The sequence below is a fragment of the Phocicoccus pinnipedialis genome (assembly GCF_903994035.1).
Lineage (GTDB): Bacteria > Bacillota > Bacilli > Staphylococcales > Salinicoccaceae > Phocicoccus > Phocicoccus pinnipedialis.
The window spans coordinates 57,672-115,342 of sequence record NZ_CAJEWB010000010.1; the positions used below are offsets into that span (position 1 = coordinate 57,672).

Annotated in this window: 56 protein-coding genes and 1 other annotated feature (2 of these 57 cut by a window edge); of the genes, 45 read left to right on the forward strand and 11 right to left on the reverse strand. The window is 36.5% G+C overall.

Annotated features, from left to right (window positions below; translation table 11 throughout):
* Positions 1-1,223: the 3' portion of a tyrosine--tRNA ligase gene (gene tyrS, locus H9D55_RS04555; protein WP_186077274.1), read on the forward strand. The gene continues 43 nt to the left of window position 1, outside the view; only the last 1,223 of its 1,266 coding nucleotides appear in the window; its start codon lies off the left edge, out of view; its stop codon occupies positions 1,221-1,223.
* A gap of 54 nt (positions 1,224-1,277) precedes the next feature.
* Here tyrS and H9D55_RS04560 read toward each other — a convergent pair whose 3' ends face one another.
* Positions 1,278-2,783, reverse strand: coding sequence for an amidase family protein (locus H9D55_RS04560; protein ID WP_186077276.1), 1,506 nt, complete (start codon positions 2,781-2,783; stop codon positions 1,278-1,280).
* Positions 2,784-2,880: 97 nt separating this feature from the next.
* Entirely contained in the window at positions 2,881-4,239 is a 1,359-nt protein-coding gene (locus H9D55_RS04565) for a YjiH family protein (RefSeq protein ID WP_186077278.1), read from the reverse strand.
* 45 nt (positions 4,240-4,284) lie between these two features.
* Here H9D55_RS04565 and H9D55_RS04570 point away from each other — a divergent pair, with 45 nt between their 5' ends.
* From H9D55_RS04570 to H9D55_RS04585, 4 genes are read left to right on the forward strand one after another with little or no spacing between them, the layout of a single operon-like run.
* Positions 4,285-4,605 (forward strand): membrane dipeptidase, encoded by a 321-nt coding sequence (locus tag H9D55_RS04570; protein WP_186077279.1) that lies wholly within the window; start codon positions 4,285-4,287, stop codon positions 4,603-4,605.
* A 32-nt stretch (positions 4,606-4,637) separates the two neighbouring features.
* Positions 4,638-5,783, forward strand: a complete 1,146-nt coding sequence (locus H9D55_RS04575) for an MFS transporter (RefSeq protein WP_186077280.1) — start codon at positions 4,638-4,640, stop codon at positions 5,781-5,783.
* Positions 5,776-6,042, forward strand: coding sequence for a hypothetical protein (locus tag H9D55_RS04580; RefSeq protein WP_186077281.1), 267 nt, complete (start codon positions 5,776-5,778; stop codon positions 6,040-6,042). Before H9D55_RS04575 ends, H9D55_RS04580 begins: the two co-directional genes overlap by 8 nt.
* Positions 6,043-6,054: 12 nt before the next feature.
* A complete protein-coding gene (locus tag H9D55_RS04585) occupies positions 6,055-7,251 on the forward strand; it encodes a DUF418 domain-containing protein (RefSeq protein WP_186077282.1) in 1,197 nt (398 codons plus the stop codon).
* On the opposite strand, the gene H9D55_RS04590 is transcribed toward H9D55_RS04585, so the two are convergent.
* The gene (locus H9D55_RS04590; RefSeq protein ID WP_186077283.1) at positions 7,248-8,282 is read right to left on the reverse strand and encodes a C45 family autoproteolytic acyltransferase/hydolase; all 1,035 of its coding nucleotides are present in this window, start codon (positions 8,280-8,282) and stop codon (positions 7,248-7,250) included. The genes H9D55_RS04585 and H9D55_RS04590 overlap by 4 nt on opposite strands.
* 84 nt (positions 8,283-8,366) lie before the next feature.
* Between H9D55_RS04590 and H9D55_RS04595 the strand changes: the two genes are divergently transcribed.
* Positions 8,367-9,272, forward strand: a complete 906-nt coding sequence (locus tag H9D55_RS04595) for an alpha/beta hydrolase (protein ID WP_186077284.1) — start codon at positions 8,367-8,369, stop codon at positions 9,270-9,272.
* Between the two features lie 10 nt (positions 9,273-9,282).
* On the opposite strand, the gene H9D55_RS04600 is transcribed toward H9D55_RS04595, so the two are convergent.
* Positions 9,283-9,483: a hypothetical protein gene (locus H9D55_RS04600; protein ID WP_186077285.1), complete on the reverse strand. Its 201-nt coding sequence runs from the start codon at positions 9,481-9,483 to the stop codon at positions 9,283-9,285.
* Between the two features lie 66 nt (positions 9,484-9,549).
* On the opposite strand from H9D55_RS04600, the gene H9D55_RS04605 reads away from it, so the two are divergent.
* Together H9D55_RS04605 and H9D55_RS04610 are read left to right on the forward strand one after the other, a co-directional pair.
* Positions 9,550-10,176, forward strand: a complete 627-nt coding sequence (locus H9D55_RS04605; RefSeq protein ID WP_186077286.1) for an N-acetyltransferase — start codon at positions 9,550-9,552, stop codon at positions 10,174-10,176.
* A gap of 6 nt (positions 10,177-10,182) precedes the next feature.
* Positions 10,183-11,460, forward strand: coding sequence for an amidohydrolase (locus H9D55_RS04610; RefSeq protein WP_186077287.1), 1,278 nt, complete (start codon positions 10,183-10,185; stop codon positions 11,458-11,460).
* Here H9D55_RS04610 and H9D55_RS04615 read toward each other — a convergent pair.
* The 4 genes from H9D55_RS04615 to H9D55_RS04630 form a co-directional block, all read right to left on the reverse strand.
* A complete protein-coding gene (locus H9D55_RS04615) occupies positions 11,457-11,864 on the reverse strand; it encodes a hypothetical protein (protein ID WP_208454732.1) in 408 nt (135 codons plus the stop codon). The genes H9D55_RS04610 and H9D55_RS04615 overlap by 4 nt on opposite strands.
* Positions 11,865-12,164: 300 nt before the next feature.
* Positions 12,165-13,169 carry a thermonuclease family protein gene (locus tag H9D55_RS08175; RefSeq protein ID WP_235963110.1) on the reverse strand — a complete coding sequence of 335 codons (1,005 nt, stop codon included), beginning with the start codon at positions 13,167-13,169 and terminating at the stop codon, positions 12,165-12,167.
* A gap of 125 nt (positions 13,170-13,294) precedes the next feature.
* Positions 13,295-13,897 (reverse strand): 30S ribosomal protein S4, encoded by a 603-nt coding sequence (gene rpsD, locus H9D55_RS04625; RefSeq protein WP_186077297.1) that lies wholly within the window; start codon positions 13,895-13,897, stop codon positions 13,295-13,297.
* A 234-nt stretch (positions 13,898-14,131) separates the two neighbouring features.
* Complete coding sequence (locus H9D55_RS04630; RefSeq protein WP_186077299.1) at positions 14,132-14,602, reverse strand: GAF domain-containing protein; 471 nt, start codon at positions 14,600-14,602, stop codon at positions 14,132-14,134.
* 104 nt (positions 14,603-14,706) lie between these two features.
* Here H9D55_RS04630 and H9D55_RS04635 point away from each other — a divergent pair, with 104 nt between their 5' ends.
* From H9D55_RS04635 to H9D55_RS04670, 8 genes are all read left to right on the forward strand, one after another.
* Positions 14,707-16,404: a septation ring formation regulator EzrA gene (locus H9D55_RS04635; RefSeq protein WP_186077301.1), complete on the forward strand. Its 1,698-nt coding sequence runs from the start codon at positions 14,707-14,709 to the stop codon at positions 16,402-16,404.
* Between the two features lie 48 nt (positions 16,405-16,452).
* Positions 16,453-17,583 (forward strand): cysteine desulfurase family protein, encoded by a 1,131-nt coding sequence (locus H9D55_RS04640; RefSeq protein ID WP_186077303.1) that lies wholly within the window; start codon positions 16,453-16,455, stop codon positions 17,581-17,583.
* Positions 17,573-18,769, forward strand: a complete 1,197-nt coding sequence (gene thiI, locus H9D55_RS04645; protein WP_186077305.1) for a tRNA uracil 4-sulfurtransferase ThiI — start codon at positions 17,573-17,575, stop codon at positions 18,767-18,769. Before H9D55_RS04640 ends, thiI begins: the two co-directional genes overlap by 11 nt.
* Before the next feature lie 54 nt (positions 18,770-18,823).
* The gene (sppA, locus tag H9D55_RS04650) at positions 18,824-19,828 is read left to right on the forward strand and encodes a signal peptide peptidase SppA (RefSeq protein WP_186077306.1); all 1,005 of its coding nucleotides are present in this window, start codon (positions 18,824-18,826) and stop codon (positions 19,826-19,828) included.
* An 11-nt stretch (positions 19,829-19,839) separates the two neighbouring features.
* On the forward strand, positions 19,840-20,382 hold the full coding sequence (locus H9D55_RS04655) for an RDD family protein (protein ID WP_208454733.1): 543 nt from the start codon (positions 19,840-19,842) through the stop codon (positions 20,380-20,382).
* On the forward strand, positions 20,363-20,860 hold the full coding sequence (tpx, locus tag H9D55_RS04660) for a thiol peroxidase (RefSeq protein WP_186077310.1): 498 nt from the start codon (positions 20,363-20,365) through the stop codon (positions 20,858-20,860). The genes H9D55_RS04655 and tpx overlap by 20 nt, the downstream gene beginning before the upstream one ends.
* 51 nt (positions 20,861-20,911) lie before the next feature.
* Positions 20,912-21,796, forward strand: coding sequence for a class I SAM-dependent methyltransferase (locus H9D55_RS04665; protein WP_186077312.1), 885 nt, complete (start codon positions 20,912-20,914; stop codon positions 21,794-21,796).
* 62 nt (positions 21,797-21,858) lie between these two features.
* Positions 21,859-23,271 carry an aldehyde dehydrogenase family protein gene (locus tag H9D55_RS04670; RefSeq protein ID WP_186077314.1) on the forward strand — a complete coding sequence of 471 codons (1,413 nt, stop codon included), beginning with the start codon at positions 21,859-21,861 and terminating at the stop codon, positions 23,269-23,271.
* 150 nt (positions 23,272-23,421) lie between these two features.
* Here H9D55_RS04670 and H9D55_RS04675 read toward each other — a convergent pair whose 3' ends face one another.
* Complete coding sequence (locus H9D55_RS04675; RefSeq protein ID WP_186077316.1) at positions 23,422-23,919, reverse strand: universal stress protein; 498 nt, start codon at positions 23,917-23,919, stop codon at positions 23,422-23,424.
* Between the two features lie 161 nt (positions 23,920-24,080).
* On the opposite strand from H9D55_RS04675, the gene ald reads away from it, so the two are divergent.
* The gene (gene ald / locus H9D55_RS04680) at positions 24,081-25,196 is read left to right on the forward strand and encodes an alanine dehydrogenase (RefSeq protein WP_186077318.1); all 1,116 of its coding nucleotides are present in this window, start codon (positions 24,081-24,083) and stop codon (positions 25,194-25,196) included.
* Here ald and H9D55_RS04685 read toward each other — a convergent pair.
* Positions 25,189-25,764, reverse strand: a complete 576-nt coding sequence (locus H9D55_RS04685; RefSeq protein WP_186077320.1) for a hypothetical protein — start codon at positions 25,762-25,764, stop codon at positions 25,189-25,191. The genes ald and H9D55_RS04685 overlap by 8 nt on opposite strands.
* 101 nt (positions 25,765-25,865) lie before the next feature.
* On the opposite strand from H9D55_RS04685, the gene H9D55_RS04690 reads away from it, so the two are divergent.
* Entirely contained in the window at positions 25,866-26,552 is a 687-nt protein-coding gene (locus H9D55_RS04690) for a metal-dependent hydrolase (protein ID WP_186077322.1), read from the forward strand.
* A 45-nt stretch (positions 26,553-26,597) separates the two neighbouring features.
* Here H9D55_RS04690 and H9D55_RS04695 read toward each other — a convergent pair whose 3' ends face one another.
* A complete protein-coding gene (locus tag H9D55_RS04695; RefSeq protein WP_186077324.1) occupies positions 26,598-26,960 on the reverse strand; it encodes a YtpI family protein in 363 nt (120 codons plus the stop codon).
* Positions 26,961-27,033: 73 nt separating this feature from the next.
* Here H9D55_RS04695 and H9D55_RS04700 point away from each other — a divergent pair, with 73 nt between their 5' ends.
* From H9D55_RS04700 to H9D55_RS04830, 27 genes are all read left to right on the forward strand, one after another.
* Positions 27,034-27,993 carry a DHH family phosphoesterase gene (locus H9D55_RS04700; RefSeq protein WP_186077326.1) on the forward strand — a complete coding sequence of 320 codons (960 nt, stop codon included), beginning with the start codon at positions 27,034-27,036 and terminating at the stop codon, positions 27,991-27,993.
* Positions 27,994-28,014: 21 nt separating this feature from the next.
* A complete protein-coding gene (gene dnaE / locus H9D55_RS04705) occupies positions 28,015-31,155 on the forward strand; it encodes a DNA polymerase III subunit alpha (protein WP_186077328.1) in 3,141 nt (1,046 codons plus the stop codon).
* A 75-nt stretch (positions 31,156-31,230) separates the two neighbouring features.
* A complete protein-coding gene (locus tag H9D55_RS04710) occupies positions 31,231-31,647 on the forward strand; it encodes a FadR/GntR family transcriptional regulator (protein ID WP_186077330.1) in 417 nt (138 codons plus the stop codon).
* Positions 31,648-31,663: 16 nt separating this feature from the next.
* Positions 31,664-32,530, forward strand: coding sequence for an acetyl-CoA carboxylase, carboxyltransferase subunit beta (gene accD, locus H9D55_RS04715; RefSeq protein WP_186077332.1), 867 nt, complete (start codon positions 31,664-31,666; stop codon positions 32,528-32,530).
* Complete coding sequence (locus H9D55_RS04720) at positions 32,520-33,467, forward strand: acetyl-CoA carboxylase carboxyltransferase subunit alpha (protein WP_186077334.1); 948 nt, start codon at positions 32,520-32,522, stop codon at positions 33,465-33,467. Before accD ends, H9D55_RS04720 begins: the two co-directional genes overlap by 11 nt.
* Positions 33,468-33,544: 77 nt before the next feature.
* Positions 33,545-34,504, forward strand: a complete 960-nt coding sequence (gene pfkA / locus H9D55_RS04725; RefSeq protein WP_186077336.1) for a 6-phosphofructokinase — start codon at positions 33,545-33,547, stop codon at positions 34,502-34,504.
* A gap of 9 nt (positions 34,505-34,513) precedes the next feature.
* The gene (gene pyk, locus H9D55_RS04730; RefSeq protein WP_186077338.1) at positions 34,514-36,274 is read left to right on the forward strand and encodes a pyruvate kinase; all 1,761 of its coding nucleotides are present in this window, start codon (positions 34,514-34,516) and stop codon (positions 36,272-36,274) included.
* Positions 36,275-36,292: 18 nt separating this feature from the next.
* On the forward strand, positions 36,293-36,997 hold the full coding sequence (locus H9D55_RS04735; protein ID WP_186077340.1) for a hypothetical protein: 705 nt from the start codon (positions 36,293-36,295) through the stop codon (positions 36,995-36,997).
* Positions 36,998-37,243: 246 nt separating this feature from the next.
* The gene (citZ, locus tag H9D55_RS04740; protein ID WP_186077342.1) at positions 37,244-38,362 is read left to right on the forward strand and encodes a citrate synthase; all 1,119 of its coding nucleotides are present in this window, start codon (positions 37,244-37,246) and stop codon (positions 38,360-38,362) included.
* 23 nt (positions 38,363-38,385) lie between these two features.
* The gene (gene icd, locus H9D55_RS04745; protein ID WP_186077344.1) at positions 38,386-39,651 is read left to right on the forward strand and encodes an NADP-dependent isocitrate dehydrogenase; all 1,266 of its coding nucleotides are present in this window, start codon (positions 38,386-38,388) and stop codon (positions 39,649-39,651) included.
* A gap of 139 nt (positions 39,652-39,790) precedes the next feature.
* Positions 39,791-41,344 (forward strand): AbgT family transporter, encoded by a 1,554-nt coding sequence (locus H9D55_RS04750; protein ID WP_235963111.1) that lies wholly within the window; start codon positions 39,791-39,793, stop codon positions 41,342-41,344.
* A 72-nt stretch (positions 41,345-41,416) separates the two neighbouring features.
* The gene (locus tag H9D55_RS04755; RefSeq protein WP_186077349.1) at positions 41,417-41,617 is read left to right on the forward strand and encodes a hypothetical protein; all 201 of its coding nucleotides are present in this window, start codon (positions 41,417-41,419) and stop codon (positions 41,615-41,617) included.
* 112 nt (positions 41,618-41,729) lie between these two features.
* On the forward strand, positions 41,730-44,324 hold the full coding sequence (gene polA, locus H9D55_RS04760; RefSeq protein ID WP_186077351.1) for a DNA polymerase I: 2,595 nt from the start codon (positions 41,730-41,732) through the stop codon (positions 44,322-44,324).
* A 5-nt stretch (positions 44,325-44,329) separates the two neighbouring features.
* Positions 44,330-45,190, forward strand: a complete 861-nt coding sequence (locus H9D55_RS04765) for an Fpg/Nei family DNA glycosylase (RefSeq protein ID WP_186077353.1) — start codon at positions 44,330-44,332, stop codon at positions 45,188-45,190.
* Positions 45,187-45,792: a dephospho-CoA kinase gene (gene coaE / locus H9D55_RS04770; protein WP_235963112.1), complete on the forward strand. Its 606-nt coding sequence runs from the start codon at positions 45,187-45,189 to the stop codon at positions 45,790-45,792. Before H9D55_RS04765 ends, coaE begins: the two co-directional genes overlap by 4 nt.
* 81 nt (positions 45,793-45,873) lie before the next feature.
* Entirely contained in the window at positions 45,874-46,881 is a 1,008-nt protein-coding gene (gene gap, locus H9D55_RS04775) for a type I glyceraldehyde-3-phosphate dehydrogenase (RefSeq protein ID WP_186077356.1), read from the forward strand.
* Between the two features lie 236 nt (positions 46,882-47,117).
* Positions 47,118-47,969: a carotenoid biosynthesis protein gene (locus tag H9D55_RS04780; RefSeq protein ID WP_186077358.1), complete on the forward strand. Its 852-nt coding sequence runs from the start codon at positions 47,118-47,120 to the stop codon at positions 47,967-47,969.
* 718 nt (positions 47,970-48,687) lie between these two features.
* A complete protein-coding gene (locus tag H9D55_RS04785; RefSeq protein ID WP_186077360.1) occupies positions 48,688-50,454 on the forward strand; it encodes a DUF2075 domain-containing protein in 1,767 nt (588 codons plus the stop codon).
* Positions 50,447-50,785 (forward strand): nucleotide pyrophosphohydrolase, encoded by a 339-nt coding sequence (locus H9D55_RS04790; RefSeq protein ID WP_186077362.1) that lies wholly within the window; start codon positions 50,447-50,449, stop codon positions 50,783-50,785. Before H9D55_RS04785 ends, H9D55_RS04790 begins: the two co-directional genes overlap by 8 nt.
* Before the next feature lie 228 nt (positions 50,786-51,013).
* Positions 51,014-51,472: a transcriptional regulator NrdR gene (gene nrdR / locus H9D55_RS04795; RefSeq protein WP_186077364.1), complete on the forward strand. Its 459-nt coding sequence runs from the start codon at positions 51,014-51,016 to the stop codon at positions 51,470-51,472.
* Position 51,473: 1 nt separating this feature from the next.
* Positions 51,474-52,778 (forward strand): replication initiation and membrane attachment family protein, encoded by a 1,305-nt coding sequence (locus tag H9D55_RS04800; RefSeq protein ID WP_186077365.1) that lies wholly within the window; start codon positions 51,474-51,476, stop codon positions 52,776-52,778.
* Positions 52,775-53,731: a primosomal protein DnaI gene (gene dnaI / locus H9D55_RS04805; RefSeq protein WP_235963113.1), complete on the forward strand. Its 957-nt coding sequence runs from the start codon at positions 52,775-52,777 to the stop codon at positions 53,729-53,731. Before H9D55_RS04800 ends, dnaI begins: the two co-directional genes overlap by 4 nt.
* 293 nt (positions 53,732-54,024) lie before the next feature.
* Positions 54,025-55,959, forward strand: coding sequence for a threonine--tRNA ligase (thrS, locus tag H9D55_RS04810; protein WP_186077366.1), 1,935 nt, complete (start codon positions 54,025-54,027; stop codon positions 55,957-55,959).
* A gap of 149 nt (positions 55,960-56,108) precedes the next feature.
* Positions 56,109-56,241, forward strand: a sequence feature (ribosomal protein L20 leader region).
* Positions 56,242-56,254: 13 nt separating this feature from the next.
* The gene (gene infC / locus H9D55_RS04815) at positions 56,255-56,782 is read left to right on the forward strand and encodes a translation initiation factor IF-3 (RefSeq protein WP_186077367.1); all 528 of its coding nucleotides are present in this window, start codon (positions 56,255-56,257) and stop codon (positions 56,780-56,782) included.
* Between the two features lie 22 nt (positions 56,783-56,804).
* Positions 56,805-57,008, forward strand: a complete 204-nt coding sequence (gene rpmI / locus H9D55_RS04820; RefSeq protein ID WP_186077368.1) for a 50S ribosomal protein L35 — start codon at positions 56,805-56,807, stop codon at positions 57,006-57,008.
* A gap of 17 nt (positions 57,009-57,025) precedes the next feature.
* Entirely contained in the window at positions 57,026-57,385 is a 360-nt protein-coding gene (gene rplT / locus H9D55_RS04825; protein ID WP_186077369.1) for a 50S ribosomal protein L20, read from the forward strand.
* Between the two features lie 83 nt (positions 57,386-57,468).
* A protein-coding gene (locus H9D55_RS04830; protein ID WP_186077370.1) for a M42 family metallopeptidase crosses the window boundary here: on the forward strand, positions 57,469-57,671 show its beginning. 871 nt of this gene lie beyond the right edge of the window; only the first 203 of its 1,074 coding nucleotides appear in the window; its start codon is at positions 57,469-57,471; its stop codon lies off the right edge, out of view.

The following is a 57,671-nucleotide window of genomic DNA, read 5'->3' on the forward strand; positions in this document are numbered from 1 at the left end:
ATCAAACAACAAGTGAAGAAAATATTGAAAAACTAGTAAATGAAGAAGTTGTTTCTCTATATTGTGGTACTGACCCAACGGCTGACAGCTTGCACATTGGTCACTTAGTACCTTTCTTAGTACTGAAACGTTTCCAAGAGTACGGACATCGCCCAGTCGTTCTAGTAGGTGGGGGAACTGGAATGATCGGAGATCCTTCATTCAAAGCGAGTGAGCGAGACTTAATTTCTAAAGAACAATTAGATAAAAACGTAGAAGGTATCGAGCGTCAGCTTCACAAAATTTTTGATTTTGACAAAGGTGAAGAAACGGATGCGATTCTAGTAAATAACTACGATTGGCTTAAAGATATTTCATTAATTAGTTTCTTAAGAGACTATGGTAAACACGTTGGAGTCAACTATCTGTTAGCTAAAGACGCAATTCAATCCCGTTTAGAAACTGGAATTTCATACACAGAATTCACATATACAATCATTCAAGCAATCGATTTCGCACATTTAAATCAGCACAACAACGTTAAGATTCAAGTCGGTGGATCTGACCAGTGGGGTAACATCGTTTCAGGAATTGACTTAATGCGTAGAACGCATGGCATTACGGATACAGAAGGCTTAACAATTCCACTGGTAACTAAAGCGGATGGTTCTAAGTTCGGTAAATCGGAAGGAGGAAACGTTTGGTTAGACCCTGAAAAGACTTCACCATACGAATTCTACCAGTTCTGGATTAACCAAAATGACGAAGACGTAATCAAGTTCTTAAAAATCTTTACATTCCTGTCTAAAAATGAAATTGAAGCACTAGAGGATTCTGTGAAGACAGAACCTCATTTACGTAAAGCTCAAAATGCTCTTGCTGATGAAATGACGAAACTCATTCACTCAGAAGAAGCATTACAAGAAGCGAAAAACATTTCTAAAGCTCTATTCAGTGGAGATATTAAGTCTCTTACGACAGATCAGTTAAGAGATGCTATGAAAGAAGCGCCATCAGCAACGGTCTCTAATGAGGATTTAAACCTAGTAAACGTGATTGTTGAAGCGGGCATTTCACCATCAAGAAGACAAGCGAGAGAAGATATCACAAATGGAGCAATCTACGTTAACGGTGACCGTCAGCAAGACGTGAATTATGTGATTTCTGATAACGACAAGCTAGATGGAGAGTTCACTGTATTCCGTCGTGGTAAGAGAAAATACACAGTGGTAAGCTATAACTAATTTAAGATATAAAAACCCGATGTCTCTGACATCGGGTAATTTTTTATTTTAAATTTAGCGCAAGTCAATAATATCTGATTTAATATGGCCTGCATTTTCAATTTGAAGTGCAAGTTCAAGAAGAGCTGCTTCTTCACCCTTACGTGCGACAAACATACTACCAACGGGTAAATTGTCTTTTGTCTCATAAAGTGGTAGTGACAGCGCAGGCTGTCCTGTTAAGTTTGCGTGTTGCGTATATGGGATCTTAGCCAGACTGTCTGTGAATAGTTCTCCAAAGATTCCAAAAGCTTCTTCATCTTCTAACTCATCGATGTGATTTAAACGCTCACGAATATCTTCTGTTAAGGCAAATGCATCAACAGGTACAGATTTTCCGTTGATTGTAGGAGTTAATAAGAATTCATACTGATTTTCATCCATAAATTGGTGATAATCAGCACTTAACTGGTCCCAGAAGTTTAGTGCGTGAACGTACTGCCATCCTTTAACACGTTGTCCTGCTCTATACATACCGTAAGACACGAGTTCTACGTCATCTTTAGTTACTTCCCTACCGATAGAGTTTTCAATGCCTTTAAACATTGCCGCAGTTTCAACCATGTTCATTTGGAAATATGTTTCCATTGCGCGCTGTCCGTCTACAATCGGAGCATCTTCTACGAGCTCATGTCCCAATGATTTTAAGATTTCAACTGTTTTATTCAGAGCGTCGATCGCATCTTGCTCGATTTCAGTACCTACTGGTGACTGATAAGAGTACGCGATTCTTAACTTGCGATCTGTGGCTGAGAGTGTTTCAGGTAATATATTTGGTGCAAGGTATGGTGACTCTAATACTTGATTACTTGTTAATTTTAAAGTTTCAAATGTGTCTGCAACAGATTTTGAAAGTACAAAATCAACAGAGGCACCTTGCCAACTTCTATAACCATTAGGTCCAGTAATTGTACGACCACGTGTTGGTTTTAATCCAATCAACCCATTAAAGCTTGCAGGGATTCTAATTGAGCCACCGCCGTCACCAGCAGTTGCGATAGGTACAAAACCAGCTTTTACAGCTGCGCCTGATCCACCAGATGATCCACCAGATGAAAGTCCTTGACCAATTGGCGAAAACGTGTGACCAAAAAGTTCAGGGTCTGTTAATCCTTTGAATCCGAATTCTGGAACATTTGTACGTCCAACAATGATATATCCTGCATCAATAATCGCATGAACGAAGTTATCCGTATGCTTTGAAATATGATTTTTAAACAGTCTAGAACCACTTATCGAGGGTTGTCCTTTTTCACTTTGACCGAGATCTTTTATTAAAATTGGAACACCATAAAAGCTTGGAAGACGATTTACTTCTTCATCTGTCAGAGAAGAAATGTGAGCATCATAGGATTTTGCGAGTGATAATGCTTCTTGTTCTTGTAGGTGAATGACACTATTAAGTTTGACATCGAGTAATTTAATATTTTTAAATGCACGTTCAACAAGTTGTGTCGCAGTAACCTCTCTTCTCTTAATTTGATTACTATAATATGTTGCATCATGAGTGAATAATGACATAATCAAGCTCCTTATAAATAATATGATCACTCTCTATTATAGCTGAACTTGAGAATTACTGAAGTGAACGAAAAAACTCGCCGGGAGGCGAGTTTAATTAAAAGATAATGTATGCAGCGATTAAGATGATTGGTAAAGAGATTGCTGTTCTCATTAAGAAGATTATAAACATCTTTGTAATCCCTAGAGGGATTTTAGAACCCAAAATCACACCACCGACTTCTGATAAATATAGCAGCTGTGAAATAGATAGTGCTGCGACAATAAATTTAGACATATCAGCAGATTCGGCACCAATAATTAGAGTGGGTAAATACATATCTGTGAAACCAATAAACAGAGTCTTAGACACGAGTAATGCATCTGGAATACCTAACATTTCAAGCAATGGAACGAAAGGTGCACCAATCCAAGTGAATATTGGTGTGTATTCTGCAGCAATCGTGCCGAGTGTACCAATTGCCATAACAACTGGTAAAACTCCAAACCACATATCAAGAACTGTTTTGTATCCTTCTTTTGCAACTCCATCAATTCCAGAAGCACGCTTAGCAGTGACTAAAGCTTGATGTGTGGCCCAACTGAATGTGTTGTGTGTATCAGGAATTTCTTCTGTAAAATCGTTGTCTTCCGTATAATACGTATCCTCAATCTTAGAAAGAGGCGGGATTCTTGGTAAAATTATTGCACAGAGCAACCCTGCGATAATAACTGTGATATAGAACGGTGCAAAGTACTTCATAAGATGTAAGTAATCTAAGATTACAATTGTAAATGTAATCGAAACGACAGAGAACATTGAAGCAATAACTGCAGCTTCACGTTTAGTATAAAAGCCACCCTCATATTGTTTACTCGTTAATAGTACACCAATTGTTCCATCTCCAACCCATGACGCAAGGTTATCTACTGTAGAACGTCCAGGTAATGTAAACACTGGTCTCATAAATCTTCTAAGTAATGTCCCTACAAATTCAAGTAACCCGTAGTTAAGTAATAATGGAAGCAAGAATCCAGCAATTAAGAATGCTGCAAACAGCGTTGGAATCAGTCCTGTTAAAACTGTGCCACCAGTGTTTTCTGAAATCACTGGTTCTGGGCCTACGTTCATTAAAACCATAACACCAAATATTGCCCCGAGTACACGTACGATAACCCAGCCAATCCCTTTGTCGAATAATTCGAGAACTACTCGTACGTTAGATTTTTTTATGTAAGTAAAAAATACAGTTAATAAGGCAGACAATACCATGAGTGAAACAGTGATATAATTGACTATATTATCCCCAAAAAACGCAATAATTTTATTTGCAATAAATGCAACGGGTACAGTCAGTTCACCACTCGCATCATTAATTGGAAATATAAAGATAAATATCCCGATTAAAGATGGTACTAAAAATTTAAACCAAGTCCACAATGAAGCAGACTTAATTTGATCATTTTGATTATTCATAAATGCACACCACCTAGATGAAATTAAAAAGAAGAGCTAGAAAATATGTATGTAATTGATACTTACTGCGATGCACTTTTAAAGCTACAAACAGATTTCCGCAACACTTATCTATATAAAGAACGTTCCATCGAGTACTTAGACACACCTAAATTAGAGTCTAACATGAATCGACGAATTGCGGGTGGGGTTAAAGTACAATTCTATGCGATATTTATTTCGCCTCTATTACCTGATAACGAAAAGTGGCAACATGCGCTAGAGCAAATAGACCGTTTTCATAAAGATATATTAACACAAAAGCATATGGTTCATATTAAAAACTTTAAAGAAATTAAAAACTTTTTAGAGAGATTCTGTGACTAATTTTATGTTACGATTATTAACGGTGAATTTGTATGAATAAGAAAATATTATTAACTTTTACTTCGAGTATATTTTTACTCGGAATTATGGAACTAATTGTTTCTGGACTACTCGAACCGATTAGTACCGATTTAAAGATGACTTACAGTCTGACTGGACAATTGATTACTGTATACGCAGTGAGCTTTGCATTATTTGGACCATTCTTAATTAAAGTGACACAGAAATTACCAGATAAACCAGTGATGCTTATATCGATGATTGTGTTTATTATCGGGAATGTTGTGTTTGCGATGGCGAATGGATTTATAGAACTGTCCATTGGTCGTGTAATTACAGCGATGGCGGCCGCAGTGATCATAGTTAAGATTTTAGATATTACAGTTGTTATTTCTGAACCTCATAAACGCGGACGAATGCTAGCCTTAGTTTATCTTGGATTTAGTGCGGCCAACGTTTTCGGTATTCCAATTAGTACTTTTGTTGGTACGATATTTGGATGGAGAACGGTGTTTTACATCATTTCAGCAATCGCGATTATTTTAATTATATTACTCAGTCGCATGATACCAGATGTTAAAACGGACATCGTTGAAGAAAATACAGATAAAATAAAGTCTATGAGAAATGTCATGATATACATTTCTATTACAATGACAGTGTTAGTTGGTAACTTTGTCGTCATAGGATATATTTCTCCACTTTTGACGTCAAATGGTTATTCTATTAAAGAGGTTTCCTTAGCATTACTCATTGCAGGTCTTGGTGGTATGACTGGAACATACTTTGGTGGTAGCATCGCTGATAAGATTGGTGCAAGAACGTCTATCATGATTATGCTTACTCTGTTTTTAATCACAATGATAATCATGCCCTTTCTCTATCCATTTAAAATACTGTTCTATATCACCCTTTATTTATGGAATGTGTTTGAGTGGAGCACAGGTCCAGCGATTCAGATGGGTCTTGTAAATAATGTTCAGGGTAGTGCATCAAATGTATTCAGCTGGAACATGTCGAGCTTAAACCTCGGAATTGGACTTGGAGCAGTATTTGGCGGATTATTTATAACTTACTTTAATATCGATTACACACCATGGCTTGGTGGAGTAGTTGTGTTTATCGGTATTATCTTAGCTACTATGCTTAAGGAGGAGAGTATGGTCAAATATGATTAAAAAACTCGTAGTACTTTTTATACTCACGCTCGTAGCAATCGGTATTATTGATTATAGTGGGGCGTATGACCTACCTTACACACAAACCAATATACTGTATTCATATTTAACGATTTTAGCACTCTACATTTTGTATATTATTTTTTATAAATTTTTTAAAGCGATCGTTTCATTATTTATGCTCGCAATTATTTTATTTATTATTTATTACGTCTATCACTTTGTCACAGGCAACAGCTTAGATTTTATTCCGTTCTAGGAGGTCGTTAATATGACACATCAACCAACAATGCTGAATGAACGCATCCACGAATTGGATTCAATTCGTGGCGTAGCGCTCCTTGGGATATTGCTCATGAATATTATGAGTTTTGCTGGAGCGTATTTGGACATCGCAGTGACATTCTCACTTCCTGAAATGTTTCAAGGTAACGCCAACCAGTTAACGTTATTTCTAGTAAACACATTTGTGACGACGAACTTTTACACATTATTTTCAATATTATTTGGACTCGGATTTTTTATCTTTTTAAAGCGTGCTAAAGATAAAACCAATCAGCCCAATCTTTTGTTCTCTAGACGAATGGTAGGGTTGCTCATCATTGGCTTGATTCATGCGATACTTATTTGGTACGGAGATATTTTAGTAGCATATGCATTGATTGGTTTTGTTTTGATTTTATTTTTTAAAGTGCCACCAGCGTGGAATCTTGGAATCGCGATTGCGATTTCAGTTGTTACGACAGGGATAATGCTCATTTTACACACCATTATGTACTATATGCGGGGTCATGAAAATCTATTCTTTAACCCTAAATACATTCAGCCGACGGGTATCGAAGAAGTTGCTACAAACGGAAATTATATAGATATGATACTTTTCAATGCTGAATACACACTCGATATGTTTGTGGGATTGGTTTTTATGCTCCCGCTAATACTAATGATGTTTTTAATTGGTCTATATATAGGTCAAAAGGAATATCATAAAAAAATCGGGGAGATTAGACCATTACTATATAAAATCTCGATAATTACACTTGTATTAGGTCTGCCTATTAAAGCTTTAACTGCATATATTCAGAGTTATAGAGCGGATGATATTGGTTTTAGTGTGCTTGCAGGTATATCTAGTACCATCGGCGGACCGTTGATGGCAACATTTTACTTATCTACACTTGCGTTATTGTTTAATTCATTTAAAGGTTTAAATAAAATATTTGCACCGGTCGGACGAATGGCACTCACAAATTATATAATTCAGTCAGTTGTAATGTTGATCTTGTTTTATGGATTCGGATTTTTTGGCAAAATTGACATGATGTATCTACCGTTCATCGCGGTTCTATTCTTTGCTCTACAAGTGATATATAGTCATTGGTTCATGAAGAGATATCCCTTTGGGCCGCTCGAGTATGTATGGAGACGATTTACCTACAAATCAAAAATATCGATCAGGCATAATTAAGCCCAATCGACATTTATAAATTTTAAGTCAGTATCGATGATACTGGCTATTTTTTTTTGTATATTATAACCCTTTAGGAAATCAAGTAGAGATAGATGCTCAAATTCACCCGCACCAACACGAATATCCATGGAAAGATTGTTCGAATTATAATATACCGTATGGATTGTTCCCGCCCAACTTCTGTAGTTATCGACAAATAATCCAGTTTTTTTATGTGTGAACGCTTGAAGGAGTTCTTCTTTTGTAGGATTTTTAATTTTATCTAATATATCGAAACGTTCTTGTGATTCATTTAGGAATCGTCTGTTTTCATCAACAAGATTTATATAGTGATTTGTACATATATTTTGTTCTCTGAACTGAACACTTCGACCACTTGTTTCAGCGATTGTATGATTTCCAGCTGCATCTTTAATAATATATGTGAAGCCACCGCGATGAGGTAGTGACTTTAATAAATGCTTCGCATCGGTAACATCTTTACATAGTTCTAGCAGGAATCTTCCGATAATAAAACACACGAATCCATCTTGTGGTTCTTTACGATTCATAAAATTATACCCCATTGAAAGTCCGTGTTCATTGATGCCATCCATTCGACCTGTAACGCGTGATACTGGCCCAACAGAAGTGAATCCTCCATCTGTTGGATTAAAGAAATCTATTTGAGCATCATATGTATTCGGATGATAATCGTAATTACGAATAAAATGAATGTCATCTACATATACGCTGCAACCTGATGGACGTGGGTTGGTTCTGTAGTGCGCAAGGTTTAGTAACATCTCTTGATTAGAAATTTTTAGACTATCTTGAAGTCCTAAGAGTTCTTCCCAAATATATGGTGCAAATGTTTTATAAATTGCTTTCGTTTCGTTAAAATTTAGGTCAAATTTTGGACGTCGTTTTCTCCATTCATAATTTCTATTTTTAAAATACGGTGTATTTTTTAGTGATAATCCTTGATGCACACCATAATCATAATGGCTACCTTTAAATGTATCTATTCGTATTTCAATGTTTTGCATTGTTTCCACCTCTTTATTTAGTATAGTTAAATTATTATCAAATTTAAACACATGTTAGAATAGTGGTAAGTTAGGAGTGGTTTTTTGATTGTTGAACAATTTGCAATAGGTGAAACAGCAACGCTTACTATGTATCAAGGAGAAACTGGCATAAATAATGGTCCACAAAAATCAGTGTTACTCTTACCGGGTGGGAGTTACTTATATGTTTCTAAAAGAGAGGGAGAAGCAGTTGCTTATGAGTTTCTACGTCAAGGGTATACTGTATTTATTTTAAATTATACTACTGCAGGTACAATACTCGGGGAGTCATCACGTAATAAACTCTACCAGTATCTCATGAAATTAGAAGATAGTGATGTAATTGGATCAGAGTTTCCAAATCCGCTTATTGAAGCAGCAAGTGCAATGAAATTTATTCGTGAAAACAACCATAAGTTTAATGTGGATAGCGATCACGTCGGTGTCGTTGGATTCTCTGCTGGAGGACATTTAGCAGCGACACTCGGGGTACATTGGAATAGCGAATGGTTAAGAGAATTAACAGGGTTTGATAATAACTGGGCGAAACCGAACTTTATTGTGTTAGGTTATCCAATTCTAGATTACTCACTGAACGAAACCATTGCTGAATCACGTGGTTCTATTGATCCGAACTTTAAAAATATGGCAAAACGTGTAACATTTGGTAATGATTTTGATGTAGAATTATTGAACAAAGCGACCCCGAAGAATTTTGTGTCGAAAGATACACCAAAGACATTTATTTGGCATACAACAGGAGATAGGCTTGTATATGTAAAAAATGTGTTAGATTATGCGAATGAGTTAGATGCATATGGTATAGAGTTTGAGCTTCATATATTCTCCGGAGGAGAACATGGTATGAGTACAGCGAGTGAAATCGTAAATAAAGAGAATGAAAACATCAAAATATGGGTACCATTGTTATTCAATTGGTTAAATTCCCATATAAAAAAAGACGCATAAAATGCGTCTATTATTTCTGTAATGTAATTACATATTCTTTGTGATTTGGATAGATAAATTCAAGTACGACATTTTTTTTACGATTGTTAAATCGATTTAAGAACGTTTCATGAACGGTTTGTATATCGTTAGATTCTATAAGACTGTCGTTTAAAATCCTGTATTCATCTTCATTATTCTCGGTGTGGTGAATTCTTAATAGTATTGTCATAACACCATCTCCTATTAAATATATTGCCACTTTACAGATAAAATAAACATAAATTAAGGTGATTCTATGAAAATTGAAAAGATTACAGTGGATGCATTGGACGAAGTACTTGAAATGCAAGAAGAAATATATGAAAAAATGGAAGTTAAAGAAGCACTCGAGCGGATTAAACGTGATGAAATGGAGACGATTCTAAGTGACAATTATTCTGTAGGAGTATACGCCGACAACAAACTCGTAGCGATGCGAGGATTTTATATTCCAAAGTTAGATGAAGAAGAACACCTTGCAGATGATGTTGGTGTGGATAGATCACGTACAATTTATTCAGAGATTGCGCTCGTTCACCCAATTGCACGTGGCGAAGGACTGCAATTTAAGATGGGGAAAATTCTATTAGAAGATTTGAAAAAAGATGATCGATTCGACCACTTAATTGCGACTGTGATGCCGCTTAATATCCCTAGTCTTAAAAATTCACTTAGAATAGGGTTAAAAATCGTAAATACAAAGTTTAAGTACGGTGGTAAAAGAAGACATATCCTTCATATGAACTTAAAAGAAGATATGAACTTAGAAGGAGAACCCATTGAAAAAGCCTTTGATGACTTCGAGTGGATGCTTGAAAACGGTAAAGATTATATCGGGACTGAATTTGTAAACGGGTATATCACATATTATAAAAAGGGGTAATAACGAATGAAAAATTTAATAGATGAGGCAAAGAAACTACGTAGAACATTACACCAATATCCTGAAGTTGGATTCACAGAGATGATCACGACATATCTCATTCTAAAGGAGATTGAACATACTTCATTTAAGTTGTATTTAGGTAGTGATGCAACGGATATTAGCGAACAGATGGGCAGACCAAGTGATGAGGAACTTCTTTCTGCTGCGAAGCGTGCAGAAGCGTTCGGCGTTGATAAAAAGACCTTAAGCAAAGTTAAAAATGGAGAGACAGGAATTGTTGCGGTGTTAGATACAGGTGAAGAGGGAACACATGTTGGTTTTAGATTTGATATAGATGGTCTCCCAATCACTGAGGCAGAAAAAGAAACACATATTCCGTACTCTGAAGGATTTAAGTCTAAGCATAATGGCGAGATGCATGCATGTGGACACGATGCTCACGCGTCTATTGGTGTTGCGCTTCTAAAATATTTAGATGCAAACAAGCACGCATTAAAAGGTAAATACACTATCATCTTCCAAGCGGCTGAAGAAGGCCTTAGAGGAGCAAACAGCTATGTTACAAAAGGGTGGTTAGATACTGTAGATTATTTCTTTACAAGTCACGTTGGACTCGTATCTAAAAATGTTGGAAGTGTAAACGCGAAGAGTGAAGGATTTTTATCTTCAAAGAAATTTGATGTGGAATTTTTTGGAAAAAGTGCACACGCTGGAGGCGAGCCAAACGCTGGTAACAATGCGTTACTGGCAGCAAGCAACGCCGCAATCAACTTAAACGCGATTTCTAGACATAAAGAAGGAGCGACTCGATTGAACGTTGGGAAGCTTGAAGCGGGTAGTGGTCGTAATGTGATTCCTGACTACGCGTTCATGATGTGTGAAGTACGTGGTGCCAAAGATGAACTCACGGAATACATGTTTAAGAGAGCAGAATCTGTGATTAAGGGTGCTGCAGAGATGTATGACTGTGATTACAAGATACGTTTAATGGGAAATGCATCAACAGCCGAGTGTGATGACTTATTTGACTTAATTAAAACTGCTACTGAGAACAATAAGTATGTTATAGAAGTAAATGAATCAGGACCAGCAGGAGGTTCAGAAGACGCAACGTACATGCTCAATGCGGTACAAAAAAATAATGGGAAAGCCACATACATGACTTTCCCATATAAATTAACAGCAGGACACCATCATCCGGAATTTGATGTAGATGAAGAAGTCCTCGGTGTTGCAATTTCTACTTATGTAGATATTGTTAATGAGTTAAACAAAATTTAAAACAGAATGAACCGTTTTTCTGGTTCTTCCTTATAGTGCAGTTTCATAATAAAAGGATGTGAAATACTTGGACTACCTTGAAACGTGTAAGTTTGTTCAAGTTTCACACTCTTTTTTCCTGCTGGATCATAAATGACAAAAGTGTTGTCGTTTTTACGAACAGTGAGATATTGACCTTTAGGCTTTTTAACGATGTTTATTACCGTGTAATCAGTGAGCTTTAATGGCGTATTCTTTTTATAACCATCAGTTTGTATTTTCAACATATCTGCTTCGTAGTAGTCATTTTGTTTTATGTAAGAGAACACAACCTCCTGAACTTGTGCGTTTAACACATTACCCGCAACTTCACCTGGATTTTGGAATAAACGATTCTGCAAGTTGAGCCCCATAAAGAGAATCATAATTATAAAACTAACCAAAAAGTAGAACATAAAATTTGCAGAACGAATTCCACGAGAAACATTTCTGATCATTAAAGTAAAGAAAGTAATCGAGAGAAATGCAAATAAAATTATGAGAATGATATATATTGTCATTGGATTTCACCTTATTAATTTTAATTATTATAATATATCGAATTAATGTAAAATTATCAATCTTAGTGAGCGAAGTAGAGGATAATAACAACAAAATATACGCTCAATATGCATTCTTACCAAACGTAAATGATAAGAAGTTGATTCGAGCAACTATTTTTATAATTACCTCTCACACGCCCAACCGTCTTTATCTCCGTCCATTTTTGACTGATAAGCAGGGTGATCAAATGGTACGCCATAGGGATATACAATTCTCAACTCCGTGCAATTTTGGAAGTATTCTTGTTTTTGACTATTAGAACTAGGATTAGAGATAGATTCTTTGTAAGAAGGCGCATCAAAAGGTGAGTCGAGTGACCAGATACCAAGTCCTTCTTCTTTTGCTAAACGTTCAGCTTCTTTTAATCGATCTAAGTGACGAATGTTTGGTGGATAAATATAGGTCACTTGTGCGAGACCTTCTCGAACGAGTACTTCATTAACCATGACGCCATCAGCATAGATGTATGCGAGATGGCGATTATATTTATCAGTCCTTTCACCGATGTCATGTTCTACTTCGATGATAGAGGCATTGACTAATAACTCACGCGTACGCTCGCTCGCTTCTTGCCCGAAGGGTTGTTTACCATCGTGAGGGTGCATAGTTTCAGGAGTGTCGATTAATAGATATCTGAAAGACACATCCTCACCATGATAGTAGAATCGAGTCGTATCACCATCGACGAAACGAGCGACTGTTACTTGTTCCAGACCAACAGGAGATAGATACTTAGAAGCGTTCTTTTCAGTCTCATTAGAGATCTTTTCTGCTTCCTCATCTTTCTTTATCTTCTCAGTAGCTAACTTCTTTTCTTTAGCTTTTTTATCTTTTTTCTGACTCTCTGCAAGTTCCTTTTCTTTTGCTAACTTTTCAGCACGCGCTTTTTCCTCTTTGGCGATGCGGTCGCGCGTTTCACTTTTTAAAATATGTGTGTGTATTTCTTTATTGTATGTAGTGCTCGTATTCGTAGCAAGGGTGCTGGAAAGAGAAGTGTCAGTGTCATCAAAAGTAAAAAGAAGAGTTGCGAATATGATAGTTAGAGCAAATAAGTATGTTATAACACCAATCCCAGCGAGTAATAGACCTGCTATAGTAATCCTTTTAACACCTGTATACTTTTTCAAAATTAAAACCCCTTGAAGATAATAAAGTATAATTATATATGATAACTTGGATTGGTACAATTTGATGTGGCATTATATCAAATAAAAAAACCCACAACTTAAGTTGTGGGTAAATAATAAATGTATTATCTTGAGTAGTACTCAACGATAAGTTGTTCATTAATTTCAGCCGATAATTCGCTGCGTTCTGGGAAGCGTACGAATGTACCTTCTAATTTCTCTGCATCGAATGAAAGGTATTCTGGAACGAAGTTCGTATACTCAATCGCTTCTTTAATGATATCAAGGTTACGTGATTTTTCACGAACACCGATAACTTGTCCTGGTTTAACCATGAATGATGGGATATCTACTTGTTGACCATCAACAGTGATGTGACCGTGGTTTACTAATTGGCGAGCTTGACGTTGTGTCTTAGCTAAACCTAATTTGTAAACAACGTTGTCTAAACGTGAAGCAAGTAATATCATGAAGTTTTCACCGTGAATCCCTTGCATTTTACCAGCGCGGTCGAATAATGTACGGAATTGTCTTTCGTTAATTCCATGCATGTAACGAAGCTTTTGCTTCTCTTGTAACTGCATACCATATTCTGATAATTTTTTTCTTTGAGTTGGTCCATGTTGACCTGGTGCGTAAGGGCGTTTTTCTAACTCCTTACCAGTGCCTGTTAGAGAGATCCCTAAACGGCGTGACTTTTTCCAAAGTGAACCTGTAAAACGAGCCATAATTGACTCCTCCTTATTATTTTTTTTATGCAAAAACGTCATAAGGAAATAATTGCTTGTATGGGTATATGATTTAAAGTGCCTTCGCCTCATAGCCTTGGTTACACAGCACATCCCGTAGTAACCACATACGATCATACAATAATTATCTGCTACTTATATCTGTTCATTTACACAATAAGTAATAATACAGTAATTAAGAGTGATAGTCAAGCGTTAATTTTTCACTTAAACTTAAATAAATTCTTTTAAAATCTCTACAAATTCAATAAGTCCAATGCGGTCTTCTTCAGTGAATCTCTCGAATGAGGGTGAGTCGACGTCTAATACGCCAATTCCTACTCCTTCTTTATAGATCGGTACAACAATCTCTGAACGGCTTCTAACATCACATGCGATGTGTCCAGGGAATTCTGTTACGTCGTCTACAACGAATACGTCATTGCCACGGTAGGCAAGTCCACATACGCCACTTCCTGGTTTGATGCGTACACATGCTGTTCTTCCTTGGAAAGGCCCTAGTACGAGCTCATCTGACTCCGCTTCATAAAGATAAAAACCCACCCAATTAATGTCTTCTAAAAACTCATTTAAAAGAGCGGATGCGTTTGAAAGATTTGCTATTCTATTAGTTTCACCTTCTAATAATGCACGTAGTGATTGGTGTAGATCCTTATAGGAATTCATTTTGATTGTCTGAAACATAGTTGCCCTCCATTAATACTTACTCGTTTAGTTAATAATACAACTAACTGTTTTTTCTTTCAAAGTTTTAGTCTATAATAATGATAACTAGGGAGGGTAATTGTATGTGGTGGATGTATTTATTAATAGGAGTTATTGTTTTAATAATAATCGCAGTTGGTATTCTTTTTTATCTACGCAATATTAAACAAAACGATGTTACTAAAGAAAAGCAACGCTTAGAAGCGGTACTCCAATTACCATTCAATCTAGAATTAGAAAAATTGAATGCATTTAACTTAAATGGAGAAGCTAAAGATCTGTATGACAACTTAGACCTACGTTGGAATGAAACTTTAAACGAAAATAAGATTCAAGCTGAGTTCAACATTACAGAAGCTGATGCAAAACTTGCTAAGTTTAGTTTTGGTGATAGTAACGAGAGTAGGGAGTCAGCGAAAAGTCATGTGGATACGATCGAATCCACTTATGATAATTTGTCTAATGAAATCAAAACATTCATGTCACGCACAGAGTTAAGTGACGAAAAGTATGAAGAGTCTGGAGTGTTACTTCGCGAAGCAAATAGAGACGTGCTTGCGAATGGACACCAGTTCGGTGATTCAAGAAAGCCTTTAGAAGCATTAATTGCATCATATGAACCTGAACTTAAGAAATATAAAGATTTAGTTAATGAAGGGAATTACCTGACAGCAGCAAATCATATTGATGAAGTTCATGAAGATTTGATAGTTTTAAAACGAAACATGGAAGAAATTCCTACACTCATTAAAGAAGTGCAAAAGGATTTACCAACACAATTCCAAGAAATTCGTTATGGGTGTCGTGACTTGAAGTTAGACGGTTATGATTTAGAGCACATCAAAGTCGACTCAAAATTATCCACGCTGCGTTCTGAACTGAATTTAATTGAACCTAAGATTGCGAAACTTGAACTTGATGAAGCGCGCGATGATTTAGATGACATAAACGAGAAGCTCGATGAGATGTATGACTTAATCGAACATGAAGTTGAAGCAAAAATTAAGTATGACAGTATGAAAGATCAGATTACGGATCAGCTATTTAAAGCGAAAGCAACGAACTTCACACTTCGTACAGAGATGGATTATATTAAGAATCAGTTCTATATCAATGAAGGTGAATTCCAGACAATTCACAAATATGAACAAAAAATTGAGCGTCTTGTTGCAATGTATTCTGATATCCAAACTGAGTCAGATAAAAACACAACGCGCTATAGCAAGATTACAGACAATTTAGATCATATCCAAGAAGAAGTCGAACGTATCAATAGCGACCAAACGGATATTGAAGATTACTTACAGTCTATTAAAGAAGACGAAAAAGAAGCAATTGAGAACACAAACTTCATTGACGACAAGAAAGAAGAAGTTATGCATGCATTGGCGTCATCTAACCTTGTAGAAATCCCGGAGAAATTTGTTGTAATGAAAAACGAACTCGATATTGAAGTTGATGAAATTGACCGATACTTAGAGCGTCGTCCTATGAATGTTCAGTACATTAAAGAGAAAGTGAATAAAGCAGTGAAGCTCTTAAATGAGTTTGAACAAGATGCTTATGAAATTATTCATGACTCTGAACTGACTGAACAAATTATTCAGTACGCGAACCGATACCGTAAGGATGACGAAAGCCTTGATATGGAAATCAAAGAAGCTGTTCGTCTATTTAACGAAGGACGTTACAAACGTGCATTAGAACTTTCAACGAACGCACTAGATCGTGTTGACGAAGAAGGATTACAACGCATTATAAACTATTATGAAAATAACTAGAGACTTAGGAGATTCTCCTAAGTCTTTTCTCATGAAAGGTAGAAAACTATGATTTATTTAGACAATGCTGCTACAACAAAACCGTCAAAGGAAGCACTTCAATCATTCAATCAAGTGTCGGAGACACTGTTTTATAACACGGCATCAATTCACACTGGTGGGCGTGAATCGGCTCGACTGCTTGAAGCAGCACGTGGTCAAATTTTAAAGGAACTTGGAATGATTAACCATTCATTAATCTTCACGAGTGGGGCAACTGAAAGTAACAACATCATCCTCCGAGGAATGATTGAAAGAAAGCTGAAGTTCGGTAAAACTGTTTTAGTTTCTGAACTCGAACATCCAAGTGTAGTGAACGTCATTGAACAATATAAAGATCAAATTAATTTGAAATTTATCAAGACAACGCAACAAGGTGTCGTAGATTTAGATGATTTAAAAGCGAAACTGGATGATGACGTGATTCTTGTTTCGATCATGGCGCTCAACAATATTATTGGTAGCGTTCAACCAATCGAGGAAATCGGGAGGATTTTAAAATATTACAATAAAGTATATTTTCATGTTGATGCGACTCAAGCAGTAGGTAAGGTCAAACTTAATTACAGCGACGTCGATGCACTGACACTTTCTGCACATAAATTTTACGGTGTGAAAGGTGCAGGGGCATTAATTGTTAAAGATATGAACGTCATTGATGCAATCCTTTTGGGTGGCGGTCATGAAAAAGGTAAACGCAGTGGTACTGTGAATTTACCTGCAATCGTTGCGATGGCAAAAGCCCTCAGGATTTCAAACGAGAATTTAGAAGAAAAAAATGATAGATTAGAAAAGCTTAATGACCTTGTGCGTGAACACTTTAATACTTATAAGAAGATGAAAATACAAAAAAAACATTCACCGTATTTCATTAATTTATCATTTGTAGGTGCTAAAGGTGAAATCGTAGTAAACGCATTGTCAGAGCTTGGACTTTATGTTTCGACAACGAGCGCATGTACTTCAAAGTCAAATGAATTAAATGAGACACTATTTGCAATCGGGAATCGAGCAGACGTTATTGAAGGTAGTATACGAATCAGTTTTAGTCAAAGCACGGCGTCTGAAGATGTCAACGCATTAATTAAAGGACTGGACACAGTCTATAATCAGTTAGGAGATATATTACATGAAGTATGATCATATACTTATAAGATACGGGGAACTCACACTTAAAACTAAAAACAGAATGATGTTTGTTAGTAAATTAAAGTCGCGCATGGAGCGTGCATTAAACTCTACAAGTGCAGTCGTTCATGCAAATCGCGACAGAGCATACATCGACTTAAATAATGAAGATGAAGCACTTGTTATGAATAAAATTAAGCATATAAGCGGAATTCTAAGTATGTCACCAGTTGTTAAAATCGAAAAATCAGTAGAAGCAATGAAAGAATTCGCAGTTAAATTCGCTAAAGGATTCGATAAGGGTAGCACATTTAAGATAGAAGTAAAACGTGCAGATAAAAATTTCATTTTTAAAACACATGATATTCAGCAACTACTTGGTACTGAGGTATTAATGAACGAAGACCACCTAATTGTAGACGTTAGAAAACCGGATTATAAACTCATGGTTGAAGTACGTTTTGATGCCATCTATATGTATTCTGAAGTGCTCATGGGAGTAGGTGGATTGCCACTTGGTACAGGAGGTAAAGCACTCTTAATGCTGAGTGGAGGAATAGACTCGCCTGTCGCAGGTTTCGAAATTATGAAGCGTGGTGTTGAAATCGAAGCAATTCACTTTCACTCACCCCCATATACAAGTGAAATGGCATTAGATAAAGTGAAAAAGCTCATCGATATTATGTCTGAGAAATCTGGAGAACACATCAAACTTCACGTTATTCCATTCACGGATTTACAAACGACGATTCACGACTTTATACCAGATAACTTATCTATGACGACAACACGACGTATAATGTTAACGCTCGCAGAGAAACTTGCAACAGAAATTGGAGCAGAAGCTATTGTTAACGGTGAGAATCTAGGACAAGTTGCATCACAAACTTTAACAAGCATGTTTGCAATCAATGAAGTCACGTCAATGCCAGTACTCCGTCCGCTCTTAACATTAGAGAAGAACGAGATCATAAAAAAAGCTGTTGAGTTTGAAACTTATGAAACATCAATTCTTCCATATGAAGATTGTTGCACAATTTTTAAACCAAAAGCGCCAAAAACTCGTCCAAACTTAGAAAAAGTGAAACAGTTTGAAAGCAAGATGGATATCACTGAAAAACTTGAACTTGCTTTAAAAAATCATACGATTTACACAGATGACGAAAAAAACACGTCAGAGTTTATAGACTTACTTTAATTTAATGTTACAAATTTGTTACACTGAAACTAACCTAAAATAAGGAGTGTCAGTATGAAAAGAACCGTAGCATTAATTTCAGCAATCGCGTTAGTATTGATTGGTATTTCGATGAGTGTATACAACACATTCCGCGCAGCTGAGTGGGAAGATTTTTTTACAGAATTAACACAAACATCAGCAGAGATTCCAGAAACTGTTGTTGAAAAAGGCGATGAAATGAATCGTATCGCAATCATCAACATTGAAGGTGTCATCCAAGATATTCCGATATCTCAAGGTATCTTTGCCATCCAAGGCGGTTATAACCACCAAATGACAATCGCAGCGATTAAAAATATTATTGAAGATGATACTACAAAAGCAATTATTCTAAATATTAACTCACCAGGTGGCGGTGTTTATGAAAGTGCAGAAATTCATAAATACCTAGTTGAAGCAAAAGCTAAAGGAAAGAAAATCTACAGCTCTATGGGCAATATGGCAGCTTCAGGTGGATATTATGTATCCGCACCAGCTGACAAGATTTTTGCAACAAACGAAACGATCACAGGTTCAATTGGTGTAATCATGCAAAATATTAACTACCATGAACTTGCTGAGAAGTATGGTGTGAAATTTGAAACATATAAATCTGGAGAAATGAAAGACATGCTTTCTCCTACAAAAGAAACGCCTGAAACTGAAAAAGAATATATACAAAGTATCGTAGATTCTATGTACAGCGACTTTGTAACAGTTGTTTCAGAGGGTCGTGGAATGAGTGAAAAGGATGTGCGTAAACTTGCAGACGGTCGCATATACTTAGGTAGTGAAGCGATGAAAAATGGTCTTGTTGACGAAGAAGGTTACTTTGATGATGCACTAAATGCACTAAAAAAAGAGGTGGGTAAGAACCCTCAAGTATATGCAGTAGGTGGAGATCCATCTGCGCTAGGATTCTTTAATTTAAAAGCACCAGACATGATTCAAAGCTTATTCAAACAAAACGATATTGAGACAATTCAAGCACTCATGCAAAGACGACAAGGTATTCAACCAATGTATCTATATGAATAGGAGGACGTATGATGTACGAAGTAAATGAAGCCAATAAATACTTAGTACCCGATACTCTAATCCGATTTCTCGCTTATGCAATAGATATATTAGTGATATGGAGTATCAAACACATTGCCATTATTCCCGTTATACACATGCTAAAACTAGATTCCATTCGTGTGATATTTGATACGTTTAGTATTGCAACGATGTCTAGTGTTGTTCTATATTTTGTTTATTTCTTCTTTATGACTTACCTCTTTAGCCAGACATTTGGTAAAACTATTTTTGGTTTAAAAGTAATGTCTCAGAACGGTAATAAACTCACAATAGGACAGGTGTTTTTCAGAGAGATAATCGGACGAATTATTAGTAAACAATTATTTAATTTACCTTATTTAATGATTTTATTTAACGAAAAACGCCTCGGACTTCATGATTATATTGGAGACACATTGGTTGTAAATGAAAAGTCTTACTCTTATAATGAAGTCAATACAGGAAATTATGAAACGCATAATCATCCTGAACAAATGGAGGTTGAATCGAATTATGGTAAGCATAACTTTTAAAGGCACAGAAATCGATTTAAAAGGGAATGAAGTGAAAGTAGGAGACACTGCGGAAGACTTCACACTTATTAACACAGTAATGGATGAGGTTAGCCTATCAAATTTTGATGGTAAGAAGAAATTAATTAGTGTTGTACCTTCACTGGATACAGGTGTCTGTCAAGTACAAACTAAGAACTTCTATAAAGAAGCAGCTGACGTTGACAACTCTGTTTTAATCACAATTTCAAATGATCTTCCATTTGCACAAGCGAGATTCTGTGCAGATGCAGGCCTAGATAATGCTGTGACTTTATCAGACCACAGAAACTTAGATTTCGCTGAAAAATACGGAACGTTAATGGACTCATTACGTCTCCAAGCACGTAGTGTATTTGTTTTAGACGAAAACAACAAGGTAGTTTATGTAGAGTATGTTGCAGAAGGCACAGACGAACCAGACTACGAAAAAGCAATTGAAGCATTAAAAAATGCATAAAGTTTAATATAGGACTATCTTAGGGTAGTCCTTATTTTTTTGAGGTGAACTATGGACGAGAGTAATTTAGAAAAGATTTATGCCACACTGATTAGCCGTGTAGAAGATTTAATTAAAGCAGAGGATATTTCAAGGTTAGAGGCGTTATCGCGCGCACTCATTGAAGTGGATGTTGAAGGAAGTAGAAGTGAGAAACGTAAAGCATTCCAATTTGCATATTTAAAACAAATTCAAGATGAGCCTGTTCAATCGAACCACCAGTTAACACCAGATATGATAGGGATTATCGTTGGATATATTATCGATTTATTATCAGATAAACAGGCGAGGTCAGTCATTGATGTGGGGAGTGGAACAGGTCACTTATCATTTACATTAAAAGAAGTAAATGAAGAGATTGAGCTTACTGGTGTTGAAGTGGATCCAACTCTTGTTGAGATGAATGCGAACCTTTGTGAGTTTTTAGAGACTGAAATGATGATTCATTTAGAGAATATCATTGAGCCTGGATTCATTCAGATGCACGACGCAGCAGTAGGTGACTTACCAATTGGTTATTACCCACTAGAGGTAAAAGGCTATAAGACTGCATTTAAAGAAGGACAGAGCTTTGCGCATTTGTTAATGCTTGAAGCCGCAATGAATTATGTGGAAGAAGGCGCGCTAGGGGTTTTTATTGTCCCAAGTTCAATTCTCACAGAAAAAGCAGATACGTTTAAGACTTACATCACTGAAGATGTGACAATGCAAATGTTTTTAAACTTGCCTAAATCAATTTTTAAATCTAAAGATGCGGCAAAATCTATCATTGTTCTTAGAAAAGGGTATTCACCACTTAAGAATAAAGAAGTTCTGATTGGTGATATTCCAGACTTTAAAGATCAGCATGGTATGACATCATTCTTAAGAAAATTAGATGAGTGGCATAACCGTTAATTTATGTTTTGAATTCGCAGTTCAGGTTATAGATAAATAAAACATAATTGGAGGATTTAGAAATGAATTACGACAAATTGTATATCAATGGCGAATGGGTAGAATCTCATAGTAATGAAATAATCGAAGTTGAAAATCCTGCTACAAAAGAACGATTTGCGAAAGTACCTAAGGGTAACGAAAAAGATGTTGATGATGCAGTTGAAGCTGCAAAAATAGCATACAAAGAATGGAATAACACGGATTTCGAAACAAGAAAAGAGTATCTCAAAAAAATTCGTGATGGTATTGAAAAAAGACAATCTGAATTCGAATCGATTATACGCAAAGAGTTAGGTTCATCATATCACTTTACGACGACAGGCCAAGTGCAGCTTAGCTTAAATGAGATTGATGCGGTGCTTGAGCATTCCGATAAAGTAAAGTTTGAAGAAAAGCACGACGGTTTCACTTTATTACGTGAAGGTATTGGAGTCGTTGCAGGTATTACACCATGGAACTATCCATTAAACCAGATTCAGCGTAAGTTATCTGGCGCGTTGCTATCCGGCTCAACAATTGTTGTGAAACCAAGTTCAGATACCCCGATTGCGGCATTCTTACTTGCAGAAGTGATCGATGAAGCGGGACTCCCAGCTGGGGTATTTAACCTTGTGACAGGATCAGGGAGTGGTGTGGGTGATTACCTCGCAGGACACGAAGATGTACGCATGGTTTCATTTACTGGATCGACTGATGTTGGTAAGAAACTATATGAACAAGCAGAGAAGACCGTTAAGAAGATTTCACTAGAGCTTGGTGGTAAGAGTGCGAACGTTGTCTTAGAAGGTGGAGACTTAGAAAAAGCTGTTAATGCTTCTATGGACACCTTGACGAACAATACGGGACAATCATGTTCGGCATTATCTCGACTGTTAATTCCTGAGGATAAAAAACAAGAAGCTGAAAAGTATATAACACAGTACGTAAAAGAAAAAGTTCGAGTAGGTAATCCAGAAGACGAAGAAAACACGATGGGACCTGTTGTTTCTAAAAAACAATACGAACAAATTTTAGCGTACATTGAAAGTGGTAAGAAAGAAGGCGCAACAGTGCTAGTAGGTGGAGATGTACCAGAACTAGATGGATACTACATCAACTCTACAGTATTCACAGATGTGACGAATGACATGACGATTGCTAAAGAAGAAATTTTTGGTCCAGTTTTATGTGTGATCACGTATAAAGACAAAGAAGAAGCATTAGAGATCGCGAACGACTCAACTTATGGACTCTCGGGAGCTGTATTCGGAGACAGTAAAGAGGCATTTGAATTCGCTAAACAAATGGAAACAGGAACAGTGATTTTAAATGGTGCGAAGCGCATGCCATATGCACCATGGGGTGGTTATAAAGAATCAGGAGTTGGAAGAGAAATCGGTTGGTTCGGAATTGAGGAGTACACAGAAATTAAAGTTGTATTGAATGAAGAATAGGTTAAAATAGGCTGGGATGAACATTCCGGCCTTTTTATTTAATTCAAAGTTTAGTTGGTTTCATTTCTAAAATAAAATATAAAAACAAACGATATACAAAAACGCCATGCCTCAAAAGGAGGCATGGCGTTCATTTTGTTTAAAATTATTTTATTGCTCGCCTTTAACAAGTTCGTCTGTTGCAACAACTGGTTTGAAGTCTGCAGGTAATGTTTCAGTTCTTACGACTAGCACATCACATGGTGAGTGACGTACGATCGCTTCTGAAACAGAACCAATAATAAATCTTTCCACTGCGTTTAGACCCGTAGAACCTACAACAACTAAGTCAGCTTGTGTGTCTTTAACGATTTTTTTAGGAATGACTGCTTTAGGTGAACCGTATTCAACAACTTTTACGACATCTGAAATGCCTTGTTCTGTTGCATGTTGTACATAACCTTCAAGAAGCTTTTCTGCAAAAGTTTTCGCACGTTCTGAAATTGTACGGTCGTATGCTTCTACTGAAGCATAGCTTCTAGTATCAATGACGTTTGTCACAATTAAGCGTGCGTCGTTTCTTTTTGCGATGTCAACCGCCTTTTGGAATGCCCATTCTGCTTCATGTGAACCGTCAACCGCAATTAAAATGTTTTTGTAGTTTAACATTTAATATTTCCTCCCTTAAATCATCTTCTATAATTATCATACCCTAATTTCATAAAAATTAATTAATATTAGTAAAAAATTATTATGATTAAATCACTTTATTATTGTGATACACTAAAAGTGAGTCAAAGCGACAATATAATTGAATTGAGGGGATATTTATGATTATTGGTATTCCAAAGGAGTTAAAGAACAACGAGAATCGTGTGGGCTTAACACCAGCAGGAGTATATGCATTTGTTGAAGCAGGACACGAAGTACGCGTTGAAAAAGGGGCAGGGGTAGGATCGTTTTTTACGGACGAAGACTACGAGAAAGTTGGCGCAAAAATCTATGACCATGTCAGCGATGTTTGGGCAGCAGATATGGTAGTTAAAGTTAAAGAGCCAATCGAACCGGAGTACAAGGAGTTTAGAGAAGGTCAAATTCTATTTACATACCTTCATTTAGCACCAGAGGTAGAACTAACAAAAGCGTTAAAAGAAAAAAAAGTGACTGCAATTGCATACGAAACGATCACAGGTAAGAAAGGGGACTTACCATTACTTGCTCCTATGAGTGAGGTGGCGGGTCGTATGGCAACACAAATTGGTTCTGAATTCCTACAATCAATCAAAGGGGGACGCGGAATTCTACTCAGTGGTGTACCGGGCGTTGACCGTGGTCATATCACGATTATTGGTGGAGGTAACGCAGGCATGAATGCAGCTAAAATTGCTGTTGGTCTTGGCGCGAAAGTAACAATCATTGACCTTGATGCTAACCGTTTAAGAGAATTAGAAGACGTCTTTGGTTCAAGCATCCAAACATTAATGTCTACACCAATGAACATTAAGCAAGCGGTTGAACAAAGTGATCTTGTGATTGGTGCAGTATTAATCCCAGGCGCAAAGGCACCTACACTTGTTTCTGAAGAAGTAGTTAAAAATATGAAACCAGGTTCAGTGATTATTGATATTGCGATTGACCAAGGTGGTATATTCGCAACGACTGATAGAATCACGACACACGATGACCCAACATATGTGAAACACGGTGTAATTCACTACGCAGTAGCAAACATGCCAGGTGCGGTACCAAGAACATCAACGATTGCACTAACAAACGCAACTCTCATGTATGGTTTACAAATCGCAAACCTAGGCCCTGAAGAAGCAGCAAAAAGAAACCCAGGATTACTCCAAGGGTTCAATGTATACGATGGGCATGTAACTTATGAAGCTGTTGCAGAAGCACAGAATCTAGAGTACACTCCAATCGAATCTTTAATTAAATAATCGCAACAACTTTAAAAGGGATGAGTTTAACGAGCTCATCTCTTTTTTCTATTGAAGAAACAACTGGGATAATTTCTATGCGATTACGTGCAAAGCTTCTTAACTTCGCGAGTGGTTGCAATGCTTTAAAATCGCTAAAATCTAAATCTCTAGTGTCATACATGAGGCCAGAAACATTGACCTCTATTAACTCCTCAACTGTTTTACTATGTAAGAAGCTTGGTATTGTTGTAAATGCTGGACCAACAATTAAGTGCTTACTTCCGATTAACTTAGAAATTTCGCTGAGATAGTTTTTATCTAGATAGACGCTTTCGTCACTTAAAAATTGATTAGTCAGGAAGCCTTCTACATTCGGACTTGCCTTTATTAATTCATAATGAATATTATTTTTCATGAAAGTATCTGTTTCTTCTGAAACGTTAATTGACATAAAAACTTCCGATTCAGGGTGGAGTTTTTTATACATTTCTAACAGTGTAATTGACACAGCGTCTAATTGTTCAGATGCAAATAATGCAACGTCATGCTGTATTGAAATTTGATTTGTTCTATAAAATGTTTTCATATGACACCTCTTTGCTATCATATCACATTAGAATTATAGAAATGATTGTTATAATATGAGGTGAGAAGGGTATATCAATCAATAGTGAGGAGGCAACATTTATGAAAGTTTCATATCATGGACATTCAGTTGTCCAATTTGAGAATAACGGTAAAAAAGGGATTATTGATCCGTTCATTAACGGCAATGAACTTACTGATTTAAAAGTAGAGGATATTGTTGTAGATTATATTCTACTCACACATGGTCATAACGACCACGTCGGAGACACAGTTGAAATTGCGAAGAAAAATGATGCTACAGTGATTGCTCCATTCGAGCTTGCAAACCTAATGGAGTCTAAAGGTTGTAAGACACTCCCAATGGGAATTGGCGGTAAGAAAGAATACGACTTTGGTGGCGTTAAGTTCGTTCATGCTTTCCATTCAAGTAGCTTTAACGAAAATGATGGTTCTGTATCATATACAGGTATGCCGACAGGAATCATTTTATTCTTAGGAGATAAAAAAGTCTATCATGTTGGGGACACAGGTTTATTTGGTGACATGAAGCTCATTAGTGATATTAACGGTGCGTTTGACGTTGCTTTCGTACCTATAGGCGGTAACTTTACTATGGACGTGTCTGACGCAATCATCGCAGTTGATGAGTTCATCAAACCTAAGATTGCTGTACCTGTTCACTACAACACGTTTCCACCAATTGAACAGGATCCTGAAGTTTTCAAAAAAGGGTTAAAAACGGAGTGCCAAGTATTAACGCCTGGAGAATCAGTTCAATTTAAATAAAATAATACGCAAAAGTGACTGATTCACTTTTGCGTATTTTATTATCTAGCGTTGTGCTTTTTCACGGTGTTGTTTTCTTTCTAACTCTTCCCATGCTTTATTTTCAATAGGAAGATTATCTTTAAAGTACTTGCGTGCTTTATTAAAATGCCATGCATTAAATCCACCGAATAAAATAAAGATTCCGCCAATGATATAACTCACAACAGTGTTGAACTGGATCATTGAGTTGATACCAAAGATCACCATAAAGAGTCCAAACCACATACGTGACATAGCGTTATAGTACGCTTTTCTTACATCTCTTCTCGTTCTCACTTGTAGCACTTTGTATATTAAAAATATTAGAAATGACAAAATGAGTAATGTGACAACTGAAGAAATAAGGATTTTTAAACCGATATCCATTTACTACAACTCCATTCCATTGTAGTATAATTGGAATTACTGATATATACAATACAGAACGGATGAAAATAATATGTTCACACATTTTACACAACAATTAAATGAGTTTAATAAATATAAGAATGAAGTATTTACCTCTATTGAAGAAAGTGATTCAATCGTGATTTTACGTCATGTGAGACCAGACCCGGATGCTTTGGGATCGCAGTTTGCATTAAAAGCATTTTTAAATGAGAAATTCCCTGAGAAGACTGTTCGCGCACTTGGTGAAGGGGAGTCAACACTGGAATTTATGGGTCAACTCGATGAAGGTGAAATTAATGAGCATGACCTAGTCATTATTCTAGATACCGCGAACGTAGAACGAATTGACTATAATGGCGCAATTCCTGAGTCTTGTAAGGTGTTAAAAATTGACCACCATCCTAACAGAGAACCTTATGGTGACGTGAATATTGTAGAAATTGGTGTTTCATCAACTTCTGAACTATTATTCATGCTACTTCACGATTTCGACATGTCATCAATTACAAAAGAAGTTGCTGAGAAAACATATCTCGGTATTATCGGAGATACAGGCCGCTTTCTATATAATTCTTACCCAAGCACATACCAGGTTGCAGCTGCAGTTGTGGATTTAGGTGTGGACACGAGCGAAGTATTAACGAGACTTTACAAGAAAAATTTGAATGACTTTAGATTTACAGGATACCTTATCAATAACTTTTCATTGACTGACAAGGGCGTTGCTTATATCTATGTGAGTGAATCAGTTCGTGAAGAGTACGGTGTAACTGAAACGGACGCTGCGTTACAAGTTAACTTATTTAGAGATTTAGAAGACGTAAAAGTATGGTTCATGGCTCTAGAGTCTGGAGATGAAATCAGAGTACGTTTACGTTCGAAGAATACAGTCATCAACGATGTAGCTGAATACTTCGGTGGGGGCGGGCACCAACTCGCATCAGGTGTGCGTTTCAGAAGACGCGAAGATTTACAAAAATTAATCCATAAAATAGAAGAGAAACTATAGGCGTTACAGAGGAGTGAACGTATGATCAATTTAAATGTGCACAGCAGCTATGAATTTTTAAATAGCAATATTAAAATTGATCAATTGCTAGAAAAAATAGATGCTGACGGGCAAAGAAGCGTTGCGATCACCGATTTTAACTTCATGCACAATACGTATGAGTTTATTCAGTGTGCACAAAAGAAAAATGTCAAACCAGTTGTTGGTTTGGCTTTTTCTTTAGATGATGGCATGGAAGGTATTCCGTTCGTACTCTATGCTAAAAACATGACTGGATATGCATTCTTGGCACGCCTGTCATCAAGGTTAAGTTACAGTAACTTAACACGTACACCAATATCTTACTTAAAAGATATGACAGACTGTATCATTGTTGCGAAAACTGAAAAAGGCGTGTCGTATTTAGATCGATTCAGTATCGACCAAGACGATAAATACATTTCTCATAGAATTGAGAATTTAGACGGACACAAACCAGCATACATAGAAGATGTGTTTTATCTTGAACCTGACGATAAGCATGTTGTAGATGTACTAAGAGCGATTCAAATGAATACAAAACTGGACATCGACTTTTTAAATAGGGAAACAGGTAATCAGTTCGTTAAAACATTTGATGATATTGATTTGTCAGAAGAAATATTACTTAATAATCAAGAGATTGTGGATAAGTGTAACGTAGAGTTACCTCATGTAGAATTCACACTACCTAAGTACGATAAGACGAGAGATTCTAAAGCGTATTTATTAGAAGAATTAGAAATCGCATTTCAACAAAAAATTCATAGTGATCATGACAATTATCGTGAGCGCATGATCTATGAGTATAAGACAATCGTAAATATGCATTATGAAGACTATTTCTTAATCGTAAGTGACTTAATTCGATACGCGAAACGCAGTGATATTTACGTTGGTCCCGGACGAGGTTCATCGAGTGCGAGCTTAGTGTCATATTTATTAGATATCACAGATCTTGATCCATTAAAATATGATCTTCTATTCGAGCGTTTCCTAAACCCGGAACGTGTCTCTATGCCAGATATCGATATCGATTTTGCGTCAGTAGACGTCCCAAGAGTCATCAGTTACTTAAAGAATAAATATGGTGACATGAATGTTGCGCACATATTAACATACAGTAATTTAACAGCAAAAAGTGCCGCACGTGAAGTAGGTCGTATTTTTAGTTTTACGGATAGCGAAATGCGTGAAATTTCAAATATCATCGATGAAAATAATAATGATTTAATTGAAGCAATCGATTCAGAACGTTTTAAAAACCTCGTTGAATTAGAAAATAAATACACGATCATCCGACAGATCGCGCCTAAGTTATTAGGACTACCTAGGAATACGTCTCAACACGCTTCAGGTATACTGCTAGGACGCGAGCCACTTGTACATGATATTCCGACTATGTTTGACGGTGACACAATGAAGAGTCAGTGGCCAATGAACGACGTTGAAGCAGCAGGACTACTTAAAATAGACGTCTTAAGTTTAAATACACTGACACTTGTTCGTTATATCAACCAATTGGTGAAAAGAAAGCATCCAAACTTTGACATTAATACAGTGCCTTTTGATGATGTGAAAACATTCAAGCTTCTGAGTGCGGGTCAGACAAGTGGTATTTTCCAGCTAGAGTCAGATGGTATCACAAACGTATTAAGGAGATATAAGCCAGAAAATTTGATGGATTTAGCACTGGTACTGGCATTATATAGACCTGGTCCAATGGGTGAGATTGATTCTGTTGTTAAGAAAAAGCATGGAAAAGAAATTGTTGAATACCCACTCGATGAAATCAAGAGTATTTTAAAAGACACATATGGAGTCATGATATTTCAAGAACAAATTATGCAAGTTGCGCGTAAAGTCGCCGGATATTCTCTTGCTGAAGCGGATTTAATGAGACGCTCTATGGCGAAGAAAAACCGCGAGACGATGATGAAAGAAGAAAAGAAATTCATTTCTGGTGGAATTAGAAATGGTTTCGATGAAGACACGGTCTCATCATTATTTTCATTGATTTTGAAATTTGCAGATTATGGTTTTCCAAAATCACACGCACTCGTGTACGCGATGACATCTTACCGAATGGCATATTTAAAAGCACACTTTAGAGAAGAGTTCTACGCAGTGATGCTTATGGAGCATAGAACTGAAGAAGACAAACGTTCAAAAACACTTGCGGAAATGAAGCGTCTGGGTGTTGATTTAAAAAGACCAAGCATTAATAAATCTCGATATGTGAACACAGTGGATGGCGGTGTTCAGCTTGGTTTTGGAATGATCAAAAGCGTGTCTAAGAAACTTGCGGATGCATTTATAGAAAATAGAACCAATGAACCCTATACAGACCTCTATGACTTTGTAACGAAAAACACAGAGTTACAACCGAGTGAAACGCAACTGCAGATGCTTATATTATCTGGTGCAATGGATGACTTTAATGAAAATAGGAAGACGATGTTGCAGACAGTTCCAAGAGCGATAGAAGTCATTAAAGATGGCTTAGACTACGGGGGATTCTTAGAAACGCTAGGGTTCGGTGTCAAAAAGGAGTTCCAAAACCTTGAAGAGATGTCTCAAATGGAAATGATTGAAGGAGAAGCAACTGCATTAAACTTCTTCATTTCAACACATCCTGTCTTACTTACGGAAAAAGATTACGAATATATCCCGTTTGATTTACTGTCAAAGAAACAAAAAGGACAGTTAGGAACGTTTCTTCTATATAATGTAAATGTTAGAAAAATCACTACAAAAAATAAAGAAGAGATGGCATATATTAATGTGACGGACGGTAGACAGGAGATAGATGCTGTATTGTTTCCTAGAAACTATTATGTGAACATTGCTAAATTACAAAATAAATTTATTGTTGTTAACGGTCGAATGGATGAATATAGAGGCACAAAACAATTAGTAATCAATGCAATATATAATATCGAAGAGTACACGAGAGCGTATTTAGAACGCGCAAGATATGTCTATATAAGAAATACAGAATATGGCAAAGTTAAAGATTTATTCAATACAAAAGGAATACCTGTGTTTAATATTAAAAAAGAGCAAATGGGTTTATTAAGCCCTGAAAACTATAAAGCTATCATCACTCGAGCTGGTAAACAAAATATTAGATTTATGCTGTAAACAATTGAAGCCGTGTTGTAAAAATGATATTATCAGTGGTATGACCACTTTAAAATGATAAATGTAGGTATGATTATGAAAGAAAAAACAGGTTTAGAGTATGTACTTCAAGAAATTAATAAGATTATTATTGAAGAGGATATTAAAGTTGGCGAGAAACTGCCAAGCGAGCGTTATTTAAAAGAACAACTTAATGTTTCTAGACAAAGTGTACGCGAAGCACTTCGAGCTTTAGAGATGTTAGGTGTGATCTATGTACGTATTGGTGAAGGAACATTCCTAGCAGACTTTAAAAATCATAAGCTGTTTGATTTAATCGGTAAGTATATCGTAAGAACCGATGAACAGCGCATGGAACTCCTCGATATACAACATATTATTGAGGCGCATATTAATGAAAAATATGATGGTGAAAAAGCGGTTGAAGATGATAATAATCAAATTCTAAAAACACTGTATGCTGTAATTAAAAGCTATACAGATAATTTGTAGAATTGGGGAGTAAAAAATGGTAATCGACTTATTTTATAAGCTGAATAGAAAGCGAACGAAATTAGATAAGAAGGGCATCGACACTGGTGATAAGCCAATAATGACGAAATGTCCAAGCTGTAAAAAGATGTTATATACGAAAGAGCTAGAGAAGAGTGTATATGTCTGCCCCAATTGTGACTATCATTTCCCAGTTACAAGTCAAGAACGTATGAAAGTATTATTCGATGAGGGTACAGAAATTAGACTCTTCGATACAATCACATCAAGAAACCCACTAGACTTCCCGAACTACATGTCTAAGCTAGAAAAAGACAAAGAAATAGCGGATCTAAACGAAGCCGTTCGCGTAGGCCACGGAAAAATTGATGGTGTTGATGTTGTCATTGCGACAATGGACACACGTATTCGTATGGGGAGTATGGGAAGTGCTGTAGGTGAAATCTTAGCACGTGCATTTAACTATGCAACTGAGAAAAAGCTTCCTGTAATTGTGTTTACAGCGAGTGGGGGGGCAAGAATGCAAGAAGGTATTCTTTCACTGATGCAAATGGCTAAGGTGAGTGTAGCCATTGAAAGACACTCAAATGCAGGTCTTTTATATATTGCATATATGACGCATCCGACAACTGGTGGTGTTAGCGCGAGCTTTGCTTCTGTAGGAGATATCAACTTAGCAGAAAAAGGGGCACTAATCGGATTTGCTGGTAGACGTGTAATCGAAGAGACAATTCGTGAGAAATTACCAGATGATTTCCAAACAGCAGAATTCTTACTTGAGCACGGACAGCTCGACCGAGTTGTAAACCGTAAAGAGATGAGAATTACGTTAAGTAATATTCTAAAACTACATTGCAACGGGGTGAAAGTAGATGGCGTTTGATTTCGAATTGCCAATCATAGAACTTGAAGAAAAAGTTGAAGAATTAAAAAAATATGCGACAAAAAACAAAATTGACTTATCCAAAGAAATCACATTTTTGGAAAAGAAGATAGATGTTAAGCGTACTGAAATTTATTCCAACTTAACGCCATGGCAACAAGTTGAGATTGCGAGATTCATCGAACGTCCAACAACTCTTGAGTATATCGATGCAATCTTTGATGATTTTACGGAGTTCTTTGGTGATCGTTACTATGGTGACGATAAAGCAATCGTTGGAGGTATCGCATCATTTAATGGACAACCTGTCACGGTAATTGGACATCAACGCGGTATGAGCACAAAAGAGAACATTGAGAGAAACTTTGGTATGCCACACCCAGAGGGTTATAGAAAGGCCCTTCGTCTCATGAAGCAAGCAGAGAAGTTCAATCGTCCAATCATTTGTTTTATAGATACTAAGGGCGCTTACCCTGGTAAAGAAGCAGAAGAGCGTGGACAAAGTGAAGCAATTGCTAAGAATTTAGTCGATATGGCTGGATTATCTGTACCAATTATTTCAATTGTAATTGGAGAAGGTGGATCTGGGGGTGCGCTCGCACTTGGTGTTTGTGACAAACTATACATGTTAGAAAACTCGACATACTCTGTAATCTCACCTGAAGGTGCTGCGAGTATTCTATTTAAAGACGGCTCTTTAAAGGAAATTGCAGCAGAATCATTAAAAATTACGGGTCAAGACTTATATGACTTAGAAATTGCGGATGGATTAATCAAAGAACCACTTGGTGGCGCACATCACGATAAGCCATTTGTGTTTAACGAAACTAAAGCAATTATCGAACAAGGTTTAAAGGAGCTCGCAAAAATTAAAAAAGAAGATTTAGTGGATGCTCGATTTGATAAGTATATGAAAATAGGAGACTTTGTTGAATAAGAGGCATTTTGCCTCTTTTTTATTTTCGATTTTTCTATGGATGGTATAATATAAAGGATGACAAGTAAGGAGGCACCATGAAGAATATTGCGGTATTAACAAGTGGCGGAGATGCTCCTGGAATGAATGCGGCAATCCGTGCTGTAGTTAGAAAAGGTAACAAAGAAGGATTCAATGTATATGGTATTTCACATGGCTTTTTAGGACTCACTAAAGGTGATTTGAAAAAACTAGAAGTCAGAGATGTGGGTGATATTATTCACCGTGGTGGAACGATTCTTTATTCTGCACGTTGTGAAGAATTTAAAGAAGTACACGTACAACAAAAAGCTGTCGCAACACTGCGAGAGTACAACATCGATACTGTGATTGTAATCGGAGGAGATGGTAGTTTTAGAGGCGCACAAGCTTTAGAGAGACATGGAATTAAAACGATTGGCATACCTGCAACAATTGACAATGATATTCCGTTTACAGAGTATACAATCGGGTTTGATACGTCTCTAAACACAATATTAGAGGCACTCGACCGTATTCGTGACACTGCAACAAGTCACGAGCGTACGTTTATCGTCGAAGTCATGGGTAGGGAAAGCGGACAACTTGCTTTATATTCAGGTCTTGCAAGTGGTGCAGAAGTTTCACTTGTACCTGAAGCTATCGAAGAAATGTCAACGGTGATTCACAAGATTGACGAAAGTATTCGTTTAGGTAAAAAGCATTCGATTGTGATTGTTGCTGAAGGGGCAATAAGCGCTGCTGAGTGTAGTAAAATTATTAGTGACGCCCTTCATATTGAAGTTAGAACGAGTGTCTTAGGGCACATTCAACGTGGTGGAAAACCAACTGCACGTGACCGAATCTATGCATCAAGGTTTGGAAGCACAGCAGTAGATTTAATTTTGGAAGAAAAACATGATGTTGCGCTCATAGTAAATGAGGGTAAAATAAAGATGAAAGACTTCGACGAAGTCATTACAGGAAAGAAAAATCTCGACACATCTATTCTTAAGATGATTGACGAGTTATCTATTTAGGGGGATTACATGCGTAATACAAAAATAATTTGTACAATAGGACCAGCTTCAGAAGACAAAGCAACACTTGAAAAACTGATGCTTGCAGGAATGGATATTGCAAGACTCAACTTTTCACACGGAAACCATGAAGAGCATCTTGCACGTATTGAAAGAATCCGTGAAGTATCCAGAAAAGTGGGTAAAACAATTGGGATATTACTGGATACAAAGGGGCCAGAAATTCGTACGCATGACATGGCTACGCCAATTGTTGAACTTAAAAAAGGGGAAACTTTAAACGTTTCTATGGATGAAGTGCTGGGAAACAGTGAAACAATCTCAATTTCTTATCCGGGTCTTATTAACGACATCGCTGTTGGTGACAATATTCTTTTAGATGATGGTATTATTACTTTAAATGTTACAGCGATTCTTCACGACGAAAACGTGATCCAGACGATTGTCCAAAATGACGGAATCATTAAAAATAAAAAAGGTGTTAATGTTCCAGGAGTTAAAGTAAACCTTCCAGCATTAACAGATAAAGACCAAGAAGACATTTTATTTGGTATTAAAAATCAAGTAGACTTCATCGCACCTAGTTTCATTCGTAAAGCACAAGACGTTCTAGATATTCGAGAGCTCTTAGAAAAGAATGAAGGGGAGTACATCAAGATTATTCCTAAAATTGAAAACCAAGAAGGCATTGATAATATTGACGATATTTTATTAGTGTCAGACGGTTTAATGGTTGCTCGTGGTGACCTAGGAGTTGAAATTCCAACGGAAATGGTTCCACTTGCTCAGAAAGATTTGATTAGAAAGTGTAACTATGCGGGTAAACCAGTTATTACAGCAACACAGATGCTTGATTCTATGCAACATAACCCAAGATGTACTAGAGCAGAAGCAAGTGACGTAGCAAACGCTATTTATGACGGAAGTGACGCTGTCATGCTTTCGGGTGAAACAGCAGCAGGCAGCTATCCGGTTGAAGCTGTAACAACGATGTCTAATATTGCTATCTCTAGTGAACAAGCACAAGACTATAAGAAGTTATTATCAGATCGTACGAAATATCAAGAGCCAACTATGGTAACGGCAATCGGTGTTGCAGCAGCGCACACAGCATTAAACTTAAACTGTCGCGCTATTGTAGCAGCCACTGAATCAGGACATACAGCTCAGATGATTTCTAAATATCGCCCACATGCAGACATTGTTGCAGTGACACCACACGAACATGTTGCAAGACAATTACAACTCGTATGGGGTGTGCATCCGATAGTTAAACCGGGAGAAAAAGATACAGATAATGTCTTAAATACTTCTGTACAATCTGTTCTCGAAACAGGCATTGTAACTGAAGGTGATCTCATCATCATTACAGCAGGTGTACCAACTGGTCAAGCAGGTACTACAAACTTGATGAAGTTACACGTAGTTGGAGATACGTTAATCAACGCTCAAGGTATCGGTAGACGATCCGGGTTCGGGGAAGTCTTAAAAATTGAATCTTTAGAGCAATTAAAAGAAGCTGACACAAAAGATAAGATCTTAGTCATTAACTCAGTTGACGGCATGATGACACCATACCTGGTGGATGTAGCAGGTTTAATCACTGTTGAAGGTGGTTTAACAAGCCCAGGTGCAATCATCGGATTAAACCTTGAAATACCGACTATAGTAGGAGCAGTTGATGCATTCGACGTCCTAACAGACGGAATGCAAGTAACAATTAACACAGAACAAAATGTCGTCTATAGTGGACACGCAAACGTTCTTTAATAAAGGTTAGTGAAGAGTATGAAAAAATTAATATATGCATGTTTTTTAATCGTATTATTCCTAGCAGGATGTAACGATAAGACAGAAGCACCGCCAGCTACGGGTAAGGATTCAATCACTATTGAGGGTGAAGAAGAATTAACAGACCAAGTTGTGATTAAAAAGTCTATTGAAAAATATGGTGATGTTCACAGTTATGTTTTAAATACAAACATTGACATACTTGAAGGCGACGATTCATTCTCAGTTAAAACGATCACAACAATTGATGGAAACAAAAATGCTAAATTTGAAGCGGATGTCGATGGAGATGTGTCGACTTACTATGAAGTCGATGACAAAGCATACACTGTCGAAAATGGTGAACTTAAAGAAACAGATACGATGAATATCGTATCTAACGCAACTTACGGAGACATTATAAAAATCACGGACGATTTAAATGGCGGTAAAATTAGCCAAGAAGATGATAAATACAAGCTGACATATGATCTCGCAAATGAAAAAAATAGAGAAGCATATTTTGGAAGCAACTTAGCACAAGAAATTGGAGCATTCGATGCGTTAGAAGGCAACTTGATTTTAACTTACTCAAAAGAATATCTTTTAATTGATGCGAAAGTAGAAGGAACGGTAAAATCTGAAGACAAAACAATCGAATTTGTAGCCACTTCAAAATTCCAAAATGTAGACTCTGTTGACAAAATTAAATTACCAGAATGATAATTAGTGCAGGACGATCGTCCTGCACTTTTTTATTTACAATAACGGGCCTATCTGATGCACTTTTTGATTGTATGATAACATTAGGTTATAGCAAAGCATAAGAAAGCAAACTTTATCTTATACTTCAAAAATATTAAAATAGAGGTAAGGATAGGTGTAAGAGTTATAATAATCAATAAGCATTGATATACAAACTTTGTTATACTTATGTTAAAACGGTTACATTTATAAGGAGGTATTTCTATGCCTGAGAAGAGCTCTGGTTTAGAAGGTGTAGTAATAGGTGAATCAAGAATCAGTTCAATCATCGGCACAAAATTGACATACTGTGGTTATGAAATCGATGATTTAGCAGAGAATGCTGAGTTCGAAGAAGTCATTTTCTTACTTTGGAATGATCGATTACCAAATGAAGAAGAGTTAGCTGATCTTAAATCGAATCTATTCAAATATATGTCAGTAACGTCAAATAACAGTGAGCAATTCAAAGCGTTCGCTGAAAATAAAGGACGTGCAATGGCAGCGTTAAGAACTTCAATTTCTTATATCGGTATCTTCGATGAAAAAGCAGACGATATGAACGAAGAAGCGAATATGAATAAGGCAATTCGAATTCAAGCGGCAATGCCTGCAGTAGTTGCGGACTTCGAACGTCTAAGAAACGGACTAGAAACGATTGCACCTAAAGAAGAATTTGGTTTTGCTAAAAACTTCCTTTACATGTTATTTGGAGAAGAACCAACTGACACACAAGTAGAAGCGATGAACAAGGCACTTATTCTTCATGCAGACCATGAAATTAATGCATCTACATTCACGGCACGTGTGTGTGTCGCAACATTATCTGATCTTTATTCAGGTACAGTAGCAGCAATTGGTGCTCTAAAAGGGCCACTACACGGTGGAGCTAACGAACAGGTTATGAATATGCTCACTGAAATTGGTTCTGTAGACAAAGTAGAAGACTACGTCTATAAAAAGCTAGAAAACAAAGAGAAAATTATGGGGATTGGTCATAGAGTATACAAGGATGGAGACCCACGCGCGAAATATCTTGAAGATATGGCGAAGCGGTTAACTGAAGAAAACGGTGAGAGCGAACTTTATGATATGAGCATTAAGATTGCTGAAATCGTTGAAAAAGAAAAAGGATTACTTCCTAACGTAGATTTCTTCAGTGCTTCTGTATACCACTCAATGGGAATTCCACATGATCTATTCACTCCAATCTTTGCAGTAAGCCGTGCTTCTGGTTGGCTAGCTCACATGATGGAGCAATATAGAAATAATAGATTGATTCGTCCACGTGCTGAATATGTTGGTCATGTTGGTAGAAAATACGAACCAATCGAAGAAAGATAAATCATATAAAGGGGTATTTAATAATGACAGGCGAAAAAATTACAACTAATAACGGTGTTTTAAACGTACCAAACAATCCAGTTATTCCATTCATCGAAGGTGATGGAATTGGACCAGATATTTGGAATGCAGCAGTTCGTGTGTTTGACGCAGCAGTAGAAAAAGCGTACAACGGCGAAAAGAAAATTGACTGGTTAGAAGTTTATGCGGGTCAAAAAGCATTTGACAAAACTGGCGAGTGGTTACCACAAGACACGTTAGATAAAATTGATGAGTATCTAATTGCAATTAAAGGACCTTTAACAACACCAATCGGTGGCGGTATTCGTTCATTAAACGTTGCATTACGTCAACAATTAGACCTTTACACTTGCTTAAGACCAGTACGACACTATGAAGGCGTCCCATCACCAGTTAAGCGTCCTGAAGACGTTGATATGGCGATTTTCCGTGAAAACACAGAAGACATATACGCAGGTATTGAGTTTAAAGCAGGTACAGATGAAGTTAAAAAAGTTGTTGATTTCTTAACAGAAGAAATGGGTGTTAAAAATATTCGCTTCCCAGACACTTCATCAATCGCAATCAAACCTGTCTCTCAAGAAGGTACTGAGCGTTTAGTTCGTGCAGCTGTTCAATATGCAATTGACCACAACAAACCAACAGTAACTCTTGTTCATAAAGGTAATATCATGAAATTCACTGAAGGTGGATTCAAACAGTGGGGCTACGACCTAGCTGAAAAAGAATTCGGCGACAAAGTATTCACTTGGCAACAATACGACAAGATTGTCGAAGAAGAAGGCAAAGAAGTTGCAGACAAAGCACAAGATGATGCAGTTGCAGCAGGTAAAATCATCGTAAAAGATTCTATTGCTGATATCTTCTTACAACAAATTTTAACTCGTCCAAAAGAGTATGACGTAGTTGCAACAATGAACTTAAACGGAGACTACATCAGTGATGCATTAGCGGCACAAGTTGGCGGAATTGGTATTGCTCCAGGAGCAAACATCAACTATGACACTGGTCACGCGATCTTCGAAGCTACACATGGAACTGCACCTAAATATGCAGGACTAGACAAAGTAAACCCGTCATCCGTAATTCTTTCTGGAGTGTTAATGTTAGAACACTTAGGTTGGCAAGAAGCTGCTGATTTAATTAACGCTTCAATGGAAAAAACAATCGCATCTAAAGTTGTAACATACGACTTTGCTCGTCTAATGGACAACCCAACGGAAGTAAAATGTTCAGAGTTTGCGGATGCATTAATCTCAAATATGTAATTTAAATATTCACTAGATTTAAAAATTGAATGTGATAAGATATAAACGTGATGTTTAAGGCATTTGTCTTATAGTATTGCGGATGTATAACATAGGCCATCCCTAAATCGGGATGGCCTTTAAATTTAGGAGGTTTATTGTGGCTGAAGTAAAGGCAAGGAAGAATTTCTTCCAACGATTTCTAGACTTTATTGAATGGAGCGGTAACAAGTTACCTCATCCATTTACATTATTTATTAGTTTAGCTCTTATTACACTAGTATTATCAGCAATACTTTCAATATTAGACGTTTCAGTTGTACACCCTGGTGATTCATCTGAGATTGTTGAAGTAAATAACTTACTTAGCTCTGAAGGTATTCAATACATATTCTTAAGCATGACTGATAACTTCATTGGATTCGCACCACTTGGAGTTGTATTGATCACTATGCTAGGAATTGGTATTGCAGAACGTACTGGACTAATTGCAGCAGCACTTCGTGCATTCATTTTTGCAATTCCAAAATCGCTTATTACCGCAGGACTTGTATTTGCAGGTGTGATGTCCTCAGTTGCGAGTGACGCAGGTTACGTTGTTTTACCACCACTTGGTGCAGTGATTTTCCTAACTTTAGGGAGACATCCACTAGCTGGTATTGCAGCGGCCTTCGCTGGGGTCAGTGGTGGGTTTAGTGCAAACCTCTTACTCAGTGGGACGGATGCAATGCTTTCAGAAATTACAATGGAAGCGGCAGCAGTGATTAGTCCTGATTACGTTGAGACGATGAACGTTGCAATGAACTATTACTTCATTATCGTAAGTGTGTTCTTACTCACGTTAGTCGGGTGGTTTGTGACTGAAAAAATAGTAGAACCAAGGCTTGGAAAGTATGAAGGTAAGTTCTCAGTGAATGTTGAAGATGAGATGGCACCACTTTCTAAATTAGAAAAAAAAGGTCTGATCTATTCATTTATTTCAATTATTATATTTACGATACTTGCAGCAGTTCTAGTTGTATTCCCTTGGTCACCGCTTCGTGGAGAGGAAGGCACATATCTGAACACGATTATCCAATCACCATTTATGCAGAGTCTTGTACCAATCATTGCAATTTTATTCTTCGTGCCTGGCTTCGTATATGGTATTGTGACGAAGGCAATTAAAAATGATAAAGATGTCGCGAATCATTTAGCAGAAACTATGGCTACAATGGGAACTTTCATTGTACTTGCATTCGCAGCAGGACAATTCATCGCATTCTTCGCAGAATCGAACATTGGTCTTGTAATCGGTGTATATGGCGCAGAGTTACTTGAAACTTTAAACTTAAAAGGTATCCCGTTAATAATTGGATTTATTTTAGTGACAGCAGTGATAAACTTATTTATTGGTAGTGCAAGTGCGAAGTGGGCGATGATGGCTCCGATTTTCGTACCGATTTTAATGCAGCTCGGATACTCGCCTGAGTTAACGACAATGGCATATCGTATTGCAGACTCATCTACAAACATCATTACACCACTGATGACTTACTTCGCAATCATCATTGCATTTAGTCAGAAGTATGTAAAAGATCTCGGTATCGGAACACTCGTTTCAGTAATGTTACCATACTCATTATTTTTCTTAATTATGTGGTCAATTATGCTAATCGTATGGATGTTACTCGGATTACCGCTTGGACCAAACGCACCAATTGTCTATCCATAAATATAGAAATTGTTTAACAATGATTAGGTCGGGGTATATTTAACATAAATCTAATCTGTTAGGAGAGATATAATGGGTAAATTTGATGATTTAAAAAAGCAAGCAATGGACAGAGGTAAAGACTTCGCAAATGAGCAAGTAGACAAACACCAAGAATCTCGTCTAAAAGGTAAAGACGGTGTGAATAAACATATTGATAATGCTCAAGAAAAATTCCTAGGCGGCAATAAAAAAGAAGAAAAAGATGTAAAAGACGTAAAAGACGAAAAATAATTGGGATTATTAAGTCTCGGTGTGATTTACTTGCACCGAGGCTTTTTTAATTTGTGATACATATAAGACACTTGTATAATTTAAATAGAGCAACTTCAAAAAGGAGTACAGTATGAATAAATTAATTTTAATAGATGGTAACAGTCTAGCTTTTAGAGCGTTTTACGGATTGCCACTACTTACAAGTCAAAGTGGACTACACACAAATGCAATCTTCGGTTTTGCTCGTGTATTAGACAAAATTATTCGCGAAGAAGAACCAACGCATTTCTTAGTTGCGTTTGATGCGGGTAAATCTACATTTAGACATAAAAAATATGAGGAATACAAGGGCGGTCGTCAAAAGACACCCCCAGAACTTGGGGAGCAGTTCGCGCCGATTCGTAAGCTGATAGATGCGTATGGAATTAAGAGATACGAAGAAATGGACTACGAAGCAGATGACATCATTGGTTCTCTGTCTAAGATGGCAGACGAAAACAAGATGGAAACGATCATCGTTACGGGTGACCGTGACTTAACTCAGCTTGCAAGTGAACATACTAAAATTTATTATACAAAAAAGGGTATTACAGACATCGATGTGTACACGCCTGAATTTATTAATGAAAAATATGGCTTAACGCCACTTCAAATTATTGATATGAAAGGTCTTATGGGTGACACGTCAGACAACATACCTGGAGTTCCTGGCATTGGAGAAAAAACGGCGATCAAGTTGCTTGATAAGTACGAGAGTGTCGAAGGTGTGTACGAAAATATCGATGAGCTAAAAGGTAAGCAAAAAGAAAATCTAGAGACAAATAAAGAACTTGCGTTTATTTCTAAAGATCTCGCAACGATTTACAGAGATATGGAGTTCGACTTTACTTTAGAGGATCTTAAGCTTCCTGAAGAAAATCAAGAAGAAAAAATTGAAATCTATAAAGAGTATGGATTCAATTCACTTTTAGAACACATGGATGTACAAGAAGTTGAAGCGGTATCTGAATTTAATGTTGTAGAAGTGAAGTCACTCGATGATCTTAAAGCGGACGTTTCTATCTTCCTAGAAGCAGATGGTGATAACTATCTAGAAGTAGAAGCAAGATACTTTGGTGCAACAGACGGTGAGCACGTATTTGTTTCTACAATTGACGAAGTGAATAATGAATTAGAGTCATTCCTTAAGTCACGTAAGACAATCAACACGTATGATTTAAAACGTCATATTGGTCTCTTATCACATCAAGATATTGATTTTGATCACTTTACAACGGATATCATGCTCGGAAGCTTTATTTTAGATCCGTCTCGAAAAATTATCGATGTCGCTGAAACAGCCCAAGCTTTCAGTATTAACATTGATAACGATGAGTTTCTATATGGTAAAGGAAGAACTAAGAAAACGCCCACGGACGAAGAAGCATTGTCATTCTTAACAAACAAAGTTATGGCAATTCATCATACATTACCTAAGATGGAAGTTCGACTTAAACATGATGAATTATATGACTTATGGATGGATTTAGAAATTCCACTGGCTAAAGTTTTAGCTAAGATGGAGTTAACAGGTATCACAGTTAATATTGATACGCTAAAAGATATGGAGAACGAACTTGCTGGTCAGTTAGAAACAATCGTCGAACATATCTATGAACTTGCAGGTGAATCATTTAATATTAACTCACCAAAACAGCTTGGAGAAATTTTATTTGAAAAGTTAGAGTTACCTGTAATTAAAAAGACAAAAACAGGATACTCTACAGCAGTGGATGTATTAGAGAAACTTGAACCCAAACATGCAATCATCAAACATATCTTAGAGTATCGTACGTTAGCGAAACTGCAATCTACTTATGTAATTGGATTACAAAGCGATGTTAAGGAAGCGGGTAGAATCCATACACGCTTCAACCAGACACTCGCTCAAACCGGACGATTATCCAGTGTGGATCCAAACTTACAAAACATTCCAACGCGTCTTGAAGAGGGTAGAAAGATTCGTAAAGCATTCGTATCTAGATCAGATGATTATGTGCTATTAGCATTAGACTACTCTCAGATTGAACTACGAGTTCTTGCATCTATTACTAAAGATGAAAAAATGATCGAGGCCTTTAACAGTCATAACGATATTCATACAACAACAGCTGCAAACGTATTCGGTGTACCAGTTGAAGATGTTACAAGTGAAATGCGTTCAAACGCCAAAGCCGTTAACTTCGGTATTGTGTATGGGATTTCTGATTACGGTCTGAGCCAACAACTTGGTATCACTAGAAAAGAAGCAAAAGAATTTATAGATACTTATCTGGATACATTTGTACGCGTGAAAGAATATATGGGTGATATCGTAAAAGAAGCGAAGCGTGATGGTTATGTTAAAACGCTATTAAATCGTCGTCGCTATATGCCAGATATCAATGCAAGAAACTTTAGTGTGAGAAGTTTTGCTGAACGTACAGCAATGAATTCACCGATTCAAGGAAGCGCAGCTGACATCATCAAACTTGCGATGGTGCATTACGCAGAAAGTGATAAGGTAAAAGATTTCGATGCAGAATTATTATTGCAAATCCATGACGAACTCATCTTCGATGTACGTAAAGATCAAGTGGAAGCATTCATTCCTGTAGTTAAAGAAATTATGGAGAACGCTCTGAAACTTGAAGTGGATTTAGAAGTCGATTATGAGTACGGAAAAAATTGGTATGAAATGGAGTAGAGTACATGCCTGAATTACCGGAGGTAGAACTCGTAAAACGTGACCTTGAAAAGATTATTGGTCTAGAAATTGTAGATTACGAATTATCGAACTATGTCATCAATGGTCATAAAATAAATAAACGCACGATTGTAAAACAACCGCTAGATGAATTTAGACGCGTTCAAAACAGTACAATACTTTCCATTGGTAGACGAGGGAAGTATATGTATTTCTCTTTGCGTAAAGAGAATATTGAGTTTAATTTAGTTGCACACCTCGGTATGAGTGGCGCATTCTTCATTGTGAATCATTTAGATGAAATCAGTGAAAAGAACTTTAAAAAACATTGGCAAGTCATCTTTCATTTATTAAATGGTCAAATGCTCGTCTATTCAGACATCAGACGTTTTGGAGAAATGCGCATAGTTGAATCACTTGAAGGGTTTAAACCGATTGCAGAAATGGCTCCGGAATACACAGAAGAAATCGCGAGAGCACACTTTATTGATACGCTTAAGTCGGGTAGATATGATGAGTCATTCATTAAGCCGATCATTATGGATTCAAAAATACTTCCAGGTGTAGGAAATATATATGCATCTGAAGCATTATATCTCTCACATATTTTACCAACTAAACGCGTCAAAAATATAAGTAGAGAAAGACTTTCTAATCTTTTTGATGCAATTGTAGAAGTGTTTGAGCTATCTTTATCGTATGGTGGTTCAACCATCTCAGACTATCGCAGTGTCACAGGTGGCAGCGGAGAGATGCAGAACAAGTTTAAAGTTTATGGGTTAAACACATGTCCAGAAGGTCACACACTTAAGACAAAAGTCATGAATGGACGAAACACGTATTACTGTACGAAGTGTCAGAGGTGAATCAGTTGAAAAAGAAGCATAAAGTCATCGGAATCACGGGTGGAATTGCGAGTGGTAAATCAACGGTGAGTGATTACATTAAATCAAAAGGCTATCCTGTACTAGACGCAGATATCTACGCTAGAAAAGTTGTAGAGCCAGGCAGTCAGGGTCTTAAAGAAATCGTGGAAGCTTTTGGAGAAGCAGCATTAAACGAAGACGGTACCATGAACAGACAACAAGTTGGGTCTATTATCTTCAATGATCCGAAGAAGAGAGCAATATTAAACGGAATCACACATCCAATTATTAGACAGAAGATGAATGAAGACCGAGATTTCTACCTACAAACCACACACGTATTTCAAGATATTCCACTCCTATTTGAGAACGGGCTAGAGCGCCAAATGGACGAAGTTATCGTCGTCTATGTAGACCGTGCTGTTCAAATTAAAAGACTAATGACTCGAAATAATATGAGTGAAGCAGACGCAATTTCACGAATTGAAAGTCAGATGTCACTAGATGAAAAAAAAGACCGTGCATCTGTAGTCTTCGACAACACTGGGACTATAGAGACACTATATAAACAAATTGACGATTATTTGCAGGAATTGTCATAAATAAACATTGTGAAAACGTTGTCATAAAACGGTTTTATGGTATACTAATGATGATAAAAAATTAAAGGAGCTTTTTAAGTCATGACTAAAGTAGCAATCAACGGATTAGGTAGAATTGGAAGACAAGTATTTCGTATCGCAATGGAATCTGACAAACTTGAATTAGTTGCAGTAAACGCGAGCTACCCAGCAGAGGATCTTGCACACTTAATTAACTACGACTCAACGCATGGTAAATGGGACAAAGTTGTAGAAGCTAAAGATGAGGATACGTTAGTAGTTGAGGGGAAAGAAATTAAGATTGTCAGCGACCGTAATCCTGAAAACTTACCTTGGAAAGACCTTGGCGTAGACATCGTATTCGAAGCAACTGGCGCTTTCAACCATGGTGACACAGCAGTGGCACACATCAATGCAGGTGCTAAAAAAGTTGTTTTAACAGGACCATCTAAAGGCGGAGACGTTCAAACATTAGTATTGGGTGTAAACGATGATCAGTTAGACGTAGAAAAATATGATATTTTCTCAAATGCTTCATGTACAACAAACTGCTTAGCACCTGTGGCTAAAGTTTTAAACAACGCATTCGGAATCAAGAAAGGTCTAGTAACAACAGTACATGCGTACACATCAGACCAAAACATTCTAGACAACCCGCATAAAGACTTAAGACGTGCACGTTCAGCTGCAGACAATATCGTACCAACATCAACTGGTGCTGCAAAAGCAACAGCGTTAGTATTACCAGAACTTGAAGGTAAACTAGACGGTTTAGCATTACGCGTTCCAACACCAAACGTATCACTTGTAGATTTAGTAGTGGAATTAGATAAGACTGTTACAAAAGAAGAAGTGAATAAAGTATTAGAAGAAGCGGCAAACGGTGAATTAAAAGGGATTCTTGAAGTTACACATGCACCACTTGTATCACGTGACTTCTACACAAACCCACATTCATCAATCGTAGATGCAAGTTTAACGATGGTAATTGGTGACTCACAAGTTAAAGTACTATCTTGGTATGATAACGAGTGGGGTTACTCAACACGTACAGTTGAACTTGTTGAAAAAGTTGCAGAAAGCCTTTAATTTTATAAGAGTAAATTTATTAGATTCAAATTCTACATCGAGAATTTGAATCTTTTTTTTATATTGATGAAGCGGTTGAAAAAGATGAATGTTACATATAAATCAATACTTCAAAAGGATCAAAGGTTTGAAATTGGAAAATTATCTTCTTAAGGTGATATAATTTTATAGGAATTATAAAATCCATAAAAATTTAAAAGGTAAATAGATGATACGTATTTAATGAGGTGTAAAATTTGGGAAATCATTTTAGTAAAATTGGTAAAGTAGTTGCACTAATAATTATAGCTATATTAATCGTTTTGACTATCGCTTTTACTGTTTCGGATGCGTCGTTAGAGATTGATCCGGAATTAATGCCTATTGTGGTGGCTCCTATGGCGTTAGTAGGCCTAGTTATAACGACGGTACATGCAGCGACAATGCTTGGTTGGAAGCCTGCACTTAGAATGATTGTGGTCGGTATGATAATCGCTTACGGCATTGAAGAGATCGGTGTGCATACTGGTCTTGTTTATGGCAGATATTACTTCACACCACTCATGGGTCCAAAGCTTGACGTAATTCCGATTGCTATCGTTTTCTTTTGGGTCTCACTTACTTATATCGCGTGGGTGGTAACTAACCTTCTTATTGACGGTTCACCGACTCCAAAGAGACATACACATTCTCTGATAATATTCAGAGCTACAGTCGGTGCATTGGTTGTTACAACGTTTGACTTAATTGCCGATCCTTTTGCAGTGGCAAATGGATTGTGGGTGTGGTTAGACGGAGGTGCGTACTTCGGTGTACCGATCCACAACTATTTCGGATGGTTCATCGTTGCATTCGTATCGTACATTGTTCATGGATATCAGTTGCGCCGTGAAAACATCCCAGCATTTGAATTCGCATCAGTAGGTATGCGCAGATTGAGCATTGCGCCTCTATTGATGTACGGATTATCAGGGCTTGCATTTATGTTTTTGAACTTCGAGGGACAATTAGGGTTAATCTCATTCTACCTATTCGGAATTCCATTTCTTGTTGCATCATGGAAATGGGGTATATGGTACAAGCATACTCAGAAAGCTGTTCAATCTTAAAGCACTAAAATTTTCTTGAGCAAAGGTAACACAAGTCAAGACGGCTCAGCTTTCTGATTACTAAACATAAAAAGGCATTCATTCAAACCGGAATGAATGCCTTTTTGTATAGATATAGAATCCGCAATTCTACAGTGTAAAATTACTTTGAGAAAATCAGCAAAAAAAGAATAATAGATTTCTTTAGAATAGAGAGAGGTTGATTATCTGACTTTTATTTTAAATTAATAGAAGTTTAATAATTGAAAATTAGCATACTATGGCTAGATGAGCAAAGTTTAAATAGTGCTGAAAAATTAATCGTAAGTTTGTAACTCGAGCATTGAGTTTATTAGTTGGAATAGCGGGAAGTATGATGATTTTAACTTAATCTCAAAAAGTTGGAATAAAGATGAATCTCACGAATCACGATTAAAAGAATACTTTTTCGAGTGATTTATTAAGAGAGATTAAAAACATTCAAATTGTACAAAAAGCATTTAGGCTTACTAATATATTATCTGCATAAATATATACGTAAATCATTGCTGAAGAATTATAAAATGAGGTAAATAGATTCAGAAATTGCTTAAAACATAAACTATAAAATTATAACAGCTTTGAACCAATTATTGACTAACGTATAATAGTAATTATACATTTACAAAATTCTCTATAAGATCTTAATTTAAATGGTAATTAGTAATGAAGTAGATATAAAGAATGGAGTGAAATAAAGATGGCAAAAATCTCTAAGCCTATCATACATAAAATTGATTACACTGAAAAGGGACTGAAAGAATTTGCTGAAAGTGCTGTGAATTTTAAAGCTAAGGAAAGAAAATATTTATTAGATTATCCAACCGTCTATATTATTAATAATGAGTCGAAAAAACATACATATAACATTTATATTGGTGAAACTGCTGATATTAAAGCACGAACTAAACAGCATTTAAATACTAATAAAATTAACGAAGAAATATTAAACCATCCTAATAATCCATCAGCATCAATGTATATGATAGGACATGAATATTTTAATAAGTCTTTGACATTAGATATTGAAAATAAACTTATGCACTATTTATCTACAGTAGAGCAAGTAGATAAAATATATAATTCACGTACTAACGAGCAGAATAAATACTATACGGTAGAGTATTTTGAAGGTATTTTTTCTAAAGTATGGGAAGAACTAAGAAAGAAGAATGAGAATCTTTTTCCATTAAAAAGGATTATAGAAGATTCTGCACTTTTTAAAGCATCACCTTTTCATAAATTAACACCTGAACAGAACGAAGCAAAAAATAAGATTTATACTAAAGTAATCGAATCCTTAAAGAAAGATCAAACAGGAGAACTAATTTTAGTGGCTGGTGAAGCCGGTTCAGGAAAAACAGTATTGATGAGTAGTCTATTTTATGAAATTAAAAAGGATTTAGTTGAAGAATTAGAGAATAAGAAAGAACTAAAAGTTCATATGATAGTAAATCACGATGCTCAGTTAAAAGTTTATAATCAGATAGCAGAAAAATTAGACTTAACATCAGATGAGGGCTTACAAACTGTTTTAAAACCAACTAGATTAATTAATAATGTAACAAGCGATGACCCTTTGGATGTTGTAATAGTGGATGAAGCACATTTATTGTGGACTCAAGGTAAACAAGCGTATAGAGGAAAAAATCAGCTACATGATCTATTAGAGAGGGCAAAAGTAGTAATAGCTGTATTTGATGTAAACCAAATTTTAACAACAGAACAGTATTGGGAAGAAGAAGAGCTTGAAAAAATTAAGGCAATGTCTAAGCGAAATGATAATTATATATTTTTAACAAATCAAATGCGAATTGATGCCGAAGAGCAATCAGTCGAATGGATTAGAAATTTGGTTGATAACCAGACAGTATTAAATATTCCTAGTGATAATAAAGGTTATGAAATTAAAATTTTTGAAGACGCAGGGATGATGCATAAAGCAATTAAAGACAAATCAATGGACCAAGAAAAAGGGATCTCAAGAGTTGTTGCTACGTTTGACTGGGAATATGTGGACAAACGTAAGCCGGAAAATGATGAATATTGGATGGTAAGAGACAAGGACTTTGAAATTCCTTGGAATTATCAACTGAAACCGGAAAATAGGAGTGTTAAATATAAGGATGTGTCCTGGGCAGAGCAACCTCATACAATAAACGAGGCGGGGTCTACATATACAGTGCAAGGTTTTGATTTAAATTATGTTGGAGTAATTATTGGTCCCTCAGTTAAGTATAGAAATGGAAAAATAATATTTGATAGAGAAGCAAGTGAAAATAAAAAAGCCAAACAGCGAAGAAGTCTAAAAGACGGAAGTAAAGAGTATTTAGCAGACTTTTTATTAAAAAATGAATTAAATGTTTTATTAACAAGAGGAATACATGGATTGTATTTATATGCTGTAGATGATGCATTACAAGAAGCTTTATTAAAAGCTCAGAAAGGAGAGATAAGAATTGGATAAATTAAAAAAAGCGGTGAATGATTTTAGAGATGAAAGAGACTGGAGACAATTTCATAATGAGAAAGACTTAGCTATCTCTATTTCTCTTGAAGCATCAGAATTGCTTGAATTATTTCAATGGAATACTAGTGAAGAAACAATAAAAAATAATTTGAATCATGTCGAAGATGAACTAGCAGATGTATTAATTTATTCTATTATGTTAGCCTCTAATTTAGAGTTAAATATAGAAGAAATTATTTTAAATAAACTTAAAAAAAACAATCAAAAATATCCGGTCTCTAAAAGTAAAGGAACCAAGAAAAAATATACTGATTTTAACATTGAATAATACATAAGATTATATTAAACATATATGTATGGAGATTTACAATTCTCTTAAAACCTTCATAATAATATGCATAATAAGATAATTACTTATATAATATTTAAGATATATAAGGAACATTAATTTAATAATAGATAAAATACAGAAAAGTCATTTTTCTGTATTTTTTTATTGTATCCATTTATCGTGTATAATATATGTAATAAATAGAATTTAGATTGAGGTGAGTTCATGCGTTGTCCAAATTGCCAACATCAGAATACTAAAGTCATAGATTCTCGTCACGCTGATGATATGACAGTCATTAGACGTCGTCGTGAGTGTGAGTCTTGTGCGACTCGATTTACAACTTTTGAAAGAATCGAATTATCTCCACTTGTCGTAATTAAAAAGGACAATACGCGTGAAAAGTTTGATCGGGAAAAAGTGTTAGAGGGTCTCATGAAAGCATGTGAGAAAAGACCGATTGCGTTTGATGAGATTGAAAAAAGAACGGATAATATTGAAAAGTCTTTACGTAACTTAAATAAAGCTGAAATTTCATCGAATGATATTGGTGAAGCGGTAATGAATGAATTAATGGACTTAGATCAGGTTGCTTATGTCCGTTTTGCGTCTGTGTATCGTGAGTTTAAAGATATTAATCAATTAATGGATGTTCTTGAGAACTTAAATAAAGGGAAATCATGATATGAATACGAGATTGATGCCGAGAACTGAATTTTTAGTGTATAACAAGATTTCATTATCTCCATCTGACAGAGAAATGCTTTCGGATATATATATGCCGCTCATTGGTCCTGTGTCTCTATCGATCTATAATTATTTAATTGATTTGAAACAAGATATGACCGTACGTTTTCATAGTGAATTCATGGATATTTTAAATATCGAACTCTCGACATTTACAAAAGAGCTTGAAAAACTTGAGGCAATTGATCTTGTTAAAACATACGTGAATGATGATGTACACACCGACCAATTTTTATATGAACTAAAAAGTCCGTTGGATGCTGAAAGTTTTTTCAATGACCCGATGTTATCGATGTTTTTATTTGCAAAAATTGGGAGTAAGAAATTTAATGAGAAGAAATCGGCGTGGATTTACCATCCATTTCCAGAGGGTTTTAGCGACGTGAGTCGCAATTTTAAAGAGGTGTTTTCGACGCTACGCATGAATGAGTTTGAAAAACCAACCGAGACGTTTATTGGGAATGCTCAGTCTGAAGGTTCGAGAATTGATGTAACTGAGTTCGATTTTGACATGTTGTATACGCATCTTCGTGGTACGTATGTCGAAAAAGGGTTCTTTAATACAGAAGTGCAGCGTACAATTGTAAAATTATCTCAAGTGTTCAATCTTTCTTTATATCAAATGAAAGATGTCATTATAAAATCGACGGATCGCAATGAGGGTATTGACTTAGAACTCTTGAAACATTACGCATTAAGAGAATATAATGCGACTGAAGGTAAAGCGAAACCTAGAGTGCAATTGGAGACTTTAAATACGCATGAAAACAGCACGGATTACTTTGAACAGTTGGATGGGATTTCGCCTTTAAATCGTATCCAACATTTAAGAAACAATCATGCGTCTCAGAATGATATGCGTATTGTAACTGAACTTATCATGACGACGAAGTTGTCTGATGGTGTCATCAATGTGTTGCTTGAATATGTCTTACAAAAAGGACAGTATTTAAATGATAATTATGTCTTTTCGATAGCGAGAGACTGGGAGAAAAAAGGGTTCTTAACTGCTAAAGAGGCAAGTGAATCTGTACTGTCTTTCCTTGGTGAAAATTCGAAGGCTAAAAAGAACTACCCAAACAATCGCTTCAAAGTATCTCATAAGACAATCGAGCCTAAGTGGTTTTCAGATAAGAAGACGACTGACACTAAGGATGAGAATAAAAATGATGAAAAAACAATTCCCGAGCTGAAGGATGATTCGATTGCAGCACGCATCCAACAGTTTAGAAATAATAGGTGATTGATGTGAAATCTATCGGAAATATATTTAATAAGGTTAGCGCGATTGATGAACTAAAGTCGCGTCAAAATAGAGAAGAAGCACTTATCGAAGAGATTGTTCACTCTAAAAAAATGCAGGACTTCATTAAAAATCATGAAGGGGAAGTCACGCGTCAGATGATTGTCGATGATCTCATTAACGCAAAGTTTTATGTCGAACAGAAGACGGAATGTGAAGTGGATGAGAATGGGGAATGTATTTCCCATCCGGAGGGTCTCGTTCATAATCTAGAAGTGCGTAATAATCGACTGCATCTCTATTACACAAGATGTCCTGTGAAAGAAAAACAGCTTGAATATGAGGAAAAAGAATCGTTAATTAAGAGTTTCCATATTTCTAAAGATATAAAAAATGCGAGCTTTGATGATTTATATCATGATTCGAGTTCAACACGTAATGACGTCATTAAACGCTCAATCGACGCAGCGATTTCTATTGTGAGTGGTGATGAGCCAAAAGGATTATATATTCACGGGCAGTTTGGTGTGGGCAAGTCTTTCATTCTGGGCTGTATTGCGAATGAACTAAAAGAAAAGTCCATCTCAACGATGATGATTTACATGCCTGAACTACTCACAGATCTTAAATCTGGATTTAAAGACGGGTCAACAGATGAAAAGTTACTTGCGATTAAAACTGCTGAAGTATTGATGCTAGATGATTTAGGTGCAGAAGATATTACAGTGTGGTCGAGAGATGAAGTGTTAACACCAATCCTACAGTCACGTATGTCTAGAGGATTGCCTACATTTATTAGCTCCAACTATTCAGTGGATGATTTAGTTGAATTATACAGCCATACAAAAAATGGTGCAGAGGATAAAATCAAATCATCTCGTATGGTGGAACGTATTCGTGCCTTGACGGATGAAGTCGAGCTCACGGGCTTAAACTACCGTCATAATCAGTAATATTGCATTTATGGAATAATCAGTATATAATATATTCATCAATTTCAAATAATAAATTCAAAAGGACACAATTTCTTTTGGTATATTTTAAGAGAATGCATGGTTGGTGGAAATGCATAATATACACTTGGAGTTACTCCCTTTTTCATTGCTTACTTAATCGTAAGCCGGTTTGGTCCGTTATATCCTAACTGAGGCAAAAGTAATTTTGCGAATCAGGGTGGTAACACGGTGTATAGTCGTCCCTTTGTTAAAGGGGCGGCTTTTTTTATTTAATTTTAGGAGGAATCGTTATGTCAGATGTTAAAGTACAAGTTAAATTTCCAGACGGAAATATTAAAGAATTTGATCGTGGCATTACTGCAGAAGAAATAGCGGGTTCAATCAGCCCGGGTCTAAAAAAAGCAAGCGTTGCTGCACGTGTTAATGGTGAAATGTATGATTTAGATCGTCCCATTGATGCAGATGCGGACATCGAATTATTTACTGATAAGTCAGAAGAAGCGTTAGAGGTGATGAGGCACTCTACAGCGCACTTAATGGCACAAGCTTTGAAGCGTCTCTATGGTGACGTGAAATTTGGTGTAGGTCCAGTGATCGAAGAGGGATTCTACTATGATTTTGATATGGATGAGAGAATTTCATCTGAAGACTTACCTAAAATTGAAAAAGAAATGAAGCGTATTATTGATGAAAACATTTCAATTGAACGTTCAGTCTTATCAAGAGAAGAGGCAAAAGCCTTATTTAAAGACGATGAATACAAGCTCGAGCTAATCGATGCAATTCCTGAAGATGACACTGTAACAGTATACTCTCAAGGTGAATTCACAGATCTATGCCGCGGTGTTCACGTTCCTAGAACTTCTAAAATTAAAGAATTTAAATTATTATCTACAGCGGGTGCGTACTGGCGTGGAGATTCTGACAACAAGATGTTACAGCGTATCTACGGTACAGCATTCTTTAATAAAAAAGATTTAAATGCACATCTTAAAATGTTAGAGGAGCGTAAAGAACGTGACCATAGACGAATTGGTAAAGATTTAAAGATCTTTGAAAACAACCAATTAATTGGTGCAGGTCTTCCATTGTGGTTACCAAACGGTGCAACAATTAGACGTGAAATTGAACGCTATATCGTAGATAAGGAAGTATCTCTTGGATATGACCATGTATACACTCCGATAATGGCTAACGTAGAGCTATATAAGACAAGTGGACACTGGGATCATTATCATGAAGACATGTTCCCGCCAATGGAGATTGGAAACGAGAAGCTCGTCTTACGACCGATGAACTGTCCACACCATATGATGATTTACAAAAACGAGCGTCATTCGTACCGTGAGCTGCCAATCCGTATTGCAGAACTTGGTATGATGCACCGTTACGAAGCATCGGGTGCAGTATCTGGATTACAGCGCGTCCGTGGAATGGTCTTAAACGATGCACACGTATTCGTACGTCCTGACCAAATTAAAGACGAGTTCAAACGTGTTGTTCACTTAATTCAAGAAGTGTATGAGGACTTCAACATTAAAGATTATTCATTCCGTTTATCTTATAGAGATAAAGACGATAAAGATAAATACTTTGATGACGATACGATGTGGGACAACGCAGAAGCGATGTTAAAAGAAGCGGTAGATGAAATGGGACTAGACTACTTCGAAGCTGAAGGTGAGGCGGCATTCTACGGTCCGAAATTAGACGTTCAAGTTAAAACAGCATCAGGCATTGAAGAAACAATGTCTACAGTACAACTGGATTTCTTATTACCAGAGCGTTTTGACTTAAACTACATTGGAGAAGATGGACAAAACCACCGTCCTGTAGTCATTCATAGAGGTGTCGTTGGTACAATGGAACGCTTTGTTGCATTCTTAATTGAAGAATACAAAGGTGCATTCCCGTTATGGTTAGCGCCTGAACAAGTACAGATCATCCCTGTAAACTTAGACCTACACTATGATTACGCTAGAGAACTACTCGACGAGTTAAAATCATATGGAATCCGTGCAAAGATCGATGACCGCGAAGAAAAAATGGGCTATAAAATTCGTGAAGCACAAATGAAGAAAATTCCTTATCAAGTAGTCGTCGGGGATAAGGAAGTTGAAGCTAAGGAAGTTAACGTTCGTAAATATGGTGAGAAAGATCAACATACTTTCTCTAAAGAAGACTTCCTTTATAGTCTTGTAGATGAAATCAGACTTAAGAAATAAATGAAGTGCATTAAAAAAGATATGTCTCACGATTTTTTTAAGTGATATATTATTATACGATTCAACATAAAAATATTTTTAACTAAAAAAAGTCAAAAATCAATTGACTTATATTATAAAAAGATGTATAGTTATAAGAGTTGAATTGAACGAACAAGTTGAAGCTCCCGCTTCACACCCTCAGCAGTAAGTGTCACAGGGTCAATCGGGGAAGATATAATTATCTTATTATATCTATTTCGAAGAGCGGGTGTTGCTATGCACCCGCTCTTTTTGTTCGTTAAATTTTTTGGAGGTGTCAACAATAGCAAAAGACCAAACAATTATCAATAATCGTATTCGTGCAAAAGAAGTTCGATTGATTGGACAAGATGGTTCACAGCTAGGCATTAAATCTACTAAAGAAGCACTTGAGATGGCTGAGAGAGTAAATCTCGACCTCGTCCTCGTAGCGCCTAACGCAAAACCACCGGTTGGGCGTATCATGGACTACGGTAAGTTCAAATATGAACAACAAAAAAGAGACAGAGAAGCGCGTAAGAAGCAGAAAGTTATTAATGTCAAAGAAATTAGACTGTCACCGACAATCGATGATCATGACTTTAACACAAAACTAAACCAAGCTAAGAAATTCCTTTCGAAGGAAGACAAAGTGAAGGCATCGATTCGTTTCAGAGGACGTGCGATCACTCACAAAGATATCGGTCGTAAAGTGTTAGAGCGTTTTGCGGAAGAACTAAAAGACGTTGGTCAAATTGAAGTGAGACCTAAGATGGAAGGTCGCTCAATGTTCCTCGTTGTCGCGCCAATGAAAGAAAAATAATATTTTTGGAGGATTCATCATCATGCCTAAAATGAAAACACACAAAGGGTATGCAAAACGTGTTAAACGTACTGCTACTGGAAAATTCAAACGTTCACAAGCGTTCACAAGCCACTTAATGGCTAACAAAACAACTAAACAAAAACGTCACTTACGTAAATCTGCTTTAGTTGCAAAATCTGACGCTAGACGTCTAGTACACTTATTAGCAAGAGCTGCTAAGTAATTTAAGGAGGAAACGAAATGGCTCGTGTAAAAAATGGTCTTACTTCACGTAAGAGACGTAAAAGAGTATTAAAACAAGCTAAAGGTTACTTTGGTGCCAAAGGTGCACTTTACAGAGTAGCGAAACAACAAGTGACTAAATCTGGTCAATATGCATATAGAGACCGTAAAAATAGAAAACGTGAATTCCGTAAATTATGGATTGCGCGTATCAACGCTGCAGCACGTAACCACGACATCAGCTACAGCCGTTTAATGAACGGTCTTAAAATCGCTGGTATCGATATCAACCGTAAAATGCTTTCTGAAATTGCAATTGCTGACGATGCAGCATTCGGTGAAATTGTAAAGCAAGCTAAAGATGCGTTAAACAAATAATATCATTTCTAATCCACATTGAAATTCAATGTGGATTTTTTTGTGTTAAAATATGTATATATAAAATTTGTTGGAGGTACATAATGGATAAGCAACTAGAAATTTTAAAATCATTAACAGATGCAAATGGGGTTTCGGGCTTCGAAACGGAAGTTAAAGAACTGATGAGGGATTACTTAGAGCCAAACTCTGATTCGATTATTGAAGATAATCTCGGTGGAATTTTTGGTAAAAAAGACGCGAAGTCTGGTAACAAGACTATTTTAATTGGTGGACACCTCGACGA

What these genes read in the sequence shown, in the direction of transcription:
- H9D55_RS04560 (WP_186077276.1), bottom strand. Translation starts at nt 2,783, where the DNA reads ATGTCATTATTCACTCATGATGCAACATATTATAGTAATCAAATTAAG.
- H9D55_RS04565 (WP_186077278.1), bottom strand. Translation starts at nt 4,239, where the DNA reads ATGAATAATCAAAATGATCAAATTAAGTCTGCTTCATTGTGGACTTGG.
- H9D55_RS04570 (WP_186077279.1), top strand. Translation starts at nt 4,285, where the DNA reads ATGTATGTAATTGATACTTACTGCGATGCACTTTTAAAGCTACAAACA.
- H9D55_RS04575 (WP_186077280.1), top strand. Translation starts at nt 4,638, where the DNA reads ATGAATAAGAAAATATTATTAACTTTTACTTCGAGTATATTTTTACTC.
- H9D55_RS04580 (WP_186077281.1), top strand. Translation starts at nt 5,776, where the DNA reads ATGATTAAAAAACTCGTAGTACTTTTTATACTCACGCTCGTAGCAATC.
- H9D55_RS04585 (WP_186077282.1), top strand. Translation starts at nt 6,055, where the DNA reads ATGACACATCAACCAACAATGCTGAATGAACGCATCCACGAATTGGAT.
- H9D55_RS04590 (WP_186077283.1), bottom strand. Translation starts at nt 8,282, where the DNA reads ATGCAAAACATTGAAATACGAATAGATACATTTAAAGGTAGCCATTAT.
- H9D55_RS04600 (WP_186077285.1), bottom strand. Translation starts at nt 9,483, where the DNA reads ATGACAATACTATTAAGAATTCACCACACCGAGAATAATGAAGATGAA.
- H9D55_RS04605 (WP_186077286.1), top strand. Translation starts at nt 9,550, where the DNA reads ATGAAAATTGAAAAGATTACAGTGGATGCATTGGACGAAGTACTTGAA.
- H9D55_RS04610 (WP_186077287.1), top strand. Translation starts at nt 10,183, where the DNA reads ATGAAAAATTTAATAGATGAGGCAAAGAAACTACGTAGAACATTACAC.
- H9D55_RS04615 (WP_208454732.1), bottom strand. Translation starts at nt 11,864, where the DNA reads ATGATTCTCTTTATGGGGCTCAACTTGCAGAATCGTTTATTCCAAAAT.
- rpsD (WP_186077297.1), bottom strand. Translation starts at nt 13,897, where the DNA reads ATGGCTCGTTTTACAGGTTCACTTTGGAAAAAGTCACGCCGTTTAGGG.
- H9D55_RS04630 (WP_186077299.1), bottom strand. Translation starts at nt 14,602, where the DNA reads ATGTTTCAGACAATCAAAATGAATTCCTATAAGGATCTACACCAATCA.
- H9D55_RS04635 (WP_186077301.1), top strand. Translation starts at nt 14,707, where the DNA reads ATGTGGTGGATGTATTTATTAATAGGAGTTATTGTTTTAATAATAATC.
- H9D55_RS04640 (WP_186077303.1), top strand. Translation starts at nt 16,453, where the DNA reads ATGATTTATTTAGACAATGCTGCTACAACAAAACCGTCAAAGGAAGCA.
- thiI (WP_186077305.1), top strand. Translation starts at nt 17,573, where the DNA reads ATGAAGTATGATCATATACTTATAAGATACGGGGAACTCACACTTAAA.
- sppA (WP_186077306.1), top strand. Translation starts at nt 18,824, where the DNA reads ATGAAAAGAACCGTAGCATTAATTTCAGCAATCGCGTTAGTATTGATT.
- H9D55_RS04655 (WP_208454733.1), top strand. Translation starts at nt 19,840, where the DNA reads ATGTACGAAGTAAATGAAGCCAATAAATACTTAGTACCCGATACTCTA.
- tpx (WP_186077310.1), top strand. Translation starts at nt 20,363, where the DNA reads ATGGTAAGCATAACTTTTAAAGGCACAGAAATCGATTTAAAAGGGAAT.
- H9D55_RS04665 (WP_186077312.1), top strand. Translation starts at nt 20,912, where the DNA reads ATGGACGAGAGTAATTTAGAAAAGATTTATGCCACACTGATTAGCCGT.
- H9D55_RS04670 (WP_186077314.1), top strand. Translation starts at nt 21,859, where the DNA reads ATGAATTACGACAAATTGTATATCAATGGCGAATGGGTAGAATCTCAT.
- H9D55_RS04675 (WP_186077316.1), bottom strand. Translation starts at nt 23,919, where the DNA reads ATGTTAAACTACAAAAACATTTTAATTGCGGTTGACGGTTCACATGAA.
- ald (WP_186077318.1), top strand. Translation starts at nt 24,081, where the DNA reads ATGATTATTGGTATTCCAAAGGAGTTAAAGAACAACGAGAATCGTGTG.
- H9D55_RS04685 (WP_186077320.1), bottom strand. Translation starts at nt 25,764, where the DNA reads ATGAAAACATTTTATAGAACAAATCAAATTTCAATACAGCATGACGTT.
- H9D55_RS04690 (WP_186077322.1), top strand. Translation starts at nt 25,866, where the DNA reads ATGAAAGTTTCATATCATGGACATTCAGTTGTCCAATTTGAGAATAAC.
- H9D55_RS04695 (WP_186077324.1), bottom strand. Translation starts at nt 26,960, where the DNA reads ATGGATATCGGTTTAAAAATCCTTATTTCTTCAGTTGTCACATTACTC.
- H9D55_RS04700 (WP_186077326.1), top strand. Translation starts at nt 27,034, where the DNA reads ATGTTCACACATTTTACACAACAATTAAATGAGTTTAATAAATATAAG.
- dnaE (WP_186077328.1), top strand. Translation starts at nt 28,015, where the DNA reads ATGATCAATTTAAATGTGCACAGCAGCTATGAATTTTTAAATAGCAAT.
- H9D55_RS04710 (WP_186077330.1), top strand. Translation starts at nt 31,231, where the DNA reads ATGAAAGAAAAAACAGGTTTAGAGTATGTACTTCAAGAAATTAATAAG.
- accD (WP_186077332.1), top strand. Translation starts at nt 31,664, where the DNA reads ATGGTAATCGACTTATTTTATAAGCTGAATAGAAAGCGAACGAAATTA.
- H9D55_RS04720 (WP_186077334.1), top strand. Translation starts at nt 32,520, where the DNA reads ATGGCGTTTGATTTCGAATTGCCAATCATAGAACTTGAAGAAAAAGTT.
- pfkA (WP_186077336.1), top strand. Translation starts at nt 33,545, where the DNA reads ATGAAGAATATTGCGGTATTAACAAGTGGCGGAGATGCTCCTGGAATG.
- pyk (WP_186077338.1), top strand. Translation starts at nt 34,514, where the DNA reads ATGCGTAATACAAAAATAATTTGTACAATAGGACCAGCTTCAGAAGAC.
- H9D55_RS04735 (WP_186077340.1), top strand. Translation starts at nt 36,293, where the DNA reads ATGAAAAAATTAATATATGCATGTTTTTTAATCGTATTATTCCTAGCA.
- citZ (WP_186077342.1), top strand. Translation starts at nt 37,244, where the DNA reads ATGCCTGAGAAGAGCTCTGGTTTAGAAGGTGTAGTAATAGGTGAATCA.
- icd (WP_186077344.1), top strand. Translation starts at nt 38,386, where the DNA reads ATGACAGGCGAAAAAATTACAACTAATAACGGTGTTTTAAACGTACCA.
- H9D55_RS04755 (WP_186077349.1), top strand. Translation starts at nt 41,417, where the DNA reads ATGGGTAAATTTGATGATTTAAAAAAGCAAGCAATGGACAGAGGTAAA.
- polA (WP_186077351.1), top strand. Translation starts at nt 41,730, where the DNA reads ATGAATAAATTAATTTTAATAGATGGTAACAGTCTAGCTTTTAGAGCG.
- H9D55_RS04765 (WP_186077353.1), top strand. Translation starts at nt 44,330, where the DNA reads ATGCCTGAATTACCGGAGGTAGAACTCGTAAAACGTGACCTTGAAAAG.
- gap (WP_186077356.1), top strand. Translation starts at nt 45,874, where the DNA reads ATGACTAAAGTAGCAATCAACGGATTAGGTAGAATTGGAAGACAAGTA.
- H9D55_RS04785 (WP_186077360.1), top strand. Translation starts at nt 48,688, where the DNA reads ATGGCAAAAATCTCTAAGCCTATCATACATAAAATTGATTACACTGAA.
- nrdR (WP_186077364.1), top strand. Translation starts at nt 51,014, where the DNA reads ATGCGTTGTCCAAATTGCCAACATCAGAATACTAAAGTCATAGATTCT.
- H9D55_RS04800 (WP_186077365.1), top strand. Translation starts at nt 51,474, where the DNA reads ATGAATACGAGATTGATGCCGAGAACTGAATTTTTAGTGTATAACAAG.
- thrS (WP_186077366.1), top strand. Translation starts at nt 54,025, where the DNA reads ATGTCAGATGTTAAAGTACAAGTTAAATTTCCAGACGGAAATATTAAA.
- rpmI (WP_186077368.1), top strand. Translation starts at nt 56,805, where the DNA reads ATGCCTAAAATGAAAACACACAAAGGGTATGCAAAACGTGTTAAACGT.
- rplT (WP_186077369.1), top strand. Translation starts at nt 57,026, where the DNA reads ATGGCTCGTGTAAAAAATGGTCTTACTTCACGTAAGAGACGTAAAAGA.